We start from the raw sequence: 57,169 nt of genomic DNA on the forward strand, positions 1-57,169 counted from the left end.
CTGGATCTCCTCACGTCGTCGGATCGACTGTTCGATCTCGCGCCGCATCTTCAGCGACTGGCTCTCCAGGGCCTCCCATACCCGGTCGGCCTGCCGGGCCGCTTCGGTGAGGATCGCGTTCGCCTCCTCGCGAGCCGCCGCCACGATGGCTTCGGCCGACCTGGTGCCGGCGGAGGGTGCGGACGTCGTGACGCCGGATGCGCGGAGCAGTGGTTCGGCCCCCGTCCGTGTGGTCTTCGCCTCGCGCCGGGCCTCCGCCGGCACCGCGGCGGCGTCCTCGCGCAGCCGCTCCGCCGCCGCGGAGATCTCTTCCGCGTCCTGCGAGGCGGTGCGTGCGCCGTCCGGCAGCGGGCCGCCACCTGCTCGGTTCTGACGCGCTCGGGCCGCCGCCCTGGCGGCGATCTGCGCTTCACGGGCGGTACGCCACAGCTTCCGGAACTCCTCCAGCTTGGCGTGGTCGCCGGGAGCGAGCAGCCGCACGAGTTCCAGCGTGAACTGCTGCGAGGGCAGCCGTTTGCCGTTCAGTGCCTCGGAGACGGCGGCCGGGGACAGCGGGACCTCCCGTCTGGCACCTCGGGAGATCTGCCGCAAAGGCGGTGTGCCGGAGTCCAGGTGCACCGCGCGCAATCGGTGGGCGAACCCCCTCAACGCCTTGTCGTAGGCATCGGCCAGGGCGTCGGCCGAGGGCTCGGCACCGTCCACCGCGTCTTCTTCGTCGACAGCACCCACCGTCGGGCTCCTTGTGTTCGTTCCAGCACGTTCCGTCACGCTAGTCGGCTGTGCGCGGGACTTTCGGGCGTTCCAGCGAAAACCACCGAACGAATGGCGTTTCGGCCGAACACCTCGCCGGTTCGGATTCGTCTTCGTCTGTTCGCCCGGCTGGTCTCCGGCTCGACCATGTCCTCCCATGGAGTCGTCGCAGTGAGAGGGCGCCGGTGATCCGCGGAGACGGACCCGGCGCGAGCAACCGGAGGAGTCACCATGACGGGGAATCGCCGTACGGACCGCGGGGGTTGGCATCTGAGCCTGGACGGCAGGGGGCTGGAGGTCGGCGCGGGCGCGCACCTGCGTCTGTCGGTCTCGCTGGCCGCACTGCGCTGGATCATGTGTCTGGGCGGAGCGACCGCGGCAGGCTGCACGTACTGGACCCGGCTCGGCCACTGAGACGTGGACCGGGTGCTGAGACGCGTACCGGGTGCGGGCAGGACGGCGGAGCCCGGCCGGGCCGAAAGTCACTTGATCGAACCGGAGGTTCTGCATAGCGTCCGCCACATGGAAACGAAGCCTCTCATCCGTCGCTACAAGTCCTCCGACGAGGCCGAGGTGATGGCTCTGTGGTCGAGTGCCTCGAAGCTGGCCCACCCGTTCGTCGAGGGTGAGGGCGAGGGCGAACGGGCCCGGAAGGTACGGGAGGTCTATCTGCGCGAGGCCGTGAACTGGGTCGCGGACGAGGACGGTGTCGCCGTTGGCCTGCTGGGCCTGATCGGCAGCGAGATCGGTGGCCTGTTCGTCGCGCCCCGGGCTCAGGGGCGGGGAGTCGGGCGGGCGCTGGTGGAACATGCCGCAACGCTGCGCGGCGATCTGTTGCTGGAGGTGTTCGAGGCGAATCCCGGGGCCCGTGGCTTCTACGAACTCATGGGCTTCGAGGAGCGCGAACGCCGCGTGGACGAGGAGACCGGGCACACTCTGTTCGTCATGTTCCGTCCGGGACACTGACCGCGTCGCTCGCGTCCCGCACCAGCGGTACGGCCCGGCTCACCCCCTCCGTGGGCCGGGCACGCTCCGTTACCGCCGCGATGGCCTCGGCGGGGTCAGTGGCTCACGCCGTTCTCCGCCGCCTGGCTCAACAGCGGCTCCACCAGCGGCGGCTGGAAGCCCAGAGCCAGGAAGGCCACGGGCCGGGAACCGCGCCGTATGATCTCGAACCGGTAGAAGGCCAGGAAGAGGGACTGGGAGACCATCATCTGCATCCCCATCACATCGGCCCACGCGACCGCCCTCCGCGGCTGTCCGAACAGACCGGTGATGACCAGGCCGTCCCTGAAGAGGTAGCACCGCCTGAGCCCGAATCTGGTGGATGCGCGGCCCCATGCCCACCTGAGCCCGATCGCGACCAGCGCCGCCGAGATCGTGATGGCGCCCTTGGTGAACGCCGCCGTGGGCCTGATGTACACCAGGGCGACGAGCAACACCAGGCACAGGCCTATGAGGAGCCGCCGACCGAGCTGGGCAAGCGCTCCACCCAGCGCCGCTACGGCATAGTCGCCACGCGCCTCACCGAAACCGGCCCCGTTCACGCCTGGTCGCATGCTGAATCGTCTCCCCGGTAGGTCATGTGAGGTGAGGTCTCCTTGTCGGTGCGCGTGAGCCACCACGTCATTGCCTTGTCCGCGCGATGAGTTCGGCGAGCAGACGGGTCCGGGGAACCAGCCGCGCGACATCGACGTACTCGGAGTCCGCGTGCGCGCCGCCTCCCACGGCACCCAGACCGTCCAGCGTCGGACAGCCGGCCGCCGCGGTGTAGTTGGCGTCGGAGGCGCCGCCGACGGCGCGTCCGCGCAAGGGTTCCTGACCCAGTTCGGCGGCGATCCCACAAGCGAGGGCGAACAGGGCGGCGGAGGACTCCGGTCCCATGGGCGGCCGTTGCCTGCCGCCCAGCACCTCCACCGTGGCTCCGGGCGTCCGCGCGCCGAGACCTCGTACCAGCGCGTCGATCCGGTCCTGTTCCGCGGTGGTGGGCGCTCGTACGTCGACCGCCAGCCGCGCCAGCGCGGGCACGGTGTTGCGCGCGCTTCCGGACGACATCAGGGTGGGAGTGACGGTCGCGGCGCCCAGGGGTCCGCCGTCCGCGCCGGAGGCGGCCGACGAGGCTCCGAAACCGGCCACGGCCAGCACCTGGTGAGCGATCTCGACCGTGGCGTTGACCCCCTTCTCCGGTTCCTGGCCCGAGTGCGCGGCCCGGCCGTGCACCACGACCTCGTATCGCGACGTGCCTTTGCGGGCGGTCTTGAGCGCGCCCTTCTCGTCGGCTGCCGCCTCCAGCACGAACGTCGCCGCGCACCCTCGCGCGGAACGCTCGATCAGCTGCCGGGAGGTGGTGGATCCGACCTCCTCGTCCCCGTTGACCAGCACGCACACGCCCTCCGGGGAAGGCAGGGAAGCCAGTGCGTGGAACATCTGCACCAGACCGGCCTTCATGTCCAGGACTCCAGGACCGCGAGCCCTCCCACCGGCCACCGACCAGGGGTGGGTATCGAGCGAGCCGATGGGCCACACCGTGTCGTGGTGCCCCACCAACAGGACCCGCGGCGTGCCGAAGGTCCAGCGCAGATGAGTCACTCCCCCGATCACGATCGTCTCCGGCGCGGCCCCCAGCAGCCTCGCCCCGAGGGCGCCGACCACCTCGGCGCTGCGCGCCACCGCCCCCAGGTCGGCCGAGAAGGACTCACAGAGCACGAGTTCCTTGAGGTCGGCCAGCATCCCCGGCAGGGCGAGGTCGTGCTTCCCGGTCACCGGTTCCGCCCCGTCGTCCATTTCCGTCGTAACACCGCGCGTCCTCCTCGGATCTCATGGGCCTCTGATGGAGCGGCGGAGCTCGTTCCCGTTCCGGAGCACCGCCGCGTGAGACGACGCTAGGACGGGGCCCGGCATTCCACCAGCGACTGGTTTGCATGGAAGCCATGCGCTTGAGGAATGTGTTGATGGAGGATGGTGCGGCTGGCGAAGGTAACCGGAGGGCGGTACAAGGGTGTTCGAGAACGACGCGCTGCGGCTGTTCGTGACCGTGGCGGAGAGCGGTTCGTTCACGGAAGCGGCGGCCCGGCTCAACTACACGCAGTCCGCGGTGTCCCGGCGGATCGCCGCGCTGGAACAGCGGTCGGGCGGGGCCCTGTTCGACCGGCTGCCTCGCGGCGTACGGCTCAATCCCGCCGGCCGCACGCTGCACCGGCACGCCCTGGAGGTGCTGGACCGGCTGGCGCGGGCGGAGCGGGAGCTGGCCGTGCTGCACGCCGGCCTCGGCGGACTTCTGCACGTCGGCGCATTCGCCACGGCGAACATCTCCTTGGTGCCCGGTGCTCTGCGGGCACTCCGGGACGCCAGACCGGAGGTCGAGGTGGTCGCGGCCGAAGGCACGACCGACACCCTGATGCGGCGGCTCTCGGACGGGGCGCTGGACCTCGCCGTCGTCAGCGACTACCCGTCCGGCCTGCCGCGGGCCGACGGTGTCACGACGACCGTGCTGTGCGAGGACGAGCTGTGCGTCGCCCTTCCGCGAGGGCACCGGCTGGCCGGTACCGGTCGGATCGACCTGCGCGAACTGCGCGACGAAGCCTGGCTCCAGAGCGCATACGGTGACCGCCCGACGATGCTCGCCGACGCCTGTGTCCGGGCGGGATTCAGCCCAAGGAAGATCATCAGGATCGCGGAGTGGACGGGCAAGTTCGGCTACGTGGCCGCGGGACTGGGGGTAGCACTCGTACCCTCGCTGGCCGCTCGGGCGGTCCCCGGGACGCTGGCCGTGTGCCGCCTCACCGATCCGGCTCTGCGCCGGACTCTGCACGTGGCTCTGCCCTCAGCGCCGCTGCCGGCCGCCCTGGAACTGCGGGACCTGCTGCGTGCTGCCGTCGACCGTGAGGAGTGAGATACGTAGGTCCTCGTCCACGCCTGCCTCGGAGCCGGGTACGGATCGACGGTCGCCCGTGCGTGGCCGTCCGTGCCCGTGGGCGCCTGGTGCGGTGGTCCGGCGCTTCGTTCGCGCTCCGGATTCCGCGGGCGCGGTCATGTTCGCCACCGCCACCGCCACCGGCCGCGGCGATGTGTGCGCCATCGACGCGCTCGCGTGATCGGAGTGAGCGATCGGCACGTCCTGTGTGCGCCGGGCCGAGGACGCCTCCAGGTGCGATCCGGCGATCAGTGGGTACAAGAGCCCATGACCCGAGTTGGTGCGGGCACGCTCCCCCGCCCGCACGAATCACCGAGGCCCCATGGTTCGCCCATGGGGCCTCGGCTGTGTCAGGTGCTCCACGGGCTGCCGCACCGGGACCGTCCGCGCCGGGACCGTCCGCGCCGATGCCGGAGCACCCGGGCGTGCTCTGCGGCCCCGCGGGATGTCCCGTTCAGCTCGGCGTTCTCCAGCGGCGGCCGCCCTTCGCCGCCGCGACCAGTGCGGGCACCGTGCCGAGCTTGATCCGCGGGCGGCCGTGTTCGCGGCCGCGTGCCCGCTCCGCCCGGTCGATGGCGGCCAGCCCCCGGGCGTCCACGACGTCGCGGCCACGGCTCCGGGCGAGGCGGTGGAACGCCTTGGGCGGGTGAACCGGGGAGGCCAGGGCGCCCGCGATCGCGTCGGCCAGCAAGGTGCCGACGGTCTCGGCCGCGCAGGTGCGGTTGGCTCCGATGCCGCCCGAGGGGCCGCGCTTGATCCAGCCGACGACGTACGTCCCGGGCATGCCCACCACCCGGCCGCCCTCGTGCGGTACGGTCCCGCCCGACTCGTCGAAGGGGAGCCCCGGCACCGGCATGCCGCGGTAGCCGACCGCCCGCAGCAGCAGGCCCGCCGGGATGTCCCGTTCACCCGGACCGTCCGTCACGCGCACGGCTGCGACGCTGTCGTCACCGAGCACCGCCACGGGAGCGGAGTGGAAGCGGAGGACGATGCGACGGCCCGGAGCCGGCGGACGCGACCAGTCCGGCCTCCGGCGGGGCACGTCCCGCAGCAGGGCCGCCTTCTCGCCCGGTGCCGCGCTGTCGATCGCCGCCCGGGTCCGGGGATCGTGGTCGTCCACGACGAGTTCCACACCGGGCAGATGCCCGAGGGCGCGCAGCTCGGAGGCGGTGCAGGCCGCGTGCTCGGGGCCCCGCCGGCCGAGCAGGACCACCTCACGCACCGTCGAGTCCCGCAGCGCCGCGAGGGCGTGATCGGCGATATCGGTGCCGGCCAGCGTGGCCGGATCCGTGACGAGGATGCGCGCGACATCGAGGGCGACGTTGCCGTTGCCCACGACGACGACCCGTTCCGCGGAGAGGCCCACGGACTCGGGCGCGACTTCCGGGTGGGCGTTGTACCAGGACACGAACGAGGCCGCCGAGCCGCTGCCGGGCAGATCCTCGCCGGGGATGCCGAGCCGCCGGTCGGCCGAGGCACCGACCGCGTAGATCACCGCGTCGTGGTGCGCGGCGAGTTCCTGGGCCGTGATGTCCTTGCCGACCTCGATGCCGAGATGCATCCGTACACGGGGATGGGAGTGGAAACGCGCGAAGGTCTCGCCGACCTTCTTCGTCGCGGGGTGATCGGGCGCCACGCCGTAGCGGACGAGACCGCCCGCCACCGGCAGCCGGTCGACCAGCGTCACCTGGGCGTTGGTGTGCAGGAGCAGATCCTCGGCGGCGTACATGCCGGCCGGTCCGGTACCTATGACCGCCACCCGGATGGGCGCGAAGTCGGACGGCAGGCTGCGCGCGAAGGAGGGCTCGCCCCAGGCGTGGAAGTTCGGTCCGGCGGGGGCCTGCCCGGGTTCCTTGTCCGTGAAATAGGCGGCGTTGATCGCGGCGTACTGTTTCTGCGCACCGAAGAGGCTGTCCACGGGGAAGATGGCGTCGACCGGGCAGGCATCGGCGCAGGCACCGCAGTCGATGCACGTCGCCGGGTCGACGTAGAGCATCTCCGTGCTGCCGAACGCCCGTTCCTCGGGGGTCGGATGAATGCAGTTGACGGGGCATACGGCGACGCAGGTGGCGTCGTTGCAGCAGGTCTGGGTGATGGCGTAGGTCATCTCGTCAGCTCAGGTCGTCGGCTCGGATCAGGTCAGATCAGCGCGGCGCGCTTGTAGAAGAACATGGCCGGTCCGGTCAACAGCCGGGCCGAGGCGAGGAACTCCATCAGGCCCGAACAGCTGGACCGCATCAGGGACTTGTGGTGCTCATTGGCCCTCGCCTCGGCGCGGGCCCGCTTGCTGTCGAGGCCCGCGTTCGCGTAGACGTCCCGGTTCACCATGCTGGTGACGATGTAGTACGAGGCGATCGCCACCACGAACGCGTTGATCCGGCGGCGCACCGCGCCCGCGTCGCGCAGCCGCTTGCGGGTCTCGTCACGGGCGAACTTCATGTGCCGCGACTCCTCCACCACATGGATGTTGTTGATGGTGCGCACGAAGGGCGCGACCCGCTCATCCCTCATCCAGTCACGCTGCATCACGTCCAGCACTTCCTCGGCGACGAGTATCGCCGCGTACGCGGCCTCGCCGAAGGCCAGGGTCTTGAATGCCCGCCCCAGCTCCACCACCGCCCGGTGCGGCCGGTAGGCGGGGGCACCCAGCTTCGCAGCACCCCTGGCGAACATGATCGAGTGCCGGCACTCGTCGGCGACCTCGGTGAGCGCCCACTGGAACCGGGGGTCGGTCGGGTCCTTGGCGTACATGTCGCGCAGCACCATCTGCTGGAGGATCATCTCGAACCAGATGCCCGTACTGGCGACGGACGCCGCTTCCTGGCGGGTGAGCGCCTTGCGCTGCGCGTCGGTCAACTCCGCCCAGTACGCGGTGCCGTAGAGCGTGCTCCACTCGGGGCTCGCCCCGTGGTCGTCCTTGTTCAGCGGGGTCTCCCAGTCCACCTCCGTGGCCGGGTCGTACGACAGCTTGGCAGCCGATTCGAGCAGCCGTCGGGCGACGTCCTGCTCGACGGGGCGGCCCTGGTCCTCCGGCCGAACGGTGCTGCTTGCCATGGTGCGGCTCCTTGAATCGAGAGATCGACCCGACGCTGCCCGACCGGTGTCCCATCGCGTGCCCGTCCGATGAGACCGATGGCCGCCGAGCGCCGCCACGCTTGTTAGACACCGTGTCTAGCAAGCTTATTAGACGCAAGGTATAGCAAGAGTGCCGCGCGGGCCTACCCCTGCGCCGAGAATCTGTACGAGCTCTCCACGGCTCGGGCGAACGCGCCTGCCTGTCATCGGAGTTGCCGAGATGGGCAGCCGGTTGCGGCTGGGAACGATGAGGGCACGACGGCTCGGACCACGTTCAGGACAGAGGCCGCGTAGAGGTTCAGGCGGGGTCGTAGGCCGCCGTGGGCAGCTGAGGTACGCGCTCGCGGCCGGTGTCATCGAGTCGGCAGGGAACATCGAAAGCGGTGTTCCAGCCGTCGGCCTGCGGCGAAACGCTCTTCCGCTTCCGCTGGAGCGACTCCCAGGCATGGGGCGATCTCCGCCCGGAGACCGCCCCATGCCTGGTGGCTCAGTCTCATGAGATATCTTCCCGCAAACTTCGACAGGGCGACGCCTGGGGCCTCATGAACGAGCCGCACAGACGGAACGCCACCCGCCGCGTGCTCGAAGGTGCGGCGTCCGCCGCACCTTCGATTCACCACAACAGGCTTCACCAATAGTGACGCCTGCCGCCCACAGCGTGACCGATTCCACCGAGAATCCAGAGAATGGCGCCGATGACGGCCAGGATGACTCCGATGGTCCAGATAATGCCGACTCCTGTCACCAGCCCGATCACGAGAAGGATGACACCAAGGACAATCATGGTGTTCTCCAATCGCAGCGCGAAACCGTCGAGACACCTTCAATTATGCGCCTCACCGTACGCTTTCCGCCGCCCGCATCGTTCAGGCCGATGCCGGCCGGAACGGCGCGTAGTCGCTGCCCGAGGAAGGCGCCATCGCGAAAGTTCCCTCGGGCAGTTCATTCCACACGCCCGGCGGATCCCCCAACGGCTCGGAAACGATCAATCGGGTGTCGTCCGACAGATCGCGCAGAAGTGCGAGATTCGGGTGCAGCATGCGCACGGTCTCCGGTCGGCTGCTGTAGAAGAGCGACCGTGACTGGCCCCGGCTCGAATACCGGAACGCCCATACGCGCCGGCCGTCGGACACGGCCACCGTCATCTGGAGTGGGTACTCGACACCGTGCTCCCTGCCCAGCCGCTCGACGAAGCCGGCCATCCGCGCGACGGCTCCCGGCACGTCCTGGTCGAGGCCGAACGTCACGGCCAGGTAGAACATGACCTCGGAGTCCGTGGAGCCCTCGATGGACGAGAAGAGCGCGGGGTCGACCGCCAGGCACAATTCCCTCCGCAGTCGAGGAAAATCCGTGATGGCGCCGTTGTGCATCCACATCCATCGTCCGCTTCGGAACGGATGGCAGTTGGACTGCTGCGTGGCCGTTCCCGTCGACGCCCGGACATGCGCGAAAAACAGGGGTGAGCGGACATGACGGGCGATCTCACGGAGGTTCCTGTCGCTCCACGCCGGTCCGGTCTCCCGTACCACGGCCGGTTCACCGTCCCCCTCGTCCGATGCGCAGGCATACCAGCCGACCCCGAATCCGTCACCATTGGTCGTCTCCACCCCGAGCTTGGAGTGCAGGCTCTGGTCGATGAGGGAATGAGCCGGCTTGTACAGGACATCGTCCATCAGGACGGGTGATCCGGCGTAGGCGAGCCATCGGCACATGGCGGCCGCCCCTTTCTCTGCTTCTCTGCCTTTCCCCTTCGGATATGGCTCCGGTTGTCGAGCGTGATGCCTCCCCCTCCAGCGAACCAGCCGGTGAACGGTGCCGCAAACGAGGAGCACTGCGGCTTGCGACGAGCCCTGGCCGGTGATCCACATGAGGCGCGAGCGCGGGCCCTCTACGATGTGATGAGGCGCGAAATCCACGAGGCCGGGCACCGACCGGAATACGCACCGACCGGAATTCGTACTGTGCGGAATGCAACCCACGTGGAGGCGTTCATGGCGATTCGGCATCGTCTCATCCACAGCCCGCCCCACCGGCTCTGGGAAGTTCTGCGGGACGCATCACGCTACGGCGACTGGGTGGTCGGCACCGATTCCTCCCGTGCGGCGGGCGGAATCTGGCCGGAGGTCGGATCCTCGATCGAGTACACGGTGCGTCTGGGCCGGAAGGAGTTCCACGGGCGGACCGTGGTCCGTCTGCTGGATCCCCCGGGGGCCCTGGAACTGGAGGCGCACAGCGGGCCGTTGGGCACGGCTCGGATCGCCTTCGATATCCGGCCGTGGGGCGATGACACCCTCGTACTGGTGGATGAACACCCCCTGCGAGGAATCGGCGGCCAACTGCACAACGCGGCCGTGGACGCGCTGCTCCAGATGCGTCACCGTACGATGCTGCGCCGACTCGCCGAGGTCGTCGAGGCTCGTGCCGACGATGACGCCGACGCCGCGTGACGCCCCAGCACCGGGACGAACGCCGAACCGCGGCCCATGGCTCCGTCGGCACGGGTACGGGACGGCCCTCAGCCCCGCGCCCACGGCCGCAGCTTCTCCGGATTGCGGACCGCCCAGATCCGGGTGACGCGGCCGTCGGCGACCTCGAACGAGGCCACGGTCATGACGGTGCCGGCACGCTGGGCCACCAGGCCCGGCACTCCGTTGACCGACCGCTCCAGGAGTTCGAGCCCCGGAGCCTTGTCGGCGATGGCGGCCATGTACTGGGCGATGCGCGCGCCGCCTTCGATCGGGCGTAGGACGGTACCGACCAGGCCTCCGCCGTCGGCAGTCATCACGGCGGCCGGGTCGAGGAGGTCGACGAGGGCCGCGATGTCCTTGGTCTCCCATGCCTCTTTGACTTGCCGCACCGTGTCGGCCTGCCCGGCCGCCGTCTCCGGAGCCCGGGCGACGCGCACCCGCCGGCGGGCGGAGGCCGCGAGCTGCTTGCAGGCCGCGGGGGTCCGGCCGAGGACGTCGGCGATCTCGGCGAAGGGGTACCGGAAGACGTCGTGCAGGACGAACGCCACCCGCTCGGCGGGTGTCATCGACTCCAGGACGACGAGGAAGGCCATGGTCACCGATTCGTCCAGGACCATCTGGTCGGCGGGGTCGGTGCCATGGCCGTGGTCCCACTCGGCGCGGTCGGGCAGCGGATCGGGCAGCCACGCGCCGACATAGCGTTCACGCCGGGCCCGTGCCGAGCCGAGCACGTCCAGGCAGACGCGGCCGGTCACCGTGGTCAGCCAGGCTCCGGGGGACACGATCTCGTCCTGCCGGCTTCGCGGCAGCGCGTACCAGCGCGCGTAGGCCTCCTGCACGGCGTCCTCGGACTCCGCCAGTGAACCGAGCAACCGGTAGGCGACATTGATCAGTTGGCGCCGCTCACCGGCTATCCCCTCGGTGCTCGTCCCAGCCGTCCCCATGCTCCCGATCGCCTCCTCGCCTTACCTTTCGCAGGCCCGCGTCGTCGGGCTGATGAGACCTTATCGATCTACTGCCCCCGGGCGGAAAAGGGGACCGCGACATGGCAACCCAGGCGACGGCACAGCGCCGCTTCTCGTTTCTGCAGATCGCGATCACCCTGCAGACCCTGACCATCTTCCTTCAAGCGGTCTCCGCCGGACTGCTGCTGACCTCGTCCTACGGAGAGACGCTGCACAGCGCCGGAGCCCGCGTGATGTACGGGGCGTCGATGCTGTACGTCATCGCGGCGGTGCTGGCGTGGAAGCCCGGCGGCGGCTCGCCCCGGCCCGTCTGGCACGCGTCCGGCTTCCTTGTCCTCGCCTCGGTCCAGGTCGTGCTCGGCATCGCGCACATACCGTCGGTCCATCTCCCCCTGGGTGTCCTGATGTTCGGACTGAGCGTGCTGGCGCTGGCACGGCGCTGAAGTCGGATACGCGCGCGAGTCGATCGCACCCACCAAACGACTCACCACCACGCCTGTGAGCGACGCACCGAGCGTGCCCGACTCGCGCGAGCGTGACATCTTCGGGCCGTCCGGCGCTGGAATGAGTGCGGTCCCCGGCAGTCGGCGGCCGGGGACCGCACCCCCGGCATCTTCCGGTTCCCCCGGCAGACTCCTGGACATCACGGCATTCCACTGGCCCTCCGGGTCAGCCTTGCGCCGTGGTGAGTTCGCAGAGGCCGGCACGGACAGCGGCGGCGCCTGCGTCAAGTTCGTCCCGCTCCCTCACTCGCCAGTTCGCGTTGATCCGGTACCCGTCCCCCGCGAAGCGGGGAAAGACGTGCAGGTGCACGTGGAAGACTTCCTGAAAGGCGGCCTCGCCATCAGCGAGGAACAGATTGACGCCGTCGCACCGCAGGTCTGATCGCCGGAGTGCGCGGGCGAGTCGGTGAGCCACCGCCCAGACGCGACAGCCCATGGCTTCCTCAAGCTCTTCCAACCCCTCGGCATGGACCTTGGGGACGACAAGCAGGTGGCCCGGAGTAACAGGCTGGAGATCCATGAAAGCCACGACCGAGTCGTCCTCGTAGACGATGCTGGCCTGGGTCTGACCTCGCACGATCGTGCAGAAGACGCACTCGCTGTGTCCCACTGGTTTCTCCTCGGACGGTGGAAGGCGGCCCCACCCCATCAGATCCCGAGCCCGTGGGCCAGTCGTCTGATGACCTGGCTCAGTGCTCGGACGCGGATTCGAGGACCCACTCGCGACGGTATGAGAATGCCGCTCGCAGGATGTTCCGCTCCGGGACCGGCACGTCCTGTCGGGAGTGGTGGTCCTCGGAATCGCGAGGACCGACAGACAAGGTCGCGGGACTGCGACCCGGGTGTTGCCTCATCACGCAGGCCGTCAACACCTGCCACGCGCGTCCCCGTTCGGGTGATCTGCGGCGCGTCGGGAGGATCTCGGGGCGGTGTGGGCAGTCTCCAGGCGTCCGGATCCTGGGAGGGGAATTCGTGGGAGTGTCACGCGAGTACGGAGGCGCCATCAGCGAGGGGCCGACGCCGGCCGATGCGGCGGGGGCGCTCGCGCTGCCCTACCCCAGCGGTTGGTCCGCGCTGGCCTTCTCCGACGAGTTGTGTCCCGGTGCTGTGCTCACGCGGCCCTTGGCGGGCCAGGACGTGGTGCTGTACCGGCTCGGTACGGGGGCGGTCCGCGCCGTCCGTCCGTACTGCCCGCATCTCGGCGCGCATCTGGGTCTGGCGAAGGTCGACGGGGACGATCTCGTATGCCCCTTCCACTTCTTCGCCTTCGGTCCCGACGGCACGTGCGTGCGGACGGGATACGACACGAAGCCGCCGCGATCGCCGTTGACGCAGCTGCCCGTGCACGAGGTCAACGGTGCTGTCTTCGTATGGCGGCACCATGACGGCCGGGCACCGGACTGGTTCATTCCCGAGTGGCACGAGATCGGCCACCGACCTGCCCGGAACGCTGCCTGGGAGCTGGCCGGCAATGTCCAGGAAGTCATCGAGAACTCGGTGGACCTCGGGCATTTCGCCACCCTGCACGGCTGGGCCAAGGCCGAGATCGGCGGTCCTGTCAGCTACGACGACGCCTCGTTCCACGTGTCCATGCGGGCCCACGAGTCGGCGCCGCTCGTCGGAGACTTCGTCGTCGATGTGGAAGTGGACGGTTACGGACTCGGCTGCCTGCACGCCGATGTGCACACACCTCGGCTCGGACTGCGGATGTGCACGATGGTCATGCCGACGGCGATCGCCCCCAACCGGATGCAGTTCCGTCAGAAGAACCGCATCGCCTTCACCGAGGCGGCCCGGCTGCCGGCCCCTCTCGCCCGTGTGGTGAGCCGAACCGCCGCCAGGCTGCTGGACCGTGCTGTCTTCCGCTCAAGTTGCGAATTCACCGCGGCCGACTTTCCGATCTGGAACCACAAGCAGTACCAGCAGCCTCCTCGGCTCGCTCCGGGCGACGGGCCGATCGGCCCCTTCCGGCGCTGGGCCCGGCGGTTCTACCCGGTGCCGGAGGGAGAGGAAGAACTCGGTTCGGCGACAACGACGAGCGAGGCAACGGGGCTGACGGGACTGCCGCGCCCTGAGGTACCCGAAGTCACATCGCCGCGAACGGAGCCCGCCTGAGCTGACGACGTTCACGGCGCCGATACCGGCAGAGGGCACGACGGGATGAAGCGCGACGAGCAGGTCGCTCACAGCTCGTCCAGGACCGGTGGCCGTGAGCTCGGCCGGCGCCGGTCGGCGCGGGCCCACACGCGTGATTGCGGTGCTGGAGAATCGCGCCTATGGCGAGCAGCACATAGTGCGTGCCGAGAGACTGGTCGGCTGCGACGGTGCGGGCAATAAGGTCCGTGCCGGTGCGGGCATCCGGTGCACGGCATGAACACCGGGATCGGCGACGCGGACAACCTCGCCCAGAAGCTCGCCGCCGGCCGCGTCACCGCGGCGCTCCTGGACAGCTACCGGGCAGGACGCCGCCCGGTGGCCCGGTTGGTCATCGACCTGTCCAGCGACAACGCCCGTGCTCGCACCCGCCAAGGGCTGCCGGAGATCCGCGCTCGATCCCGATCACCCGCCTCAATCAGCAGCGGCGGACTCGGGCACGGCGGCAGGGACATCGCGGACCCCCAAGCGCGCCAACGCCATCGTCGTCCAGCCCTCCACCGGACCGCGGGTACGTCGACGTATCGACCAGCTCGATGACGTCAGCCTCGACGTGGACGACCCCGACGGAAAAGTGCAGGTGTTCTGCGAATGACACCCGCCGTGGCCGCCGGTCGCCCGCCCGGACCACCGGGTCGGCCGACCGGCGGCCACGGGCCTTCAATCCGTCACCCGACGCATCCGCGGCGTCCGGCCCGGCCACCGCGCCGCCTGGGCCCCGGCCCTGAGCCCTGCCCCTCCCCTGAGCCCTGGGGTGAATGAGCGTTGCGGCGCACCGGCCCCGACGGCGTGGTGATCCACGACGTGAAGTGCGAGCCGTGCGCCGACGCCTGACAGCCCCTCAATTTCGTGCGAACGCCGTTCATCATGACGCCCACGCATACGCTGCGCACTGCACGCCCTCACCTCTCGCGCAGCCTCAACTCACCTGATCCCCCGGCAACTTCGGACTTCGAAAGGGAAGCACCCATGCCCAGATCACGCTGTTCGCGCGGGCTGCCTCCCGCGGACCGAAGGCGGCGCCCGCTCCCCTACCAGGTGACCAGAAGCCGCATCGGGCTGCGGGAAGTGGAGCCCAGGCGCCATTCGACCGTGTCCGGCGGCTCCGCGATCCTCAGGCCCGGGAATCCGGCGGCCAGGCGGTGCAGGGCCAGTTGCAGCTCCAGCCGGGCCAGCCAGGCGCCCAGGCAGTAGTGGGGTCCGGCGCCGAACGACAGGGTCGGGGCCTCCATCGGAGCGAACAGGTCATCGAGCGGCCCCTTCGAGAAGACCTCCGGGTCCCGGTTGGCCATGCCGCAGTCCGCGACGACCACCGCGCCCGCCGGAATGGTCACGCCGCCCACGTCGACGGCCGCGGACGCGCGGCGTACGCTCCCCCGGTCGTCGCCCAGGGGGATCAGGTGGAGCAGCCGGTCGGCCGCCGCCCCGGCCGCCTCCTCGTCGGCGCCGAGTCTGGGCCAGCACTCGGGCCGTTCACCGAGCAGGTAAAGGAGCGAGTTGCCGAGCATGGTCATCGTGCTGTCGTGGCCTCCCACGACCAGTCCACAGACCAGGCTGACCAGCTGCGCCTCGGGGATCCCGCCCTCCTCGTCGGCGGCCGCGACCAGGCTGCTGACCAGATCGTCCCCGGGCTTCAGACGCCGCTCGGCCAGCAGTTCGGCGCCGAACGCGGTGAACTCGGCGAGTGCGGTGGCCACTTCGGGTGCGGAGTGGGAACCGTCCGAGAAGGCGTGCTCGCTCCAGTGGCGCAACCGGCCCCAGACCGACGCGTCAAGACCCATCAGCCGGCTGATCACCGCCACCGGCAGCGGGAGGGCGAATTCGGCGACGATGTCCACCGGCCGCTGCCCGCGGTCCAGGTCGTCCAGGAGCTGTTCCACGATCGCGGCGATCCAGGGGCGCCAGCGGGCGACGGCCCTCGGGGTGAACGCGCGGCGCAGGGTGCGGCGCAGCCGCAGGTGGTCGAGGCCGTCCTGGTTGAAGATCAGGTCGGGGTTGTTCACGAGACCCGGCGCGTCCGACAGGGCCGGACCGTCCGCCGCGTACAGTTCGGCGCGGCCGAACCGGGTGTCGGTGAGGACCTGCCGCACATCGGGATATCGGCTCACCAGCCAGCCCGGGGACCCGTCGGGCAGCGTCATGGTCCGGGGCGGGCCGGGTTCGTCGAAGTCCAGCCGGTGGAGCGGGGGCAGCGGCTCGTCGGGGCCGGCCTTCGTCGTGCTGTCCGCGGCGGGCACGGTGCCTCCTGGTGTCGTCGTCCGTTGCGGCAAGGGCTGTCCCAGCGGTCCCGGGGCGTCGGCGCCCGTCGCCGGACGAGGTGCGTCGCAGGGCGGAGGGACGTCCGCGTACTGAATGTATTCGGGTGCTCCGACAGCGCGGCGAGGCGCCGTGGTCGTCGTCGCGCGCCCGCCGGGAATCGTGGGACAGCCCTTACGGGTCACAGCTCGACCAGGACCTTTCCCAGGTTCGCCGCCCGGTCGTGATACAGACTCCCGTAGGCGGCCGGGATGTTGTCGAAGCCGCTGTGGAGGGTGTGGTCGAAGACGACCTCCCCCCGGCGGATCTGGCCGCCGAGTTCGGTGTGGAGTGTCCGCCAGTTCTCGTCGGTGAACCATTCCAGGGAGAAGATCCCGCGTACCGTCGTGCGCGGGAACATGATGTACGGCAGGAGCCGGGGGCCCACGGCGTCCCGGCCCACCTGGGTCGCCCACTGCCAGCAGACGGCGACCTGGCTGTTGATGTTCAGCATGGAGAACACCGCGTCGGTCACGGCGCCCCCCAGATTGTCGAAGTAGCGGTCGATACCGTCCGGGGCCGCCTGCGCGAGCGCGTCACGGATGCTGTCGGCGCTGTCCCCGTGCCGGTAGTCGACGACCTCGTCGAAGCCGAGGCCGGTGAGGTGCTCGGCCTTCCGCGGGCTCGATGTCGTACCGATCACGCGTGCTCCGGCCTGCCGGGCCAGTTGGCCGACCAGTGTGCCCACGGAGCCGGAGGCGCCGCTGATCACGAGGGTGTCACCGGGGCGGATCGTCATGAATTTGGTCAGCGTGCCCCAGGCCGTCATGCCGGGGCCGCCCATCGCGCTCAGCGCCGTCGTCAGTGGAAGGGCGTCGTCGTACCAGCCGGGGTCGAGGCGTCGGTAAGCGGGGAAGACCATCGGGAATGTGCCGGTCTGCCAGAGCGTGGCGGCGCCCGTGCCGATCACATGGGAGCGCCAGCCCCCGAACCCCTGCACCAGGTCGCCGGGCCGGTGCGCGGCCAGGGGTCCGGCGTCCAGCACCTCCATGATCGAGTCGGCCCCCATGTGTCCGCCGAGCGGGGTGTCCAGGGCGATGCCCTGGAGGTAGGGGTCCACCGAGACGTACAGCGTCCTGAGCAGCATCTCGTCGGGGGCGAGGTCCACGTCGATGTCCTCGACGACCTTCTCGTAGACCCGGTCGACGTCGGGAACACCCTTGACGTGCTCACGGACCACCCACTTCTTGATCTTCATTTCGCTTCCCTTTCCATGCCTGCGTGCTTTCCGACCGGAATGACGAGATGGGTCGGTGGCGGCCCTGTCCGGTCGATGGAGGCGGTGAACGTCCTGCCGTCGTCACGGCAGATGAACTGCACGACGTGCCGGCCGGCCGCAGCGGCCCGGATCAGCCCGCCGGTCGTGGCCCAGACACCGGACTGGTAGAAGTTGCTCAGCCCCGGCAGTCCGGGGCCGTGTTTCTTGACCAGTTCCTCCAGCGTCTCCCCGCTCTCCACGAACGGCTGCCAGCCGAGGACGGTCCCGTCGTGGTTGCCCGTGTAGCGGACCTGGGTGAGCGGGCTCGACACGTCGCGTACGGCGATGGCGTCCTCGATGCCGGGGTAGCGCTCCTCCAGGAATTTCACGAGCGCCACGCGTGCCCGGCGTTTCGCGGCGTAGTAGCCGCGTCCGTGGCGCACGGGCAGCGTGTGGAGTTCCTGGCCACCGCGGGCGCGGCTGATCTGTTCCGGCCCTTCGTCCAGTTCGCGCCAGGGGGCGATGTCGCTGAAGTACGTGGCGTAGATGACGGTCGTCTCCTCGGGGGAGAGTTCCGGGTAGTGGCTGCTGCGGAACTGGACGTTGATGCTCGGATGACGGATGCCGGTCAGCTCGGCCGCCTGGGCGTCGTCCAGCAGATAGGTCGTGCACGGGTCGGCTTCGGGGAAGGTGCGCTTGAGGCCGAGGAAGAGGGTGAAGTAGCCGGGGAACACCATGCCCGGTTCGTGAATGGTCTCGGTGTAGAGGCGGCGGTAGGCGTCGTTGAGATAGCGGCCGCCCAGGAACTTCATCATGGTGGTGTGCCCGTCGCAGGCGGACACCACGATGTCGGCCCGGATCTCGCGCCCGTCGCTGAGGCGGACACCGACCGCGCTGTCCCGCTCGACGAGCACCTCCTCGACCTTGGCGTTGTACGTCACCTCGCCGCCGAGGCGCCGGTAGCGCCGCTCGATCGACTCCGAAAGTCCGAGCGAGCCGCCCTCGGGCACACCCGCGGACAGATTGGCGTGCGAGGCGAGCTGGAAATGGGTGGGCAGGACGGGAAACGCCGGGTGTTTCTCGTACAGGACGAAGTTGAAAGCCTGGCGCAGCAGCGGGTCCTTGAATGTCGCCGAGTAGTCGGACATCAGCACGCTGATCGCCTTGCGGATGGAGTTGAAGTACGGGATGAACGAGGCCAGCATGCGCCAGCGTTCGGTCCGTCCCATGAGTCCGACCGGCTTGAGGAAGGGGTAGACGGCCAGACACTTGCGAAACGCCCGGAGCTGTTTGCAGAACTCCTTGATCTGTTTCGCGTCGGCGGGCGACAGCTCGGTCAGATGGGCCTGCAGCCGGTCCGGGTCCGAGTAGAAGTACACCGCCCGGCCGTCCTGTCCGCGCACGATGTTGAACACGTCGAAGTGGCGTATCTCCTTGCCCTGCAACGCGCCGAGTTCCAGCCAGATCTGGTGCATCTCGTTGCCGGGGCCGCTGCCGAGCAGCCAGCTGACGCAGGCGTCCAGCGTGAAGTCCCCCCGCTCCCAGGCGGTGCAGCAGCCGCCGGGGATCTCGTGCATCTCCAGGATCTGGGTCCGGTAGCCGTTCAGCTGCGCGTAGCACCCGGTGGAGAGCCCACCCAGCCCCGCGCCGATGATGATCATCGTCTTTCTGCCGCGCGCCGAACGCGCCATGGGCTCGCTCTCCTCAGTGTTCACGGGGCGACGTCCTCCTGGGGGGAGCGCCGGTCGAGCTGGGGCAGTTGTCCGAGCTTGCCGGGGTGCCAGGGCTCCTTGCCCTCGCTCTCCCAGGCCGCGAACTCGACGCCCAGCTCTTCGCACAGGTATTGGGTGGCGAAGCGGCCGGTGGACGCGGCGCGGATCAGGCCGCCCATGCCGACCCACTGCCCGGCCATGGAGAAGCCGCTCAGTCCGGGCAGCCGCATGCGGTCCTTGCCGACCAGGTCGGCGGCCACGTCGTCGGCGTCGGAGAACGCCTTCCAGGCCAGGATCGAGCCGTTGTGATTGCCCGTGTACCGCTTGGTCGTCGCCGGTGATGCCACGTCGACCAGTTCGATGCGCTCGGCCGTGCCCGGTCGCAGGCGCTCCAGGAAGCGCCGCACGAAGTCGGCGACCTTGCGTTTCTGCGCCCAGTACGCCTTGCGGTCACTGGCTCGCAGCGCCTTCCAGTAGGCGAAGTCGCTGAAGTAGGTGCAGTGGACCACCGACTTCCCCTCGGGCGCGAAGCCCTCCGAGTAGCGGGAGCGCAACTGGACGACCAGGCTGTTCTGGAGTGCGCCGGGCAGTTCGGCGGCGTCGGCGTCGGAGAGCAGGTACGTGGTGCTGTGGGCGTCGTCGTCGGGGGCGTAGTCGCCCCGGATGCCGACGAAGGCGGAGACCACCGCGGGGAACAGGGTCCCCGGGCGGTTCAGCAGGTCGTTGTAGAGCTTGTCGATCCGGGGTCCGGTGTACTGCCCGCCCAGCAGCCCGTAGATCGTGGTGTGGCCGTCGCAGGCCGACACGACATGGTCGGCGTAGTACTTTCTGCCGTTGCGGAGTTGGATGCCGATGGCCCGGCCGTCCTCGACCAGTACCCGTTCGGTCCGGGCCCGGTAGGTGATCGTGCCGCCGAGCCCGGTGTAGCGTTCCTCGATCGACCGCGCGAGCCCGAGGGAACCGCCCTGCGGGAAGCCCGCGTTGTGGTGGTACGCGCTGGCCATGTTGAACAGGTACGGCAGCAGCGGGAAGCCCTCCGGATCCTGGAAGAAGATGTTCCGGAACGCTCTGCGCAGCAGCGGGTCCTCGAAGCGGTCGGCGAACGTGTGCATCGGGGTGGCGGCGGTGCGCCAGAAGAGCCGGAACGCCGGCAGCACGGTGCGCAGCGTCGCGGCCTTCTCCCGTACGGTCCGCAGGGCCGGTGCGGTCAGGAACGGGTACAGCTCGATGTCGGTGAATCGCCGCAGATCACGGCAGAAGGAGCGGATCAGCCGTGCGTCGGCGGGTGAGACCCCGGTCAGATGGCGTTCCAGCCGGGCCGGGTCGTTGTAGAACGTCACCGAGCGTCCGCTCTCGTCGACGACCTTGTTGAACAGCTCGAAGTTGGTGATCGTCTTGCCGTCGAGCGCGCCCAGTTCACGCCATACCCGGTTCGCGTCGTTGCCGTCGGCCGTACCGATCAGCCATTCGATGCAGTAGTCGAAGATGTAGCCGTCGCGCGCCCAGGCCGTGCAGCAGCCACCGGGCAGTACGTGTTTCTCGAAGATACGGGTCCGCACTCCGCTCATCTGCGCGTAGCAGCCGGTGGACAGTCCGGCGACACCCGCGCCGATGACGATGACGCGGGGCTTGCTCCCGGCGGCCCGCTGTCGGGTGCCCCAGTCGGGCTCGTGGTCATCCGGCATGGTCCGCGCCCCCCGTCAGGATGGCGCGTACCAGGTCGGCGTTGCGGGTGAGGTGTTTGGCGTCGAGCATGTCGGCGTGGGTTCCGGAGCCGCGGAGCACGGTCGTGCCGGTGGTGGAGCTGCCGTGCCAGGTGCCCCGGGCGCCTTCCGCGTAGAGCTCGGTCTTGTCCTCGTCCGTCACGATGCTGACCGATGCCGCGACCGTCCCGGTGTTGGGGTTGCGGCCGCAGAAGGCGAGGTACTCGGCGGCGTGTTCGAGCGTGACTCGGGCGACGATCTCCGATCCGGTGTGCTTGTGCAGATGCCTGCCCAGCTCCGCCTCGAAGGTCTTGATCCCCTCGTCGCCCGGGACATAACTCTGCAGAATGCGGCGCGAGTCCAGCACGACGACATGGTCGACCTGGCGTCCTCGGCGTTCCATCTCCTTGGCGACCTCGAACGCGAGGTTGCCGCCGAGGGAGTAGCCGAGCAGGAGGCAGGGGCCTTCGGGCTGGGCGGACTCGATGAGATCCGCGTAGCGTGCCACCTTGTCGTCGCCCGGTACGTAGTTGAAGGCGATGATCCGGTACTGCGGGAGCTCTGCCGAGAGGCCCCGGTAGACGAGGCCGTGGCCGCCGGCCGGAGGGAAGCAGAAGACGGTCGGTCCGGCCTGGGTGTTGAAGGTCAGGCAGGGAAGTTCCTCGGCCGTCGTGCTGTGGATGAGTTCCTCCACGGTCGCGGCCATCCCGTGCAGTGTCGTGGCCTGGTAGAGCCGGCTCACGGGGATGCTGATGCCGAACTCCGTCCGCAGGTGGTGGAGCAGTTCGATCAGCTTGATCGAGCTGCCGCCCGATTCGAAGAAGTCGTCCTCCAGGCCGGCCTGTTCGAGGCCGAGCAGCGATTCCCACTGCCGGGCCATGCTCGTCTCGTAGAGGGTGACCGGCGCTTCGTGGGGCCGCTCCCGCTCCCCGGCCCGTGGCACGGGCAGCGCGGCTATGTCGACCTTGCCGTGGGGGGTGAGCGGGAGGTCGGTCAGTTCGGTGAAGCTGGACGGGATCATGTACGTCGGCAGGGCCGTGGCGAGATGGCGGCGCAGGGTACGCCGCTCAAGCACCACGCCGGGCTCCGCGACGCAGTAGGCGCACAGCGTGTCGTCCCCCCGGCTGTCGGGGCGGACGGCGACGACCGCTCGGGCGAGGCCGGGCATGCTTGCCAGATGCGCCTCGATCTCTCCGATCTCGATGCGGTGGCCGCGCAGTTTGACCTGATTGTCCATCCTTCCGAGCAGATGCACGCGACCGTGCACGTCCCAGCGCGCGATGTCGCCGGTCCGGTAGAGGCGTACGGGAGTGGCGTCCGGCTCGTGGCTGAGGGTGCGGGTCACGAAGCGGCGGGCGGTCTGCTCCGGATCACCGGCGTACCCGATGGCGATGCCTTCGCCGCCGATCCACAGTTCGCCGGGGACTCCGGGCGGGACCGGTTCGCCGTGTTCGTCCAGGACATGGAGCGTGCTGTTGGCCAGGGGCCGGCCGATCGGGACCATCAGGCCGGGTTCCAGATCGTCGACGGGTCCTTCGAAGCAGGCGCTGTCGATGGTCGCCTCGGTGAGGCCGTAGGAGTTGATCAGTCGGGTGCCGGGCCCGCACAGATCGCCCAGTCGCCGGTACTCGGCGACTTTCCACGCGTCCGAGCCGACCACCAGGAGCCGCATGAAGTCCAGCCGCTTCCCTTCGCGGGAGCAGTGATCCATCAGTCCGCGCACGATGGCCGGGACGAACTCGGCGCAGTCGACGCGCTCGGACCGCATCGTGCGGTAGAGGCGCGGTGTGTCGAGGATGAGGTCGCGGTCGGCCAGCACCAGGCTGCCGCCGGAGCACAGGGCTCGCACCAGGTCGCCGGTGAACACGTCGAAGGACGGCCCGGCCATCTGGAGGTGGACGCGCACGTCCTGCTCCAGCCGGTACTCCTCGCGCCATGCGTCGTACGCCGAGGCGAGGCTGCGATGGCTGACCTGTACGGCCTTGGGGCGGCCGGTGGAGCCCGAGGTGTTGATGATGTAGGCGGGGGCGTCCAGGTCGTTCGTCCCCGGCAGGGCGGGCCCGTCCGTCTCGGTCGCGCGCAGCTCCTCCAGGGTCACCGTCGTGGCCGGCAGACCTGCCGCCCATTCCCGGCGGCCGTCGTCGGCGATGACGACGAGTCCGGCGTCGGCGGTACGCAGGATGTGGGCGACGCGCTCGGCGGGCTGGTCGGGCTGGATCGGCAGATAGGCGCCGCCGGCCTTGAGGACGGCGAGCAGGGTGACGATCAGTTCCGGCGACTTGTCCAGGCAGAGGGCGACCACCGAGCCCGCCGTGACTCCCAGTTCGCGCAGCCGGCGGGCCCTGGCCGTGGCGCGGCGGTCGAGTTGTGCGTACGTCAGCCGGGTCGCGGCGCCCCGTGGGGAGGGCACCGAGACGGCCGTCGCGCCGGGATGCGCGGCGGCGACGTCGCTGATCATCATGTGCACCGGTCGGACGGGTCCGGGTTCCTGGTCCGTACGGCCCTGGGGCAGGGCGAGCCGGGCGGCTCCGCTCCACTCGCCGACCAGCTGTTCACGTTCCTTGGCGCCGAGCATCGTCAGCTGCGGCGTGGGCCGGACGGACGGCGCCCGGGTCATGCTGTCGAGCAGATTGATGTAGTGCGCGGCCATCCGTCGCATGGTCTGCGGCAGGAACAGGTCGGTGTTGTACTTGAAGACGCAGTGGAACCGCCCCTCCGCCTCGTCCTCGTAGGCCGACAGCGTGATATCGAACTGGCCTTCCTCCTCGGGCAGTTCGATGTACTCCAGGCGATACCCGTACTTCTCGGTGGCCACCTTGTGGGTGAGCAGGATGAACATCGCCTGGAACACCGCGGAGCGGCTGGGGTCGTGCTGGAGGCCCAGCTCCTCGACCAGCAGGACGAAGGGGTACTCCTGGTTGTCCAGCCCGTTCAGCACGGCGGTGCGGACCTGGTCCAGCAGATCTCCGACCGTGGGGGCGCCGGAGAGATCCGCGTGCAGCGGGAGAGGGTTGACGAAGTACCCGTACACGGGGGCGAAGTCCTGCTCGGTGCGGCCGGTCACCGGGCTGCCGACGATGATGTTGTCCTGCCCCGAGTAGCGGTGGAGCAGGATGTAGTAGGCGCTCAGCAGGACCATGAACGGGGTCACGTTGTGCTCGCGGGCCAGCGCGTGGACGCGGACGCTGAGTTCGGAGTCGAGCGTGAAGAACTCGGAGGCGCCGTTGTGCGTCTGCACGGCCGGGCGCGGCTTGTCGACCGGCAGGTCCAGGAGCGGGACCTCGGCGGGCAGGTGGGAGCGCCAGTAGTCGAGCATTCCCCCGGCCTCCCGGCCGGCCAGGAATTCGTTCTGCTTGTTGAGGAAGTCGAGGTAGCGGGTCCGCACCGGCGGCAGCGCGTGCTCCTGCCCCTTCTTCAACGCCTCGTACACGGCGAACAGTTCCTCGATGAACGTGAACGTCGAGATCGCGTCGGAGACGATGTGGTGGACGGCCTTCATGATGATCCAGCGGTTCGTTTCCCGCCTGAAGAGGCGGAAGCGGACCAGCGGATCACGTTCGAGGTCGTACGGTTTGCGGTATTCGGCCACGATCGTCCGGTGGATGGTCTCCCAGTCCTGGCCCTGGACGTCGAAGAGGGCGACGTCCGGGTCGACGTCGGTGGACACCTGTTGTACGGGGCGGCCGTCCTCCAGGAGGAAGTTGGTGCGCAGCGCGGGATGCCGTGCGATGAGCCTGCGTACGGCCTCGAACATCAGGTCCGGGTCGAGTTCGACGCGGACTTCGACCGCGCCGCCGATGTTGTAGGCGTAGCCGTCGGGGTTGAGCTGCTTGAGGAACCAGAGCGCCTTCTGGTTCTGGGTGAGGGGATAGCGCCGTTCGTCGGTGAACACCTCGACGCTCGTCACGCCGGTGGGGGCGGCGTCGGTCGCCACCCGTTCGATCAGGCCGTCGTACAGCTGCCCGGCCAGTTCGCCGACGGGGGTGCCGCTCAGCAGGGCGACCACCGGCAGGGCGATCCCCAGTTCGGCGTGGACCTTCGCGCGCAGCTCCATCGCCAGCAGGGAGTCGAGGCCCAGCATGCCGAGTCCGGTCGCCACGTCGATCTCTTCGGTCGCCGTGCGCAGCACGGTGGCGCACAGGCCGGTGAACCGTGCGGTGACCAGCGCGCGGCGTTCGTCCTCTCCGGCGTCACGGAAGGCGTCGAGGAATCCGTCGCCCCCGCCGGTGGCCGGTTCCCGCGCGGCCGCCGCCAGTTCGCCGACGAGCGGGGGCGGGGCGGCGTACCAGGCGAGGAAGGTCTGCCAGTCGACGACCGTGGCGACGAGCAGCTGGGCACGGTCCTGGCCTATGACGCGTTCGAGCACGCTCATGCCGACATCCGGTGCGAGCGAGCTCATCCCCCGGCTGTTGAGGTAGTGGTCGACCAGGCCGAGTTCCTCGATCATGCCGGTGGCCCAGGGGCCCCAGTCGAGACTGAGGGCGGGCAGGCCGTGGGCCCGGCGGTGGTGGGCCAGTGCGTCCAGGAAGGCGTTGCCCGCCGCGTAGTTGGTCTGGCCCGCGGTCGTCAGCAGCGAGGCGATCGAGGAGAACAGGACGAAGTGTTCGAGAGGTTCGTCGCGCAGGTGGTGGTGCAGCAGGTACGAGCCGACGACCTTGGGGTCGTGGACGGCGTCGAACGTCGGCCGGTCCATGTCGGCGATCAGCGTGTCCCGGACCTGTCCGGCGAGATGGAACACCCCTCGGATCGGCGGTGGGTCACCGCGCCGGTGTGCGTCGAGCCAGCCGGTCAGGGCCTGCTCGTCGGTGATGTCGACCGGCGCCAGTACCGTCTGCGCGCCGAGTGCCTCCAGTTCCCTCAGGAGCGCCACCGCCCGGCCCTGCGGGCCCGCGGGGTCGGTCGCCTGCCACTCCTCGCGCGCTGGAACCCTGGTGCGGCCCATCAGGATGAGCCTGCGGGCGCCCCGCTTGACGAGCGTGCGGCACAGCAGTCTGCCGAGAGCGCCGAAGGCGCCGGTGACCAGGTAGCTTCCGTCGGCGCGCAGGCGCAGCGGCAACGGGCGGGTCAGCCCCTCGGCCGTGCGGATGCGGCTGGTCGCGCGGCGGTCGCCGCGCAGTCCGATCTCCTCCTCGTCGTCGGTCAGGAGCTCGCGCAGCAGCGCGTCGGCATCGGCCCGGCGCCCTGCGTCGTCCTGCGTCCGTGCGGGGTCGAGGTCGATCAGTTTGCCCCGGTGGGAGGTCAGTTCCTGGTGGCGGAGCACGCGGCCGACGCCCCAGGCGGGCGCTCCCAGCGGTTCGACCGGCTCACCGGGTGAGACGGGCTGCGCGCCGCGGGTGACGATGTGCAGCCTGCCGCCCTGTCCCCTGGCGAGGAGGGTTTTGGCGAGGGCGATGAGCGAGTACGTTCCGGTGCCGCTGTGCCGGGCCAGGCCGTCGCGCCCGCATTCCGCGATGGTGGGCAGATCGAGATTCCACAGATGGACGACGGTGCCGCGGAAGGGGGCGCCGTCCTGTTCCAGGTCGGCGAAGAGCTGTTCCAGGTGGGTGGCGGATCCGGGTTCGACGGTGAATTCCCGCCCGTTCCCGGCTCGCCCGTACGCGGGTCCCGGACGTACGGTGCGGCATCGTTCGCCGCGTGCGGTCACCAGCGCGGCGAACGCGTCGCCGACGCCGCCCGTGTCGGCGAGGACCAGCCAGTCGTGCCCGTCACCGGTGGCGCGGTCCCCCTGCCGCTCTCCCCCGTCCTGCGGGGCCACCGTGTCCCACGGCCGGTCGATCCAGATGGTCTCGGCCAGCCAGGAGTCGATGGTGCTCCGGGCGACGGCCGTCGACGCCTTCTCCACGTCGGCCGCGCGGAAGCCGCGGATGCGGCCGAGTGCGGTGCCGTCCTGTGCGTACAGCGTGATGTCGCCGACGAGTTCGTTCCCGTCGTCGCCGGACACGGTGGCGTGCGCCCACAGCGGCTGGTCGCCGACCGGGTCGAGGCTCAGCTCGTCGAGTGACAGCGGGAGCCGGATGCCGGTGCTCTGCGGCTGCTCGCGGTCCGTGAGGATCTGCGGCGTCAGCAGGGACTGGAAGCAGGCGTCGAGCAGTACGGGGTGGATGTGGTGGTGGGCCGCGTCGTCACCGATCGCCTCCGGGGGACGGATGCGCGCGAGGACTTCGCCGGAGCCGATCCACACCTCTTCGATGGCCTGGAACGCCGGGCCGTAGTGATAGCCGAGGGCGGCGAGTGCGGCGTAGCACTCCGGGCCGTCGAGCCGGCGTCGGCTGCGGGCCCTGATCGCCTCGGCGTCGAGTGCCGGGCCGGGTGCGCGCCGCTGCCCGACACGGACCACGCCGCTCGCGTGTACGGTCCGCTCCGCGTCCGGGTCGGGTACGGACGCGATGGTGAAGGCCGCGTTCTCCAGGGACAGGGACAGGTGCACCGTCCGGTCCTCGCCGTCGGGCAGGAAGAGCGCCTTGCGGAGATCGATGTCGGCCAGGACGGCCGCGTCGCCGCCGGTCAGCGCCCGCACGGCCTGCGTCGCCATCTCCAGGTAGCCCGCCGCGGGGAAGACCACGGTGTCCTGGATCCGGTGGTCGGCCAGGTACGGCAGTGCCTCCGTGTTGAGCCGGACCTGCCAGGCGGGTTCGGCGTGGTCCGTGCGGCGGCCCAGCAGCGGGTGGTCGACAAGCCCGAGACGGACCTGTGCGACCGGTTTGGGCTCCGTCCAGTGGCGGTCGCGCTTCCAGGGGTAGCGGGGCAGCGCGACCGGCTCCCCGGTGGGCTGGAGCACGTCCCACGCGATGCCGACGCCCACGTTGTGCAGCGTCGCCAGCGAGGCGGCGAAGCGCTCGGGTTCATTCTCCTTGCGGCGCAGCGACGGCACCGCCGTGCCGGGCCGGTTCTCGCTGTCCAGGCATTCGCGGATCGCGTGGGCGAGCACCGGGTGCGGGCCGATCTCCAGGAACAGGCTGTGGCCGTCGTCGGCGAGCCGGTCGACCGCCGCGCGGAACCGCACCCGGTCACGGACGTTCTTCCACCAGTACCCCGCGTCCAGCTCGCCGCCTTCGGCGACGCCTTCCTGGCCCGTGAGATACACCGGCACCCGCGCCGGACGTGGCGCGAGGTCCCGCAGCGAGGCCAGCAGTTCGTCCTTGATGCGGTCCATGCCGGGGCTGTGGTACGGGACGCGTACCGACAGGAACCTGGTGAAGACCTGTTCGGCCCGCAGCTCGTCCGCCAGCCGGGTCAGCGCCGCCTCGTCGCCCGCCAGGGTCACCGCGGTGGGGCTGTTGACGGCGGCCACGGACACCTGGTCGCGGTAGGGGTGGACGCGGCGCTCCGCCTCGTCCTCGGGCAGGCTCACGGCGAGCATCGTGCCCGTTCCGTCGAGCGTGTGCTGCAGGCGGCTGCGGTGCACGGCGATGCGGACCGCGTCCTCCAGGGAGTAGACGCCCGCCTCGTAGAAGGCGGCGATCTCCCCGGTGCTGTGCCCGACGACGGCGTCCGGCCGCACGCCGTGGGCGCGCCACAGGGCGGCGAGAGCGATCTGCACGGCGAAGTTGGCCGGCTGCGCCAGCCAGGTCTCCCCCATGCGCGAGTGGTCCTCGTCGGTCATCATCTCGTCGATCAGCGACCAGCCGGCGATCCTGCGGATCTCCCGGTCGCAGGCGGTGACCACGTCGCGGAACACCGGTTCGCTCGCGAACAGCCCCCGGCCCATGCCCCACCACTGGGGGCCCATGCCGGTGAAGACCCAGACCAGGCGTCGTTCCGAGGCGTCCAGCCGACGCCCCTGGAGCACGCGGGGGTGCGGCTCGTCGCGCAGGTACGCGGCCAGCGCCTCGTCCAGGGAGTCGCGCGAGGAGTAGACGACGGACAGCCGTGACTCAAGATGACTGCGACGGTGCGCGAGCGTGTGGCCGAGGTCGGCCGGCGCGACGGCCGGGCCGTTGCTCCCGTCGAGCTCCCGCCGGATGCCCGCCGCCACGTCCGCCAGCGCCTCGGGGTGACGTGCGGTCAGCGGGAGGATGCTCCAGGCCCGTTCCGCCCGGTGGGCGGGCGGGGCGGCCGGTGCCGGTCGCGGAGGTGCTTCCTCCAGGACGACATGGGCGTTGGTCCCGCCGAAGCCGAACGAGTTCACACCGGCCCGTGCGGGCCCCTCGTGATCGGGCCATTCGGTCAGCCGGGTGGGGATGTCGTACGGCGCGGCGGCGATGTCGATGGCGGGGTTGATCCGCTCCAGGTTGATGTGGGGCGGGATCGTCCGGTGTTTCAGGGACAGGGTGGTCTTGAGCAGTCCGGCGATACCGGCGGCCGACTCGGTGTGACCGATGTTGGTCTTGACCGAGCCGACGTAGCACGCGGCTCCGGGGGCGCGTCCGATGGCCAGGGCGCGGGCCAGGGCGTTGGCCTCGATCGGGTCGCCGACCGGCGTCGAGGTGCCGTGCGCCTCCATGTACTGCAGCCCGCCGGGGGTGATGCCCGCCTCGGCGCAGACGCGCTCGATGAGAGAGATCTGGGACTGTGCGTTCGGCACGGTGATGCCGTTGGTGTGGCCGTCCTGGTTGACCCCGCTGCCGAGGATCACGGCGTGGATCGGATCCCCGTCGTCCAGCGCGTCCCCGAGCCGCTTGAGCGCCACCAGGCCGACTCCCTCGGCCCGTACATAGCCGTTGGCCGACGCGTCGAACGTACGGGAGCGGCCGTCCGGCGAGAGGAAGCCGCCCTTCGTCTCCGCGATCGTGTACTGCGGTGCCATGTGCAGCAGTACGCCGCCCGCGAGCGCGAGATCGGTCTCGCCCTTGTTCAGGCTCTGGCACGCGAGGTGCACGGCCACCAGGGACGAGCTGCACGCGGTGTCGATGGAGAGGCTGGGCCCGCGGAAGTCGAAGCAGTACGAGATGCGGTTCGACACCATCGTCATCATGGTGCCGGTCGCGGTGTGCGCGGCCAGCGTCTCGAAGCTCAGATCGGCGAACTGCAGGATCTTGTAGTCCAGCGTGAACGCCCCGACGAAGACGGCCGTGTTGCTACCGGCGAGTCCGGCGGGCCGCTGGCCGCCGTCCTCCAGTGTCTCCCAGGCCACCTCCAGCAGTTTGCGCTGCTGCGGGTCCATGTGGTCGGCCTCGCGCGGGCTGATGCCGAAGAAGGCCGGATCGAATTCGTCGAAGCCGTCGATGTATCCGCCCCGGCCACCTGTCAGGCGTCCGGGTTTGTCCTTGTGTCCGCTGCCGAGTGTGGTCACGTCGTACCGGTCGGCCGGTGTGGGCGTGATGCAGTCCTTGCCCTCCACCAGGTTCTTCCAGAACGCCCGATGGTCCGACGCTCCGCCGGGCATACGGCAGCCCATGCCGATGATCGCGACTTTGCCCCGTAAAGCGTCGTTGATCGCGTCAGCCAAGTTCGCACACTCCTCAAGTCGTGACACTGCCTCGCGGCGGTGGTGCAGTTGACGGTGTGGGGCCCGAAGGGCCCGGTCAGGCGGGTCCGCTCCCGGGTTTCTTCGCACGGCGCCAGGGGTGGAGAAGACTGGCGAGAATCTCACCGGTGCCGGGGAACGAGGCGGGATCGCCGAGTCCGACCGCGGCCGGCTCGCGTCCGGGCCGCCAGGTGAAGCTCCCGAAGAGGTGGTCCCAGCACGACAGGTCGGAGCCGTAGTGGCCGGCCTCGGACAGATCGGTGCTGTGATGCAGGCGGTGCTGCTCAGGGCTCGCGAGGACGTGGTTGAGCCGGCCGATGCCCACATCGATGTTGGCGTGGACGAAGTAGCCCTGTGCGGCCACGAACAGCCCCACGACGAACACCGACTCGCGGGAGAAGCCGATCAGCGCCAGCGTGAGCTGGATGATTCCCTGCGCGAGGAGGATGTCGAGGACGTGGTTGACGCCGTTGTTGGCGACATTGACCTTCTGCGGGACGTGGTGCACACCGTGCAGCCGCCACAGCAGGGCGTTGGTGTGCCCCAGCCGGTGCACGAAGTAGCTGGCCAGCGAACCGGTCACCAGCGCCAGCGGGATCTCGGCCCACAGGCCGAGCGCCGGATGGGCCGGGGAGAGCATCCCGACGGCGGTCGTCACCAGCAGTTGGGCCAGGGCGCTGCCGGCCATGGTGAGGAGGAAGTAGACCGCGTACCAGCGCCATTCGGCCCGACTGGGGTGCCAGTCGCGTTGGTACGGAATCAGCTTCTCCAGGACGCCCAGATAGAGAAGGATGCCGATGAGGAAGAGCGGACTGATCCGGGTCAGATCCCACCGCAGGAGCAGGGACGCCGCACCTACCACAACGGTGGCCCCGAGGAGCAACGGATAGGAAATCCTGCGGAGGACAGCACCCCAGGTTAATTCGGAGAGAATTCCCCGCCATCCGGAATTTGTGGCCGGATACGCCCCACCGTCGATCTGCTGTTCATATTCGTCCATCCGCAACACCTCCGTAGCGATGCGGTCGCGGGGCAATGACCTGCACCTTTGCAGGTCAAACTCCGCGTGGCGACACGTGGACGCCGCCCCCGTGGGCTTGGTTCATTCTTTTCCCTTTTCGGCGGCTTCAATCCTCACGCGCCCCCGAGAAATGAGAATTCCGTAGACTGCGAACCCTCACGTGAACCATTGAACCGGACGTCCTACCCGGGTGGAATATGAACAGAGCCCGCTGTCGCTAATGTGAGTTACTTAGTATTATTAGCGGCCCGGTGGAATGGTCACGCGGAGGTTCCCCCGGATTGTCCGCCGAGGCGGGCGAAGGCGTCGAGCACCAGCTCACACACGGCGTCCGGGTCGGCGCCTGCCAGCGGTTCGCGCGCGACGACCGTACGCATCAGGCCGATACCGAGAAGCCAGGCGATGGCCAGATCGGCGCGCAGCTCGCCGTCCGCCGTCCCGGAGAGCGAGGCCAGTACCTTCTGGTATTCCGCACCCAGTTCCCGCAGCGCCCCGGCCGCCTCGTCACCCCGGCCGATGGACCGGAGATAGACCTCCAGCGTGCGGTCGCCGGAGCCGGGGGCGCTGCGGGTGAGCATGGAGCGCAGCGCCTTCTCGAACAGTTCCTCGGGCGGGGTCGCGCGCAGCTCCTCCAGCCCGCCCTCGGCGACAACCTCGGTCAGCAGCGCCTGTTTCGATCCGAAGTACCGGAACAGCAGGGCCTGGTTGACCCCGGCCCGCTCGGCGATGGCACGGACGGTGGCCCGGTCGTAGCCCCGCTCGGCGAACAGGTCACGAGCGGCGTCGAGCAGCCGTTCGCGGGTGGCCGCAGCGTCCCGGCGCCCCCGGCCGGACGACGGGGCGGGCGCTTCTGCCATGACTGCGTCCTTTCGAATGGCCCGTCAGAGTAACGGCTGTAAAGCGCTGTTGACCGCTCGAAGGGCCGGTCCTACCGTTGTAAGCAGCTGCTTACAACTGGGAGATCGTATGACGACGCACGTCGAGCCCCACGCGTACCCCTTCAACACCGCCGAAGGACTCCAGCTCGCGGACGAGTACGAGCGCGTCCGCGAAAGTTCCGGACTGCTCCGGGTCCAGATGCCGTACGGCGAGCCCGCGTGGCTGGTCACCCGCTACGCGGACGCCCGGCTGGTACTGGGCGACCAGCGCTTCAGCCGGGCCGCGGGCGCCGCGCACGACGAGCCGCGGCAGTCGGAGGGCCGCCGGGACAGCGGGATCCTGAGCATGGACCCGCCCGGCCACACGCGACTGCGTTCCCTGGTGGCCAAGGCGTTCACCGTCCGCCAGATCGAGAAGTTGCGGCCTCAGGTCAAAGAACTGACCGCGAGCCTGCTCGACGAGATGGAGGAGGCCGGGCCCCCCGCCGACCTGGTCGACGGCTTCGCGCTGCCGCTGCCCGTCGCGGTGATCTGCCGGATGCTCGGGGTTCCGGAAGCCGACCGCCCACGATTTCGGGTATGGAGCGACAACGCGCTGTCCACCAGCTCGCTGACGGCCGCCGAGTTCGACGCCAGCCGCGATGAACTGCGCGCCTACATGGGCGAGTTGATCAACCTGCACCGTGAGGATCCGCAGGACGACCTGATGACCGCGCTGATCGAGGCGAGGGACGGCGGCGAACGCCTCACCGAGCTGGAGCTGATCGATCTGTGCGTGGCCATCCTGGTGGCCGGACACGAGACCACCGCTTCGCAGATTCCCAACTTCGTGCTCACCCTGCTGGATCATCCCGGTCAGATGGATCAGCTCAGGGCGCACCCCGAACTGATCCCGGGCGCGGTGGAGGAGCTGCTGCGGTTCGTGCCGCTGGGCAGCGGAGCGGGTCAGCCCCGGTACGCGACCGAGGATGTCGAGGTCGGCGGCACCCTGGTCCGCACCGGCTCCCCCGTCCTGGTCGCCATCGGCGCGGCCAACCGGGACGCGCTGCGCTTCACCGCGCCCGGTGTCCTCGATGTCTCCCGGGAGGGCAACCAGCACCTGGGGTTCGGGCACGGGGTCCACCATTGCCTGGGCGCCCCGCTGGCCCGGCTGGAGCTTCAGGAGGCACTGGGCGCGCTCCTCACCCGTTTCCCGGGACTGAAGTCTGCCGGGGACGTGACCTGGAAGACCGAGTTGCTCGTGCGCGGCCCCCGCGTCATGCCGATCGGGTGGTGAGCGCCATGACGTGGCACGTACGCGTGGATCCGCAGCTGTGTCTGGCGTCGGGCATGTGCGCCGGGGTGGCCCCCGAGGTGTTCGCACTGGACGGCGAGCACGCGCGGACCGTCGTCGACGCGATCGAACCCGACGAACGGGTCCTGGACGCGGCCGACATCTGTCCGGCCCAGGCGATCACGGTGCACGAGGGGAACAAGGTGATCGCACCGGCGCGGGACTGAGAGCCGTCCCGAGGCCGGGCCGCCCGCGGCCGGCCCGGGATGTGACTCACCGGCCCGGCCGGCGAACGGGATCGGCTACGACTGGCGGCGAGGCTTGCCCGACTTGCCGGGCCCGCCTCGTTTGCCGGCCTTGGCGCCGCCCGAACCCCGCTGCGGGCCCTTGCCCGTCGACTTCCCGGCCGCGGGCTTGCGCCCCGCGCCACGCGCGTCGGCGCGCTTGCCCTTCGGCTGCGCCGGGGTCGGCGGGCGGCCCCGGGTGCTGTTGACGGTCCGCCCCCGGACGATCCCGATGAACTCCTCGACCAGGTGGGTCGTTTCGTCCTCCGGCCACGACAGTGCGATGCGCGACTCCGGGGCGCCGGAGACCGGCCGGTACGTGAGGTCCTTGCGGTGGTGCAGCCGGGCGAGCGACTGCGGGACGACGAGCAGGCCCACCCCCGCCGCCACCAGCTCGATGGCGTCCGCCGTGGTGGCCGGGCGCTCGATCGCGGGCCGCCCCGGCCGGTGCTCCCAGTCGAGGGGGTCATCGAGGGGGTGCAGCACGATGTCGTCGGCCAGGTCCTCGGTGGACACCTCGTCGACCGCGGCCATGAGGTGATCCTTCGGGATCACGACCACGGTCGTCTCGGTGTAGAGCGGGATCGCGCTGAGGTCCGTACGGTCGATGGGCAGCCGTACGAATCCCGCGTCGGCCCCGCCCGCCCGCAACAGGTCGGACGCTTCGGCCGCGGGCACCGCGACGAGGGTCAGCGGGACCTCGGGCAGCCGCTCGTTCCAGATCCGCACCCACTTGGTGGGCGTCACCCCCGGGACATAGGCGAGCCGGAACGCGGGGGGTACTTCCGAGACAGTCACTCGCCCAGATTACCGGTCGTGGTCGGCGGTAGCTCACACGCTCGATACTCTTGACACCATGACGTCGCACCAGACCACCCAGACAATGAAGCCCGCGACCGCGGCGAAGAAACTGGGTGTGTACCTCGAGGCCACCCCCACCGAGTTCCAGGAGGGTGTCGTCTCGCGCTCCGAGCTGAACGCCCTGCAGACCGATCCGCCCGAGTGGCTGCAGGAGCTGCGACGCACCGGCCCGCACCCCCGGCCCGTGGTCGCGGCGAAGCTCGGCGTCTCCATCGCCGGTCTCGCGCGCGGCGGAGTCACGGAGCCGCTCACCACGGAGCAGATCGAGGCCCTGAAGAACGAGCTTCCCGAGTGGCTGCAGAAGGAGCGCGCCACCCAGGCCGAGGTCCGCAAGGAAACGGTGCGCATCAAGGAGAAGAAGGCGGAACAGGGCGAGCAGTCGCCCCGGCCGCGTTCCTGACCTCCGGCGCCGCTGCCGGGTTCACCGGCGGCCACGACCGACGCCCCTGACACATCAGGCCCCCGGACGACACGTCCGGGGGCCTGATGTGCTGTTCGGACCGGGTCAGGCCGCGGTGATGTTCTCCGCCTGCGGGCCCTTCTGGCCCTGCGTGATGTCGAAGGTCACGGCCTGGCCTTCCTGGAGCTCACGGAAGCCGGTGGAGTTGATGTTGGAGTAGTGCGCGAAGACGTCCGGGCCACCACCGTCCTGCGCGATGAAGCCGAAGCCCTTTTCCGAGTTGAACCACTTGACGGTTCCGCTTGCCATGCCGGTGCCTCTCAGTCGATATCGGATCCGCACCGCGCGAATCCGGAGGTGATCGCCCTGGTCCTCAGGCACTGCACAGCAAAACGCCCGCGCCAGGCGCGGGCAGGTGCTGCGAACCACGACATCTGCCGATGACGCTACACGGCGAGAGGGGCGCTCACCAGAGAGCAACGCTAATTCGCCATCTCCTGACGTCCACCTGGCGCGCACGGTTACCGATCGGTGCCGGGTGCGTCCGCCGGGGATCGCGGATCAGTCACGCGGTGCGCCGGGAGCCGGTGGGCGGCTCCCCGGGGCGTCCTGGGGCGTCGTCGGCGGTGCGGCGCCGCCCCTGAGGCGTTCCAGGTCTCCGGGGCGCACCTGGATGACCACGAGTGCGACCAGCGCGGCCACCACGGCGAGGATGGCGGCGACGATGAACGCGCTGGAGACGCCCGAGGCCAGCACCTCGCTGCCCCAGGGCGCCGGGAGCTGCCCGGTCCTGCGGAACTCCAGCAGCTGGGCGGGGGTCCCTTCCTTCAGGAACCGGGGGACCTGCTCGGCCGCCGAGTCGCGGCTGGCCGTGCCGAAGACCGTGACCAGAATGGACAGACCGAGCGACCCGCCCACCTGCTGGGTGGTGTTGAGGACCCCAGAAGCCGCGCCCGCCTCCTGGGGCGCCACGCCCGACACCGCCATCAGCGTCAGCGACACGAACTGCAGGCCCATTCCGAGGCCGAAGACCAGCACGGGGCCGAGGATGCTCCCCAGGTACGAGCTGTGCACATCGACCATGGTCAGCCAGCCCAGCCCCACCGCGGCCAGGACCGCGCCCGTCACCATGAAGGGTTTGGGGCCCCATCTGGGCAGCAGCTGCGAGGTGATTCCCGCGCCCACCGCGACGATCACGCTCACCGGCAGGAAGGCGAGACCGGCCCGCAGGGGGCTGAAGTCCAGGATGTTCTGCACGAACAGGGTCAGGAAGAAGAACATCCCGAACATCGCGGCGGACAGGCACAGCATCATCCCGTAGGCACCGGCGCGATTGCGGTCGCGGAACATCCACAGCGGCGTGATGGGCTGCTTCGAGCGTTGCTCGATGGCGATGAACACGGCGAGGAGCACGAGCGCCGCACCGAAGGACAGCAGGGTCACCCGGTCGCTCCAGCCGTCCTCGGAGGCACGGATGAATCCGTACACGAGCATGACCATGCCCAGCGTGGAGGTGAGCGCGCCGACGATGTCGAAATGGCCCGGATGGCGTTCGGACTCGCGGATGTAGCGGCGGGTGGCGAGCGCGATCAGCAGGCCGATGGGCACGTTGACGAAGAGCACCCAGCGCCAGTCGAGCCACTCCACCAGCACCCCGCCGGCGAGCAGTCCGATCGCGCTGCCGCCCGCCGAGACGGCGGCGAACACCCCGAACGCCCTGTTCCGTTCGGGGCCCTCCCGGAACGTCGTGGTGATCAGCGACAGGGCTGTCGGGGAAGCGATGGCGCCGCCGACACCTTGCAGCGAGCGGGCTGCGAGCAGTTGCCAGGATTCCTGCGAGAGACCGCCGAGCAGCGAGGCGAAGACGAAGAGCAGGACGCCGAACATGAAGACCCGGCGGCGGCCCAGGATGTCGCCCAGCCGCCCGCCGAGCAGGAGGAGCCCGCCGAAGGTCAGCGTGTACGCGTTGATCACCCAGGACAGGGATTCGGTCGAGAATCCCAGTGACGTCTGGATGTGCGGAAGGGCGATGTTCACGATGGTGATGTCGAGGACCACCATCAACTGACACGAGGCGATGACGAGAAGCGCCATCCCACTGCCTCGGCCCCGCTCCGGGGCCTGTGCAGTGTGCGCGGGTGTCTCTGGAGAGCCCGTCATGGGATTGCTCGCGTGGGTGAGTCCGTCGCGGTTCGGTCGCGAGCCGATCGCGGCTCACGCGTGAACGGTCGCGTTCACACATCGACCCTAGGACGGGGCGTCGCGCCCCGCGAATCGATCATTGGGCGACCAGGTCGCCGAGCGGGGGCGTATCGATATCGGCACGGGGGCGCGACAGATGCAGTGCGGTGTGGAAGTGGCCCGCCGTCTCCTTGCCGTCCGGATTGTCCCCTGCCGCGGTCACCGCGTCGATGGCGTACCGCTGCTCGGCCGCGCTGGTGAAGCGGCGCTGGATGAAGGTGCCCCCGGCGTACTTCTCCGTGGTCAGGCCATGGCGGGCCAGGTGCTCGGCGATCGGCGCGTAGGAGCCGGTACGCAGCACGAAGGCGGCGACCCACGGTGGTGGGCCGGCGTTGTCCAGGATCGGCTGGAAGGTGGCCCGGGACAGGAAGCTGGCGCCGCCGGTGATGGTGATGAGGCGGACGCTCCGGGCCGCGTCCAGCAGTGCCGGGGAAGGCGGGGAAGTCTCCAGATTCTCGGCGAACCCGTCGTCGAGCAGGCCGGCCGCTCGCGCGTAGGCGATGGCGCGGGGGGCGATGTCGAGGCCGATCACCGGGACGGCGTCCCGTCGGCGGCGGGCCCGGAAGAACGCCCGGTCGTGCTCGATCAGCTCTTGGGTGGTCATGGCCACCGTCCGCGCAGCCGTGTAGTGGGCCCGCAGCTCCTCCAGCGTGACGTCGTGGTTGAGCAGAGCGGCGTTGATCCCGTACGAACAGCACAGGTCCAGCACCGCGTCGCCCGTGCCGCGCAGCCGGAGTGCGGCCAGGCGCCGGAAGACGGGCTGGGCGTGATGCGGTGTCCGGTAGCCGAACGCCCCCAGTTCGCGGAAGAAGGCACGGGGATCGGCCTGGTCGTAGATGTCGTCGAACGGGGTCATCGTCCGCTGGACGGGCGCCTCGGCGCCCTCTCCTCGTACCTCGGCCATCGCACGCGCTCCCCTCGGCACCCGGGCCCGCGCCCGTGGTCGCCACAGCCTCCGGCAACGGGCGCGCGGGCGAAACAGGGCGTCGGCCGGATCCGGCCATGCCCCGCGGCGCATGGCCTGGGCGGCAGGGACCGCGTCTTCGGTGCGGCGCACCGTCGGCGGGGCGGTTTTTCGTCCGCCGCCACCAATCGGGACCGGTCCGTCGCTGCCTAATGTTCCCCTCACTCGGCGGCTGCCTGCCGCTCCTTCGGAGGTGACCATGCCCAGTTCCGCAGGCAAGGGGACGCGACGTACACCGAAGCGCGGGGTGCGGCCCGTGACCGCTGTGGCGGCGGCGTTCGGTCTCGTCGCCACAGCGGCCGCGTGCGGGGGCGGCTCGGCCGGGGGCAGTGGTGGGTCGAGGGTGGTGGTCGCCATCGCCGCCGATCCGGGCAGTCTCAGCCCCACGACGGCGCTGGCCAGCACCGCGCTGGCGATGAACTCCTTCGCCTACGACACGCTCGTGCACATCGCGGCCGACGGTTCGCTGATTCCCGGAGTGGCCGAGAAGTGGACGGTCACCTCCACTTCGGCCCGGTTCACCATCCGCTCCGGGGTGAGCTGCGAGGACGGCTCGGCGCTCACGGCAACAGATGTGGCCGCCGAGTACAACCACATCGCCGACCCGGCGAACCAGTCGCCGATGCTCGGGTTCTCCGTACCCGTCGGCGCCGTCGCGAAGGCCGACGAGGCGACCCGCACGGTCACCGTCACCACGAAACGACCCGCACCGTTCATCGCGCACATGGCCCGGCTGCTGCCGCTGCTCTGCGAGGAGAGCCTGGCGGCCCCGGCCGCGCTGGCCAAGGCCACCGGGGCGAGCGGCCCGTACCGGCTGACCGAAGCGGTTCCGGGCGACCACTACACGTACGCCCGGCGGGACGGATACTCCTGGGGGCCCGGCGGCGCCACCGGGGCGGACCTTCCCCGCACGGTGGTGTTCAAGGTCGTCGCCAACGAGTCGACCGCGGCCAACCTCCTGATGGCCGGGCAGATCGACGTCGCCCAGATCAACGGCGGCGACCGGCAACGGCTGGACGCGGCCAAGGTGAAGAACCGGAGCGTCGAGGGGCTGTTCGGACAGCTCTTGTTCAACCAGGCCGCCGGGCGTCCGCCCGCCGACCTCGCGGTGCGCCGGGCCCTGATCTCCGTACTGGATCTGAAGGACCTCAGGAACGTCTCCACGGGCGGTGACGGCACACCGCCCACCAGCATCGGTGAGGTCGCGCCCACCCCCTGCACCGGCGACCCGGTGGCCGGGAATCTCCCCGCCCACGACCCCGAGCGGGCCGCCGCCACCCTCACCGCGGCGGGCTGGACCAAGAGCGGCGGCACCTGGACGAAGGACGGCAAGCCGCTCACCATCGGGTTCAGTTACGCGACCAACCTGGGCTCGCAGGTCGCGTCGGCGGTAGAACTGGCCGTCCAGAAGTGGACCTCCTTCGGCGTGAAGGCATCGGCCGCCCCCGTGGGCGGGGCAAGCATCGCGGGCACCCTGGCGGGCGGCGACTGGGACGTGGCCTGGGCTCCCATCGGGGTGACCCTCCCGGACCAGCTGACCCAGTTCTACGACGGACCGCCACCGCCGAAGGGCAACAACTTCGGGGCCGTCGCCAACCCCGACTACCACCGGCTCGCCGCACGTGCCTCGGCCATGCCCGGCACTTCGGGCTGCGCCCTGTGGGAGGAGGCGGGTGCCGCCCTGGTCAAGCGGCTCGACATCGTGCCGATCGTCAGCAGGCCGATGCGGCACTACGCGAAGGGCGTCACCTTCCAGGTGGACGGCGGCGGCATCATCCCCAGCACTCTGCGCCGGAGCGCGGGCTGATGGCCACGCTCCCGGTGCGCTCCCTGCGCCGACTGCGCACCCTCGGCTCGCCGCGATCCCTGCGCGCGCGGCCCCGCGGCCCCTGGTTCGGATTCGCGCTGCGCCGCACCTGGCGGCTGGTCGTGTCTCTTGCCGCGCTGGTCACGGCCGCGTTCGCGATGATCCATCTGATTCCCGGGGACCCGGTGCGGGCGGCGCTCGGCCCCACCGCCGATCCGGCCCTGGTCGAGGCCCGCAGGCAGTCGCTCGGCCTGGACCAGCCGCTGCCGCAGCAGTACGGCGACTTCGTCGGCAGGCTGTTCCAGGGCAGCCTCGGGGACTCGATCGGTGCCCAGCTGCCCGTGTCCGAGATCATCTCCAGCCGGCTTCCGGCGACCCTGCAGATCGCCGTCCCCGCGTTCGTGCTGATCCTGCTGCTCGCGATCCCGGTCGGGATGACGGCCGCGGTCCTGACCAGGGACGGCCGCAGGCGGCGCGGCGAACTCGCCTTCACCGGGGTCACCGGGTTTCTGGGCGCCGTGCCCGAATTCCTGCTGGCGGTCGGCCTGGTGGCCGCGTTCGCCGTGGCCTGGCCGGTCCTCCCGGTGGCCTCGCAGGCCGGCCCGGCCTCCTACGTACTGCCGGTACTGGCCCTCACGCTCGTCCCGGCGGCGACGCTGTCGCGCATCGTCCGGGTGGAGACGCTGCGAGTGCTCGGAGAGGACTACATGCGTACCGCCCAGGCGAAACGGCTGCCCGCCCGGCTGCGCTATCTGCGGCACGCGCTGCCCAATCTGCTGACCTCCTCGCTCACCCTGGGCGGCCTGCTGTTCAGTTCACTGCTCGCGGGCACCGTACTGATCGAGAACGTCTTCGCCTGGCCCGGTCTCGGCACCACGATCGTGCAGGCCATCACCGAGAAGGACTACCCCCTGGTCCAGGGCGTCGTGCTGGTCTACGGGGCGGCCGCGCTGCTGATCACCTTCGCCGTCGACGTGGCCGTGGCCGTCGCCGACCCCCGGTCCACCGTTCTCGGGAGCTGACGATGCCTCATAAGGATCACGACACCGCGCTGCGGCACCGGCTGGGGCGCACGCTCAGGACGCCGATCGGCATCACCGCCCTCACCGCCTGCCTGGTGGTGGCGCTGGTGGCCGTGTTCGGACCCGCCCTGCTCGGCACCCAGGCGGCGCGGGTGGACACGGACGCGATCAACGAGGGCAGCAGTGCCGCGCACCTGCTCGGCACCGACCAGCTGGGCCGCGACATCGCCGCCCGGGTGGTGGTGGCGACCCGGCTGACCCTTCGCCTCACCCTGCTGGCCACCGCGATCGGAGTCGGTGGCGGGCTGCTGCTCGGTGTCGCACCCGCGGTGCTCGGGCGGCGCGCCGGGCGGCTGATCACCGCCGTGGTGGGCGTGCTGGTGGCCTTCCCCGGACTGCTGTTCCTGCTCTTCCTGGCCACGATCTTCGGCGTCGGCAGCACCGGGGCGGTGTTCGCGGTGGGGCTCGCCATGGTCCCGCCGACGGCACGGCTGGTGCAGAACCTCACGGCGTCGGTCGCGGGGTCGGACTATGTCGCGGCGGCACGGATCCTCGGCGTGGGCCGGTTCCGGCTGGTGGTCCGTCATCTGCTGCCCAACATCGCCGAGCCGTCGGTGCTGTTCGCCACCCAGGCGGCGGGGGGCATCCTGGTCGCCTTCTCGGGGCTCTCCTTCCTCGGGCTCGGTGTGCAGGCCCCGGACTACGACTGGGGGCGGCTGCTCAACGAGCAGTTGAACCGGGTCTATGTGAACCCGGTGGCGGCCCTGGCGCCCGGTGTGGCCGTGGTGCTGACGGGGCTGATGTTCGCGCTGGTCGGTGAGGTACTCGCCCAGGCGGGCGGCCGGCGCGCACCACAGGCGCGGGGGACCTCGGCGCGGCGACAGCCGGAAAAGATTGTGCGGGACACGGCGGCCGGCGCCGACGACGGGCCGGTGGTCCGGGCGCACGATCTACGCGTGACCTTTCCCGGCGGACGGCAGGCCGTACGCGGCATCTCGCTGGACATCGGCGCGGGCGAGGCCGTCGGGCTGGTCGGCGAATCCGGTTCCGGCAAGAGCCTCACCGCGCTGGCGCTGGCGGACCTGGTTCCGCACCCGGGGCGGGTATCCGCCCGTACCCTCCGCTTCGACGGGCACGATCTGCGGACCGACCCCCGGCTGGGCACCGCCCTGGCCATGGTCTTCCAGGACCCGATGGCCTCGCTCAACCCCGCCCTGCGCGTGGGCCGCCAGCTCTCCGAGGTGGCGGAGGTGCACCTCGGCCACACCCGGGCGCAGGCCGCGGCGCGCGCCGTCGACCGGCTCGGCGCCGTCCGTATCCCGTCGCCGGAACGCCGGGCCCGGCAGCGGCCGCACGAGTACTCCGGCGGGATGCGGCAACGGGCCGTCATCGCGATGGGACTGATGGGGAATCCGAGGCTGATCATCGCCGACGAGCCGACCACGGCGCTGGATGTGGCGGTCCAGAAGCAGGTGCTCGACCTGCTGGCCGAGGTGCGTGAGGACTCCGGCGCGGCGTTGCTGCTGATCTCCCACGACCTCGCCGTCGTGGCCCAGGTCTGCGAACGGGTGCTGGTGATGTACGGCGGCCTGATCGTCGAGAGCCTCCCGGTCACGGAGCTGCTGCACGGCGCCGCGCACCCCTACACGCGGGCGCTGATCGGAGCGGTCCCGACGATGACCACGCCCCCCGGTACGGAGCTGGTGACCATCCCGGGCCGTCCGCCGGAGCCGGGCGAGGACAGCGGCGGATGCTCCTTCGCCCCGCGCTGCGAACGGGCCCGGGAACGCTGTCACACGGCCGCGCCCGAGCTGGCCGGCTTCGGGGCGGGCCGGGAGGTCGCCTGCTGGTACCCGGTGGTCGGAGCGGCGGGCGGCGACCCCGTCGGGACCGCGTCACAGGCAACGGAGGCCACGTCATGAGCTCCCTGGAACTGTCCGGGATCACGGTGCGATACGGCCGCTTCACCGCGGTGGAGAACGTGGATCTGCTGGTGCCGGACGGGACGGTGACGGGCCTGGTCGGCGGTTCGGGGTCGGGCAAGTCGACCCTCGGCAAGGCCGTGGTCGGGCTGGCGCCGCTGGCCGCGGGCCGCGTCCGGGTGGCGGGGCGCGAGGTCGGCGTACGGCGCGGTCGCAGCCCGGTGCAGCTGGTGTTCCAGAATCCGTACGCCTCACTCGACCCGCGCATGAGCATCGGTGCCTCGGTCGCCGAGGCGCTGCCCCGCCGGGCCGGCGCCGACGGGGAGCCGTCCCGCCGGACGACGGCCCGCGAGCGGCGCGCCGCCCGGGACGCGGAGGTGGCGCGCTGCCTCGAACTCGTCGGCATCGACCCCGGGCGGGCGGCGCTGACGCCGGACGCGCTCTCCGGCGGACAGCGCCAACGCGTCGCCCTGGCCCGCGCCCTGGCCGCCCGGCCCGCCGTGCTGATCGCGGACGAGATCACCTCGGCGCTGGACGTCTCCGTCCAGGGCGCGGTGCTCAATCTGCTGCGGCGGCTCCAGCGGGAGCTGGGGTTCTCCATGCTGTTCATCTCCCACGACCTCGCGGTCGTGCGCCATCTGTCCGACCAGGTCGCCGTGCTGGACGGCGGACGCCTGGTCGAGTGCGGTCCCACCGCCGAGGTACTGGAGCGGCCCGCCCACCCGACGACGTGCACCCTCATCTCCTGCGTACCCACCCTTGCGACCGCCGAGGAGGCGTCATGACCAGAGCGCTGAGGATCGACGATGTGTACCGGTTCGAGATCCCGTGCGATCCCTCGCTGTCCCCCGACGGCGAACGCGTCGCGTACACACTGACCACCCAGGACGCCGAGCGGGACTGTGCGGTGACCTCGATCTGGGAGGTCCGCGGTGCGGACGGTCCGGCCCGCCGGCTCACCCGGGGTCCCTCGGACGCCGCGCCGCGCTGGTCCCCGGACGGCACGCGGCTGGCGTTCCTGCGCGCGGGGCAGCTGTATCTGCTGCCCGCGGACGGGGGCGAGGCGGCGCCGCTGACCACGCCCGCCCGGTGTCCGGCGGGGGCGGGGGTGCCGGTGTGGAGTCCGGACGGCTCGCGGATCGCGTTCGCGGGGCCGGGGTCGCTCCGCGAGGACACCGCTCCGGTGGTCATCGACGGCCTCGGCTGGAAGGTGGACGGGGCCGGGCTGCTCGGCGCGGTCCGCACCCAGCTGTTCGTGGTGGAGGTGGAGTCCGGCGAGGTCCGGCAGCTCACGGACGGCGACCGGCACGCGGGCCCGCCCGCCTGGTCGCCCGACGGCACACGGCTCGCCTATCCGGCGCAGACCGGGGCGGACGCGGATGTCACCGGGACCTCGGCGGCTCATGTCGTCGAGGTCGGGGCCGCCGTGCCGGCACCCGTGCGGGTCGGCCCGTCGACCGGGATGGCCGGGCCGGTGAGCTGGTACCCCGACGGGAGCGCGCTGCTCGTCGTCGGGCGGACCGCCATGGGGGTCGGCCATCTGGAGCTGCTGCGCCAGCCCCTCGACGGATCCGCTCCGGTGTCGCTCAGCGCCCCTCTGGACCGTAACGTCCTGCCCGGAGGGCCCGGATACCCGGGGGCGCTGCCGCAGTTCCACGGCGACGGCATCGTGTTCTGCGCCCGCGACCGGGGGGCCACCCGGCTCTACCGCGTCGACGCTTCCGGGATCGGCGAGTTCGCGCTGCCCGCCGGTCAGGGGGTCAGCGGCTGTTCGGTCGCCGCCAAGGCGGGCCGGGCCGCGCTGGTCGTCTCCGACACGGCGAGCTTCGCCGAGATCGCGCTGCTCGACCTGGCTGACGCGGGGTCCGGGCGGCCTGGCGACCCGAGCACCGGGCGACAGCCCGCGCGGCTGACCGCGCACATGGCGCGGTCGCTGCCCGACGTCGCCCTCCACCCTTTCACCGAACGGGAGTTCACCATCTCGGACGGCACCGCGGTGCACGGGATGATCACCCGCGCTCCGGACACTCCCCCGGGCGGCCCCCTGCTGGTGGACGTGCACGGCGGACCGCACAACGCCTGGGCGCCGCACGCCGACCCGGCCCACCTCTACCACCAGGAGCTGGTCTCGCGGGGCTGGACCGTCCTGACGCTGAACGTGCGCGGCAGCGACGGCTACGGCGAGTCCTTCTACAGGGCCGCCGTGGGCGCCTGGGGCGAGGCGGACGAGCAGGACATCCTCGAACCGATCGCCGCCCTCGTCGACGAGGGGCTCGTCGACCCGGCCCGGATCGCGCTCACCGGCTACAGCTACGGCGGCTATCTGACCTGCTGGCTCTCCGCCCGCAGCGATCTCTTCGCCGCCGTCGTACCGGGCGGCGTGGTCGCCGACCTGACGAGCCTGGCCGGGACGTCCGAGGAGGGACATCTGATCGCCGGTCACGAGATCGGCGACCGGGACCGGCTGACGGCACTCTCCCCGCTCAGCCATGTGGACGCGGTCCGCGCGCCCACGCTGATCCTGCACGGCGGCGCGGACGACACCTGCCCGGTCGGCCAGGCCGAGCAGTGGTTCCACGCGCTGCGCACCCGGGGCGTGCCGGTCCAGCTGGTGCTGTACCCGGGCTGCTCGCACCTGTTCATCCTCAACGGCCGCCCCTCGCACCGGGAGGACTACTCCCGGCGCCTCGTCGACTGGGTCACCACGCACACCGACCGCTGAACGCCAATGAAGTCGAAGCCGAACACGACCACGAAACCGGAGCCGAACATGACCGACACCACCGGCCTGCCCACCGCCCCGTCCGCCGAGCTGCCCCCCGGTCTGTCCGCCGAGCTGACCGCCCACTGGGCCGCCCGCCTCACCGAGCTGGCCGCCCGCTACCGGGTGCCCGGCGCGAGCCTCGCCGTCCTGCACCGGGGCGAGGTGACGATCGAGGCGTCCGCCGGCCTGGCCAACATGGAGGCCGGGATCGAGGCGACGACCGACACCCTGTTCCAGATCGGTTCGATCTCCAAGGTATGGACCACCACGGTGGCCATGGCCCTGGTCGACGAGGGGCTGCTCGAACTGGACGCCCCCATCGTCTCCGTACTCCCCGAACTGCAGCTCTTCAATGATGAGTTGACCCAGGGAGTGACGCTCCGCCATCTCCTGACCCACACCAGCGGCATCGACGGCGACTTCTTCGCCGACACCGGCCGGGGCGACGACTGCCTGGAGAAGTTCACCGCGCTGCTGGCCGATGTCGCCGCCAACCACCCGCTGGGCGCCACCATGTCGTACTGCAACGCGGGCTTCACCCTGCTCGGCCGGGTGCTGGAGCATGTCACCGGCGTCCAGTGGGACGAGCTGATGCGTGAGCGCCTTTACCGGCCGCTCGGTCTGACCCGTACGGTCACCCTGCCGGAGGAGGCGCTGCTCCACCGCGCCGCCGTCGGACACCCGGGCGAGCCCCCGGCGCTCGCCCCGCAGTGGGGCCTGATGCGGTCGGCCGGACCGGCCGGGCTGATCTGCTCGACGCCGCGCGAGGTCCTCGCCTTCGCCCGGATGCACCTCGACGGCGGTGTCACCGGCAACGGCAACAGGATCGTCTCGGCCGAGAGCGCCACCGCCATGCAGAGCCCGCAGGTGAAGGTCCCCGACGCGAACATGCTGGGGCATGCCTGGGGGCTGGGCTGGATTCTCGACACCTGGAACGGACAGCCGGTGTACGGCCACGACGGCGGGACCATCGGCCAGAGCGCGTTCCTGCGGGTGCTGCCGGGGGCCGACCTCGCGATCTGCCTGCTCACCAACGGCGGCGACACCATGGGCCTGTATCTGGAGGTGTTCTCGGAGATCGCCCGCGAGCTGGCCGGGGTGACGATGCGCGCGACGCTCCAGCCCGCGAAGGAGCCGGTCGCGTTCGACCCGGCCGAGTACGTCGGGGTGTACGAGCGGATCTCCAGCCGGATGGAGATCGTGGAGCGGGACGGCGCTCTGGTGATGCTCGACAAGGTGACGGGGCCGCTGGCCGGGCTGACCGCGGAGCCCGACAAGGAGTACGAGATGCACCCGGTCGCGCCGGGGCTCTTCGTGCTGCGCCGGCCCGGGTTCAGCACCTGGATCCCGGTCGTGTTCTACACGCTCGCCGACGGCACTCCCTATCTGCACCACGGTGCCCGCGCCACCCCGAAGGCCCTCTGACGTGCCCGCGTTCGCCACCGCGCTGGAGGCGGGTCTGCCGGACCTGCTGGCGGGCATCGAGGAGCTGGTGCTGGCCGAGTCTCCCAGCCAGGACCGGGCCGCCGTCGCGACCTGCGCCCGGGTCGTCGCCGCACTCGGCACCCGGCTGACGGGCGCCGAGCCGGAGTGGCTCGACACGCCGGGGAGTCCCGCTCTGCGCTGGCGCTTCGGCTCCGGTGACCGGGTTCTGCTGCTGGGCCACTTCGACACGGTCTGGCCGGTGGGCTCCCTGGCCGGGCACCCCTTCACGGTGACCGGGGGCCGGCTGACGGGGCCCGGCTGTTTCGACATGAAGGCCGGAGTGGTGCAGCTGTTCCACGCGCTGTCCGTGCTCGACGACCGGGACGGCGTATCGGTGCTGCTCACCGGCGACGAGGAGATCGGCGCCCCGGACTCGCGCGCCCTCATCGAGGCCGAGGCCCGCCGTACGCGCGCGGTGCTGGTCCTGGAGGCGAGCGAGGGCGGGGCGCTGAAGACGGCGCGCAAGGGGGTGTCCGGCTACGAACTGCGGATCGCCGGGCGTGCGGCGCACGCCGGTCTCGAACCCGAGCGGGGCGTCAATACGACCACCGAGCTGGCGCACCAGGTGCTCGCGGTGTCGGCGCTCGCCGATCCGGCGACCGGCACCACGGTGACCCCGACCGTGGCCTCCTCCGGCACCACGGGCAACACGGTGCCCGACGCGGCGCGACTGCTGGTCGACGTACGGGTGGGGAGCGTCGGTGAACAGGCGCGGGTGGACCGTGCGATGGGCGGGCTGGCACCGGTCCTCACGGGCGCCTCGCTCCAGCTCTCGGGCGGTCCGAACCGGCCGCCGCTGCCCGCGAGCGCGTCGGCGGAGCTGTTCGCCCGTGCCCGGAGTCTCTACGCGGACCTGGGCTTCGGGGCGCTGCGCGGCGTGGCGGTCGGCGGCGGCTCCGACGGCAATCTGACGGCCGGAGTGGGTACGCCCACGCTGGACGGACTGGGGGCGGTGGGCGGTGGGGCGCACGCCGACGACGAGCATGTGACCGTCGCCGAACTGCCCCGTCGCGCGGCCCTGGTGGCGTCGCTGGTGACCTCGCTCGTACGTGAGCCGGTGGCCGGGACGGACCGGGTGGGAGCGTGAACAGTACGCACGTCGTGGCCGCGGCGGCCGCGGCGGAACGAGCGGCGCACGATGCGGGGGTGAGCGTCGCGGAGCTGCACGATCCGGACGAGATCCTGGCGGCCTGCCGGCTGCTGGACCGGATCTGGCGGCCCCAGCCCGGCAACCCCCTGATCACCCCGGAACTGCTGCGCGTCTTCGCCCACTCCGGCAGCTATGTGGTGGGAGTCCACCGGGACGGCGAGATGACCGGGGTCTGCCTGGGGTTCCTGGCCACCGCCGGGCTGCACTCGCACATCGCCGGGGTGGACGGCGGCGCCCGGGGCCGCAATGTCGGGTTCGCCATCAAGCTGCACCAGCGGGCCTGGGCACTGGCCCGTGACATCACGACGGTGACCTGGACGTTCGACCCGCTGGTCAGCCGTAACGCCTACTTCAACCTGGCGAAGCTGGGGGCGGTGCCGAGCGAGTATCTGGCCGACTTCTACGGCACGATGCATGACGCGGTGAACGCCGGTACCGAGACGGACCGGCTGCTGGTCCGCTGGGAACTGACCGGCCGATCCGCCGTCGGGGCCGCCGCGGGCACCCCCCTCGTCGTCACGTACGACACCCCGGGTGCCCGCACGGTGGTCGGCCTGGACGCCAAGCCCGACGGCCGTCCCGCCGTCGGGCGCCGGGACGGCGACACCGTACTGGTGCGGATCCCGGCGGAGATCGAGACGCTGCGCCGCACCGACCCGCCCCTGGCCCGCGAGTGGCGGTACGCGCTGCGCGAGGTCCTCGGCGGGCTGATGGAGCGGGGACACACCGTCACCGGATTCACCCGGGACGGCTGGTATGTGATCGACAAGCGTCAGGAGAGAACGGCATGAAGCTCGTCGGTGTGGAACTGCGCCGGATCGCGATGCCCCTGGTGGCACCGTTCCGGACCTCGTTCGCCACCCTGACCTCCCGGGAGATCCTGCTGGTCAGGGTCGAGACCGAGCACCACGAGGGGTACGGGGAGTGCGTCACCATGGCCGATCCGCTGTACTCCTCGGAGTACACGGCGGCAGCGGTGGACGTCCTGCGCGGCCATCTGGTGCCCGCGCTCAGCGCACTGCCCGCCCTCGATCCATGGGCGGTCGCCCCGGCCCTGGCCGCTTTCAAGGGTCACCGGATGGCCAAGGCGGCGCTGGAGACGGCCGTGCTCGACGCCTGGCTGCGCGCCCATGGGCTGTCGATGGGCCAGTGGCTGGGGGCGACGGCCGAGCGGGTGCCGGCCGGGGTGTCGGTCGGCATCATGGACTCCGTCCCCGCCCTGCTCGACGCGGTCGACGGCTATCTGGCCGAGGGATACCGGCGGATCAAGCTGAAGATCCAGCCCGGCTGGGACGTGGCACCCGTGCGGGCCGTCCGCGAGCGCTTCGGCGACGACGTGGCGCTCCAGGTGGACGCCAACACCGCCTACACCCTCGCGGACGCGGGGCAGCTGGCCCGGCTGGACCCGTACGGTCTGCTGCTGATCGAACAGCCGCTGGACGAGGAGGACATCCGGGGCCACGCCGCACTGGCGCGGCTGGTGCGGACCCCGATCTGTCTGGACGAGTCCATCGTCTCCGCCCGGTCGGCGGCGGACGCGATCGCGATGGGTGCCTGTTCGGTCGTCAACATCAAACCGGGCCGGGTGGGCGGCTATCTGGAGGCGCGGCGGATCCACGACGTGTGCGCCGCGCACGGCGTCCCGGTCTGGTGCGGCGGCATGCTGGAGACCGGGCTCGGCCGGGCCGCCAACGTCGCCCTCGCCGCGCTGCCGGGGTTCACCCTGCCCGGCGACACCTCGGCGTCCGACCGCTACTACCGCACCGACATCACCGAGCCGTTCGTCCTCAAGGACGGCCATCTCGATGTGCCCCGGGGGCCGGGGCTCGGGCTCTCCCCCCTCCCCGGCCGACTGGCCGAGGTCACCGAATCGACGGAATGGATCAGCCGATGACCACGAGCCGGACGGGCACGACAGGAATACCGACCGCCATCGCCGAGGAGAGGATCCGGGCGGCGTTCGACGAAGCCGGGGTCGAGGGGTTCTTCCTCGCCCGCGAGATCGACGGGGACCGCACGATCGGCGTGGCGGCGGACGAACCAGTCGTTCTCGCCTCGGTGTTCAAGATTCCGGTCGCCCTCGCCTACGCCCGCGAGGCCGCCGCCGGACGGCTGGAGCGGACCGAGCGTCTTTCGGTTGACGCACGGTACCGCGACGGCGGGATCGGCACGTCCGGCTGTGCCGACCCGATCGAGATGAGCCTGCGCGACCTCGTCCACATGATGCTGACGATGAGCGACAACGCCGCCACCGACGTGGTGCTGGCCCGGGTCGGTCTCGACACGGTCAATGGCCTGCTCCGTGAACTCGGCCTGGAACGTACCCATCTGATCGGCGGATGCCGCGAACTGCTCGGCTCGCTCTTCGCCGATCTCGGTGCGACCACCGAGGTCGAGGCACACGCGAAGCTGGCCGCGCTGGGGCCGGAGCGGGTCATGGAGCTCTCGGTGTGCGTGCCCGAGCTCACCACCCGTTCCACGGCCCGGGAGACCGCCGAACTGCTCGCCCGTATCTGGCGTGACGAGGCCGGTTCCGCGGTCGCCTGTGCCGAGGTGCGGGCCGTGCTGGCCCAGCAGATCTGGCCGCACCGGCTCGGCTCCGGGTTCGACGACGGCTACCGCCTGGCCGGGAAGACGGGGACGCTGCCGGGCTGGCGCAATGAGGCCGGGGTGGTCGAACACCCGGGCGGCGGGCGCTGGGCGGTGGCCGTCTTCACCCGGTCCGACACCCCCGACCTGCGCAATCCGCGGGCGGACCGGGTGATCGGGCAGGTGGCGCGACTGGCGGTGGACGAACTGCGATCCATTAGTTTGTGACGATGACGGAGCAGCCGCGGGCCGTGCTCGGCCGCATACTCACGGATCTGGGTTCGACGCTGATCGAGGTGGTGGTCGGGGAGGCGGATCCGGCCCGCGCCGTGACCGGGGTGCTGATCCAGGACCCGTTGGACGAGCCGGCCCGGCTGCCCGGCGCGGTGGTGCTCGGCGTCGGGGTGTACGGCGCCGAGCAGGTCGCCGCCCTCGTCGACCGTGCCGCCGGTCTCGGCGCGGCGGCCGTGGTGGTGCGGTCGCCGGTCCCGGTGGAGGGGCCGGTGTCCGAGGCTGCCGCGCGCACCGGCCTCACCGTGCTGGGCCTGACCCCGGGGGCATCCTGGGCGCAGGTGGCGGCGCTGCTGCGGTCGCTGCTCGCCGTGGACGAGCTGGGCACGGTGGGCGGCCCGGACGACGCCGACGGCGGTGAGCCGCTGGCCGGTGATCTGTTCGCCCTGGCCAACGCGACGGCCGGGCTCCTGGACGGCCCGGTCACCGTGGAGGACCGCAACGGGCGGGTGCTGGCCTTCTCCAGTCGGCAGGACGAGGGCGACGAGGCCAGGATCGCGACCGTGCTCGACCGCCAGGTGCCCGCGGAGAAGCTGCGCGCGCTGGAGGAGCACGGCGCCTTCCACGCCCTGTACCGCAACGAGGGTCCGGTCTTCGTGGAGGGCATCTCCGCCAAGCCCCGGGTCGCCATCGCCGTCCGGGCGGGCGGTGAGATCCTCGGCTCGATCTGGGTCGTCGTCGACGGCCGGCTGAGCGAGGACCGTACGCAGGCTCTGCACGAGGCCGCGAAGGTGGCGGCGCTGCACCTGTTGCGGCAGCGGACGGGCGAGGACGTCGAGCGCCGGTTGCGCGCGGATCTGCTCGCCACGGTCCTGGAGGGCGGCCCGCACGCGCCCCAGGCCGCCATCCGGCTGGGCCTTTCGGTGCAGCCCGCCTGCGTCCTGGCCCTGGCGGTCACGGGTGAGGCGTCCGCGCCCGACCGGGTGGCGGCGGGCGAGCGCGTCTCGGAGGCCCTTGCCCTGCATCTGTCGGCGATCCACCCGCGTACGGCGGCGGCCTCGCTCGGTGGTGTCAGTTACGCGGTTCTGCCGACGAGTTCGGACGAGCAGGCGCTGCGGGTGGCCGAGGCGTTCCTGGGCCGCATCGGCGGTCGGGTCCCGGCCGTCATAGGCGTCGGCAGGCTCGCCGCGCGCCCGGCCGATCTGCGGCGTTCCCGCGCCGACGCGGACCGGGCGCTGCGGGTGCTCTGCTCCGGGCGCTCGGCGCGCCGGGCGGCCCGGCTGTCGGACGTCTACGCCGCCTCGCTGCTGGAGGAACTGACGGACCGGATGGCCGCCGAGGACGATCTTCCCGACGGCCCGGTGGTCCGGCTGCGCGCCTACGACGCGCGGCACCACACCGCCCTGACCGAGACGCTGGACGCCTGGCTGGGCACGTTCGGCGATGTGATCGCCGCCGCGGCCGCCGTCCATATCCACCCCAATACCTTCCGGTACCGGCTCAAGCGGCTGGCCGTGGTGGCGGGCATCGATCTCGGCGACCCGGAGGCCCGGTTCGAGGCCATGCTCCAGTTGCGGCTGCGGCCACCCGGTCAGTGATCCCCGGTACGCCCACCGGGCCCGGTCCGGCCGCCGCTGTGCCGGGCTCATTGCAGGGCGTGCACCGCCGCCCCGAACAGCGCCGGTGCGCGCTGGGCGGCGGTGACGATCAGACGGCCTCCGGAGGGGTGGCGGGCCGCCCGCAGCAGGGCGTCGGTGAGCAGCCGGTGACGTCTCGTCAGCCCGGCCCACTGCCGGGGGTAGTCCTGGGGGCGGCCGGCGGCCAGGCAGCCGATCGCCGCGGTGGCCGTCGCCATGGCCAGGGCGATGCCCTCCCCCGTCAGCGCGTCGATGTAGCCCGCCGCGTCGCCGACCAGCAGGACGCGTCCGTCCCGTCGGCTCCGGGCTCCTTGCCGCAGGGGTCCGGCTCCGCGTACGGGGGTGGCATCCGCGCCCGCGAGTACGGCGGCGAGCGCGGGAAAGGCGGTCAGGTGCTGCGCGTAGGGGCGGCGGTCGCGGCTGAGCACGGCCACGCCCACGAGGTGGTCCCCGACGGGTGTCACATAGGCCTCGCCCTGCCGGGACCAGTGGACTTCGACGAAGTCCGTCCAGGGGGCGATCCGGTAGTGGCGGCGCAGCCCGTAGCGTCGCGGCGCTACGACAGGGCGGTCGAGGCCCAGCTCACGGCGGAGCGGGGAGTGCAGACCGTCGGCGGCGATGAGCCAGCGGGCGGTGAGGCCCATCGCGCCGACGCTGTCGTGGTGCCGGCGGATCCCGGTCACCTTGCCCGGCACGACCCGGACGCCGAGTTCCACGGCCCGCCGGTGCAGCGCGGCGTGCAGTTCGGTCCGCCGTACGCCGAGCCCCCGGCCGTCGCGGAACGTCGCCTGGGCGCTGCGGCCGCCTTCGAGGTAGCGGATTCCCTGCAGTTCGCGGCCCGAAGGCCGCACTCCCAGCGCCCGCAGTGCCGCGACCCCGCTCGGCATGATCCCCTCGCCGCAGGCCTTGTCGACGGGGAGGGTGCGGGGTTCGACCACGACGGTGTCCATCCCCGCGCGGGCCGCCGCGATCGCCGCGGCCAGGCCGGCCGGGCCGCCGCCCGCCACCAGGATGTCGATCACACCCGCACGTCCGCTCCCGGCATGCGCGCCAGTGCCCCGTCCTCGCACCGGACGCGCACGGCCATCAGCGCGGCGTTGAGCAGGGTGAACAGGGTGGCGGTCACCCAGGCGCCATGGACCAGGGGCAGTGCCAGCCCTTCGGCGGCGACCGCGACGTAGTTGGGGTGGCGCAGCCACCGGTAGGGCCCGCCGGTCACCAGGGGCAGGCCCGGAACGACGATGACGCGGGTGTTCCACTGGTGTCCGAGCGTGCGGATGCACCACCAGCGCAGCGTCTGCGCGGCGACGACCACGGCCACCATGGTCCAGCCGAGCGGCGGCAGGAACGGGCGTCCGGTCAGCGCGACTTCGGCCAGGCAACCCGCCAGCAGGCCCGTGTGCAGGGCGACCATCGCCGGGTAGTGCCCCCGGCCGGCCTCCCTGCCGCCGCGGGCCAGGCTCCAGCGGGTGTGGCGCAGGGCCACGGCGAGTTCGGCGAGGCGTTCGGCCGCGACGGCCAGCACCAGCGCGGTGTACCAGATCATGCGTCCTCCGTCCTACCAGCGCAGCAGCACCAGTTCGCAGCAGAATCCGGGGCCCATGGCCATCAGCAGACCGGGCGTTCCCGGTTCGGGCCGCCGCTCCGCCAGCGTGTCCCGAAGGACGTGCAGGACCGAGGACGAGGACAGATTGCCCACGTCGGCCAGTGAGCGCCAGGTGACATCGAGGGCGTTCTCGGGCAGTGCGAGGGCGTCGGAGACGGCTTCGAGCACTTTGGGGCCGCCCGGATGACACACCCAGTGGGCGATGTCCTTCGGTTTGAGGCCGTGTTCCGCCAGGAACGCGGTCACGTCGTCGGCGAGATACCGGCGGACCACGTCGGGGACGACCGGGTCGAGCACCACCTTGAAGCCGGAGCTCCGGATGTCCCAGCCCATGATGCTCTCGGTGTCCGGGTACATCCGGCTCCGGGTGGCGACCACCTCGGGGCCGACTGCGCGGGACCGGCGTTCGCCGGTGACGACCACGGCGGCCGCCCCGTCGCCGAACAGCCCGGTCGCCACCAGGTTGGCGGGGGTCACGTCATCGCGCTGGAAGGTGAGGGAGCAGAGCTCGACCGAGAGCAGCACGGCGACGTGGTCGGGCGAGCCGAGCAGATAGTCGTGCAGCCGGGCCACCCCGGCCGCTCCGGCGACACATCCCAGGCCGAAGACCGGCAGCCGCTTGACGTCCGGCCGCAGGCCGAGGCGGCCCACGAGCCGGGCATCGACGGACGGCGCGGCCACTCCGGTGACGGAGGTGAACATGAGCAGGTCCACATCGGTGGCCCGCAGTCCGGCGGTGCGCAGCGCACCGCGTACCGCCTCGGCTCCGAGGTCGACCGCCGCGCCGATGAACACGTCGTTGGCCCCGCCGAAGCCGTCGAGTTCGTCATAGCGTTCCAGCGGCAGGACCGTGTGGCGGTTGCGGACCCGCGCGTTCTCGTGGAGCCGGTCCAGTACGCGGCGGTCGGCGCCCGGCGGCAGGCAGGTGCGCGCCACCATGTCGGTGACCTCCCGCTGGGCGTGGCGGTGCGGTGGCAGGGCCCCGTGGACAGCTGCGATCCGGCTCATCCCGACTCCTGCTTAGGCGGCGTCATGACCCCATCCTGCCCCCAGAAGGGGATGAATCGCCGCAAACAACCCGTGCGGCTGTCGTGTTGGCCCGACCCCGGGTACGTACGATCAGCCGATGGACAACCCGGACGAACCGGCGGTGACCGTGGCGGTCACCCCGCCGTTCCACCGCGCCGCGGGACTGGCCATGGCCTGTCATCCCGGGCCGGTGGTCGCGGTGACGTCGCTGGCCGCCGCGCTGGCCGTCGCCGCCGGATCGAGCGTGGCCCGTTGCCTCCTGATCGGCGCGGCCGTGCTGAGCGGTCAGCTCTCGGTCGGCTGGTGCAACGACGCCTACGACGCGCGGCGCGACGCCGAGGCCGGCCGCCGGGGAAAGCCGGTGACCCTCGGGGCGGTGAGCCCCGGCGAGGTGTGGGCGGCGGCGTTCGCGGCCCTCGCCCTGTGCGTACCGCTGTCGCTGGCCTGCGGCCTACTGGCAGGTGCGGTGCACCTGGCCGCGGTCGCCGCGGCGTGGCTGTACAACCTGCGGCTCAAGGCGACCGCCCTGTCGTGGCTCCCGTACGTGACCGGATTCGGCGCACTGCCCGCCGTGGTGGCCCTGAGCCTGCCGGGCCACCCCTGGCCGGCGTGGTGGGCGGTGAGTGCCGGTGCGCTGCTCGGGTTCGCGGCCCATCTGGGCGACACGCTCCCGGACATCGCCGACGACGAGCGGGCCGGTATCCGAGGTCTGCCGCACCGGCTCGGCGCCGCGGGCACCCGGCTGCTGCTGCCGCTCCCCCCGGCTGCGGCGACGGCGGTGCTGGTACTGGGCCCCGCGGGCCCACCGGACCGCTGGGGCGCGGCCACACTCGCGCTGGTCCTCCCGACGGCGTTCGCCGGGCTCGTCCTGGGCCGGTTCTGGCGCAAGGCGGCTCTGGCGGGGACGGTGGCCGTGGCGGCGGTGGATCTGTCCCTGCTCCTGGTGCGGGGCAGCAGCTTCATCTGACCCCGTACCCGATCCGGCCCGTCTCCCGCCGCCGGGAGGTCCCGGCCGCGGTCCCGTATTTTCCGGTCGCGGCACTATGAACTGATAGGTCCTCCCGCTACCCTCCGCGCATGATTTCCACGGTTGTCTGGGGAACTGGCAACGTCGGCCGCGCGGCGATCCGCGCCGTCGAAGCACATCCGGCCCTCGCACTCACCGCCGTCATCGTCCACGACCCCGGCAAAGTGGGCCGGGACGCCGGTGACCTCGCCGGGGCCGGCCGTCGTCTGGGGGTCGCCGCGACCGACGACGCCGCCGGTGTGCTGGCCGCCGGTCCGCGGGCGGTGGTGTACGCGGCGTCGGGCGACATCCGCCCCGACGAGGCCCTCGACGACATCTGCCGGGCGATCCGGGCCGGTGCCGTGGTCGTCACCCCCGCGCTGTACGCGCTCTACGACCAGCTCAACGCCCCCGCGGAGCTGCGGGAACCGGTACTGGCCGCCATCGCGGACGGCGGCGGCTCACTGTTCGTCTCCGGCGTCGACCCCGGCTGGGGCAACGATGTGCTGCCCCTGCTGATCAGCGGCCTCGGCACCACCGTGGACGTGATCCGCTGCCAGGAGATCTTCGACTACTCCACGTACGACCAGGAGGACTCGGTCCGCGACCTGATCGGCATGGGCCGGCCGATGGACTTCGAACCGCTGATGCTCGCCCCGACGGTCCCCACGATGGTGTGGGGCGGGCAGATACGCCTGATGGCCAGGGCGCTCGGTGTCGAACTGGACGGGATTCGCGAGACGTTGGAGCGGTGCCCGCTGGAGACCGCGGTGAGCACCAGGACGATGGGCGCGTTCGAGGCCGGTACGCAGGGCGCGGTGCGGTTCGAGGTACAGGGCATCGTCGAGGGGAAGCCC

General features: G+C 71.0%; 45 protein-coding genes and 1 pseudogene (2 of these 46 running past the window's edge). 23 read left to right on the top strand and 23 right to left on the bottom strand.

The window, feature by feature from the left end; all coding sequences use genetic code 11:
* On the bottom strand, window positions 1-729 hold the 5' portion of the coding sequence (locus OG413_RS30120) for a hypothetical protein (protein ID WP_266811129.1). Its footprint begins 243 nt before the window's first position; 729 of the gene's 972 nt are visible here — the first part of the coding sequence; the start codon lies at window positions 727-729; its stop codon lies beyond the left edge, outside the window.
* A 252-nt stretch (window positions 730-981) separates the two neighbouring features.
* Here OG413_RS30120 and OG413_RS30125 point away from each other — a divergent pair, with 252 nt between their 5' ends.
* Window positions 982-1,164 carry a hypothetical protein gene (locus OG413_RS30125; protein ID WP_266811131.1) on the top strand — a complete coding sequence of 61 codons (183 nt, stop codon included), beginning with the start codon at window positions 982-984 and terminating at the stop codon, window positions 1,162-1,164.
* Between the two features lie 108 nt (window positions 1,165-1,272).
* On the top strand, window positions 1,273-1,716 hold the full coding sequence (locus OG413_RS30130) for a GNAT family N-acetyltransferase (RefSeq protein ID WP_266811133.1): 444 nt from the start codon (window positions 1,273-1,275) through the stop codon (window positions 1,714-1,716).
* 95 nt (window positions 1,717-1,811) lie between these two features.
* Here OG413_RS30130 and OG413_RS30135 read toward each other — a convergent pair whose 3' ends face one another.
* Entirely contained in the window at window positions 1,812-2,309 is a 498-nt protein-coding gene (locus OG413_RS30135) for a hypothetical protein (RefSeq protein WP_266811135.1), read from the bottom strand.
* A gap of 67 nt (window positions 2,310-2,376) precedes the next feature.
* Window positions 2,377-3,480, bottom strand: coding sequence for a M20 family metallopeptidase (locus OG413_RS30140; protein ID WP_266813155.1), 1,104 nt, complete (start codon window positions 3,478-3,480; stop codon window positions 2,377-2,379).
* Window positions 3,481-3,748: 268 nt separating this feature from the next.
* On the opposite strand from OG413_RS30140, the gene OG413_RS30145 reads away from it, so the two are divergent.
* Window positions 3,749-4,642 (top strand): LysR family transcriptional regulator, encoded by an 894-nt coding sequence (locus tag OG413_RS30145; protein ID WP_266811137.1) that lies wholly within the window; start codon window positions 3,749-3,751, stop codon window positions 4,640-4,642.
* 475 nt (window positions 4,643-5,117) lie between these two features.
* Here OG413_RS30145 and OG413_RS30150 read toward each other — a convergent pair whose 3' ends face one another.
* The 4 genes from OG413_RS30150 to OG413_RS30165 form a co-directional block, all read right to left on the bottom strand.
* The gene (locus OG413_RS30150; protein ID WP_266811139.1) at window positions 5,118-6,770 is read right to left on the bottom strand and encodes an FAD-dependent oxidoreductase; all 1,653 of its coding nucleotides are present in this window, start codon (window positions 6,768-6,770) and stop codon (window positions 5,118-5,120) included.
* A gap of 32 nt (window positions 6,771-6,802) precedes the next feature.
* On the bottom strand, window positions 6,803-7,717 hold the full coding sequence (locus OG413_RS30155) for a diiron oxygenase (protein WP_266811141.1): 915 nt from the start codon (window positions 7,715-7,717) through the stop codon (window positions 6,803-6,805).
* A gap of 649 nt (window positions 7,718-8,366) precedes the next feature.
* Window positions 8,367-8,522: a DUF6131 family protein gene (locus OG413_RS30160; protein WP_266811142.1), complete on the bottom strand. Its 156-nt coding sequence runs from the start codon at window positions 8,520-8,522 to the stop codon at window positions 8,367-8,369.
* Between the two features lie 82 nt (window positions 8,523-8,604).
* A complete protein-coding gene (locus OG413_RS30165; protein ID WP_266811143.1) occupies window positions 8,605-9,450 on the bottom strand; it encodes a class II glutamine amidotransferase in 846 nt (281 codons plus the stop codon).
* A 279-nt stretch (window positions 9,451-9,729) separates the two neighbouring features.
* Here OG413_RS30165 and OG413_RS30170 point away from each other — a divergent pair, with 279 nt between their 5' ends.
* Window positions 9,730-10,185, top strand: a complete 456-nt coding sequence (locus tag OG413_RS30170) for an SRPBCC family protein (protein ID WP_266811145.1) — start codon at window positions 9,730-9,732, stop codon at window positions 10,183-10,185.
* Between the two features lie 68 nt (window positions 10,186-10,253).
* Here the strand turns inward: OG413_RS30170 and sigJ are convergent, their stop codons facing one another.
* Entirely contained in the window at window positions 10,254-11,150 is an 897-nt protein-coding gene (sigJ, locus tag OG413_RS30175; RefSeq protein ID WP_266811147.1) for an RNA polymerase sigma factor SigJ, read from the bottom strand.
* 101 nt (window positions 11,151-11,251) lie between these two features.
* Between sigJ and OG413_RS30180 the strand changes: the two genes are divergently transcribed.
* Window positions 11,252-11,614, top strand: a complete 363-nt coding sequence (locus OG413_RS30180) for a hypothetical protein (protein WP_266811149.1) — start codon at window positions 11,252-11,254, stop codon at window positions 11,612-11,614.
* 226 nt (window positions 11,615-11,840) lie between these two features.
* Here OG413_RS30180 and OG413_RS30185 read toward each other — a convergent pair whose 3' ends face one another.
* Window positions 11,841-12,284, bottom strand: coding sequence for an HIT family protein (locus tag OG413_RS30185; RefSeq protein WP_266811150.1), 444 nt, complete (start codon window positions 12,282-12,284; stop codon window positions 11,841-11,843).
* A gap of 362 nt (window positions 12,285-12,646) precedes the next feature.
* On the opposite strand from OG413_RS30185, the gene OG413_RS30190 reads away from it, so the two are divergent.
* Complete coding sequence (locus OG413_RS30190; RefSeq protein ID WP_266811152.1) at window positions 12,647-13,789, top strand: Rieske 2Fe-2S domain-containing protein; 1,143 nt, start codon at window positions 12,647-12,649, stop codon at window positions 13,787-13,789.
* A 252-nt stretch (window positions 13,790-14,041) separates the two neighbouring features.
* Window positions 14,042-14,158, top strand: a pseudogene (locus OG413_RS30195) (FAD-dependent monooxygenase); the annotation flags it as partial.
* Between the two features lie 701 nt (window positions 14,159-14,859).
* On the opposite strand, the gene OG413_RS30200 reads toward OG413_RS30195, so the two are convergent.
* The 7 genes from OG413_RS30200 to OG413_RS30230 form a co-directional block, all read right to left on the bottom strand.
* Window positions 14,860-16,065 (bottom strand): cytochrome P450, encoded by a 1,206-nt coding sequence (locus OG413_RS30200; protein ID WP_266811154.1) that lies wholly within the window; start codon window positions 16,063-16,065, stop codon window positions 14,860-14,862.
* Between the two features lie 200 nt (window positions 16,066-16,265).
* Window positions 16,266-17,321: an NADP-dependent oxidoreductase gene (locus OG413_RS30205; protein WP_266811156.1), complete on the bottom strand. Its 1,056-nt coding sequence runs from the start codon at window positions 17,319-17,321 to the stop codon at window positions 16,266-16,268.
* Window positions 17,318-18,982 (bottom strand): NAD(P)/FAD-dependent oxidoreductase, encoded by a 1,665-nt coding sequence (locus OG413_RS30210; RefSeq protein ID WP_266813157.1) that lies wholly within the window; start codon window positions 18,980-18,982, stop codon window positions 17,318-17,320. The genes OG413_RS30205 and OG413_RS30210 overlap by 4 nt, the downstream gene beginning before the upstream one ends.
* Before the next feature lie 50 nt (window positions 18,983-19,032).
* On the bottom strand, window positions 19,033-20,718 hold the full coding sequence (locus OG413_RS30215; RefSeq protein WP_266811158.1) for an NAD(P)/FAD-dependent oxidoreductase: 1,686 nt from the start codon (window positions 20,716-20,718) through the stop codon (window positions 19,033-19,035).
* Window positions 20,708-30,124, bottom strand: coding sequence for a non-ribosomal peptide synthetase/type I polyketide synthase (locus tag OG413_RS30220; RefSeq protein WP_266811160.1), 9,417 nt, complete (start codon window positions 30,122-30,124; stop codon window positions 20,708-20,710). Before OG413_RS30220 ends, OG413_RS30215 begins: the two co-directional genes overlap by 11 nt.
* Before the next feature lie 76 nt (window positions 30,125-30,200).
* A complete protein-coding gene (locus tag OG413_RS30225; protein ID WP_266811162.1) occupies window positions 30,201-31,142 on the bottom strand; it encodes a sterol desaturase family protein in 942 nt (313 codons plus the stop codon).
* Between the two features lie 281 nt (window positions 31,143-31,423).
* Window positions 31,424-32,020: a TetR/AcrR family transcriptional regulator gene (locus tag OG413_RS30230; protein WP_266811164.1), complete on the bottom strand. Its 597-nt coding sequence runs from the start codon at window positions 32,018-32,020 to the stop codon at window positions 31,424-31,426.
* A 109-nt stretch (window positions 32,021-32,129) separates the two neighbouring features.
* Here OG413_RS30230 and OG413_RS30235 point away from each other — a divergent pair, with 109 nt between their 5' ends.
* Complete coding sequence (locus tag OG413_RS30235) at window positions 32,130-33,317, top strand: cytochrome P450 (protein ID WP_266811166.1); 1,188 nt, start codon at window positions 32,130-32,132, stop codon at window positions 33,315-33,317.
* 5 nt (window positions 33,318-33,322) lie between these two features.
* Window positions 33,323-33,541 (top strand): ferredoxin, encoded by a 219-nt coding sequence (locus OG413_RS30240; protein ID WP_266811168.1) that lies wholly within the window; start codon window positions 33,323-33,325, stop codon window positions 33,539-33,541.
* 75 nt (window positions 33,542-33,616) lie between these two features.
* On the opposite strand, the gene OG413_RS30245 is transcribed toward OG413_RS30240, so the two are convergent.
* Window positions 33,617-34,396 (bottom strand): LysR family substrate-binding domain-containing protein, encoded by a 780-nt coding sequence (locus tag OG413_RS30245; protein WP_266811170.1) that lies wholly within the window; start codon window positions 34,394-34,396, stop codon window positions 33,617-33,619.
* Between the two features lie 58 nt (window positions 34,397-34,454).
* Here OG413_RS30245 and OG413_RS30250 point away from each other — a divergent pair, with 58 nt between their 5' ends.
* Window positions 34,455-34,859 (top strand): DUF5997 family protein, encoded by a 405-nt coding sequence (locus OG413_RS30250; RefSeq protein WP_266811172.1) that lies wholly within the window; start codon window positions 34,455-34,457, stop codon window positions 34,857-34,859.
* A gap of 105 nt (window positions 34,860-34,964) precedes the next feature.
* Here OG413_RS30250 and OG413_RS30255 read toward each other — a convergent pair whose 3' ends face one another.
* The 3 genes from OG413_RS30255 to OG413_RS30265 all read right to left on the bottom strand — a co-directional run bounded on the left by OG413_RS30255 (window position 34,965) and on the right by OG413_RS30265 (window position 38,004).
* Entirely contained in the window at window positions 34,965-35,168 is a 204-nt protein-coding gene (locus tag OG413_RS30255) for a cold-shock protein (RefSeq protein ID WP_015613078.1), read from the bottom strand.
* A gap of 252 nt (window positions 35,169-35,420) precedes the next feature.
* The gene (locus OG413_RS30260) at window positions 35,421-37,019 is read right to left on the bottom strand and encodes an MFS transporter (protein WP_266811174.1); all 1,599 of its coding nucleotides are present in this window, start codon (window positions 37,017-37,019) and stop codon (window positions 35,421-35,423) included.
* Window positions 37,020-37,137: 118 nt separating this feature from the next.
* Window positions 37,138-38,004, bottom strand: coding sequence for a hypothetical protein (locus OG413_RS30265; protein ID WP_266811176.1), 867 nt, complete (start codon window positions 38,002-38,004; stop codon window positions 37,138-37,140).
* Window positions 38,005-38,263: 259 nt separating this feature from the next.
* On the opposite strand from OG413_RS30265, the gene OG413_RS30270 reads away from it, so the two are divergent.
* Genes OG413_RS30270 through OG413_RS30320 form a run of 11 tightly spaced genes read left to right on the top strand, consistent with a single transcriptional unit; the run spans window position 38,264 to window position 52,632 of the window.
* Window positions 38,264-39,871 (top strand): ABC transporter substrate-binding protein, encoded by a 1,608-nt coding sequence (locus tag OG413_RS30270; RefSeq protein ID WP_266811178.1) that lies wholly within the window; start codon window positions 38,264-38,266, stop codon window positions 39,869-39,871.
* Window positions 39,871-40,893 carry an ABC transporter permease gene (locus OG413_RS30275; protein ID WP_266811180.1) on the top strand — a complete coding sequence of 341 codons (1,023 nt, stop codon included), beginning with the start codon at window positions 39,871-39,873 and terminating at the stop codon, window positions 40,891-40,893. The genes OG413_RS30270 and OG413_RS30275 overlap by 1 nt, the downstream gene beginning before the upstream one ends.
* A 2-nt stretch (window positions 40,894-40,895) precedes the next feature.
* A complete protein-coding gene (locus tag OG413_RS30280; RefSeq protein ID WP_266811182.1) occupies window positions 40,896-42,815 on the top strand; it encodes a dipeptide/oligopeptide/nickel ABC transporter permease/ATP-binding protein in 1,920 nt (639 codons plus the stop codon).
* Window positions 42,812-43,600 (top strand): ABC transporter ATP-binding protein, encoded by a 789-nt coding sequence (locus OG413_RS30285; RefSeq protein ID WP_266811184.1) that lies wholly within the window; start codon window positions 42,812-42,814, stop codon window positions 43,598-43,600. The genes OG413_RS30280 and OG413_RS30285 overlap by 4 nt, the downstream gene beginning before the upstream one ends.
* A complete protein-coding gene (locus OG413_RS30290; protein ID WP_266811186.1) occupies window positions 43,597-45,537 on the top strand; it encodes a S9 family peptidase in 1,941 nt (646 codons plus the stop codon). Before OG413_RS30285 ends, OG413_RS30290 begins: the two co-directional genes overlap by 4 nt.
* Window positions 45,538-45,585: 48 nt before the next feature.
* Window positions 45,586-47,004 carry a serine hydrolase gene (locus OG413_RS30295; protein WP_266811187.1) on the top strand — a complete coding sequence of 473 codons (1,419 nt, stop codon included), beginning with the start codon at window positions 45,586-45,588 and terminating at the stop codon, window positions 47,002-47,004.
* 1 nt (window position 47,005) lies between these two features.
* A complete protein-coding gene (locus OG413_RS30300; protein WP_266811189.1) occupies window positions 47,006-48,151 on the top strand; it encodes a M20 family metallopeptidase in 1,146 nt (381 codons plus the stop codon).
* The gene (locus OG413_RS30305; protein WP_266811191.1) at window positions 48,148-49,005 is read left to right on the top strand and encodes a GNAT family N-acetyltransferase; all 858 of its coding nucleotides are present in this window, start codon (window positions 48,148-48,150) and stop codon (window positions 49,003-49,005) included. The genes OG413_RS30300 and OG413_RS30305 overlap by 4 nt, the downstream gene beginning before the upstream one ends.
* Window positions 49,002-50,108 carry an o-succinylbenzoate synthase gene (menC, locus tag OG413_RS30310; protein ID WP_266811192.1) on the top strand — a complete coding sequence of 369 codons (1,107 nt, stop codon included), beginning with the start codon at window positions 49,002-49,004 and terminating at the stop codon, window positions 50,106-50,108. Before OG413_RS30305 ends, menC begins: the two co-directional genes overlap by 4 nt.
* On the top strand, window positions 50,105-51,031 hold the full coding sequence (locus tag OG413_RS30315; RefSeq protein WP_266811193.1) for a serine hydrolase: 927 nt from the start codon (window positions 50,105-50,107) through the stop codon (window positions 51,029-51,031). The genes menC and OG413_RS30315 overlap by 4 nt, the downstream gene beginning before the upstream one ends.
* 2 nt (window positions 51,032-51,033) lie before the next feature.
* Window positions 51,034-52,632 (top strand): CdaR family transcriptional regulator, encoded by a 1,599-nt coding sequence (locus OG413_RS30320; RefSeq protein WP_266811195.1) that lies wholly within the window; start codon window positions 51,034-51,036, stop codon window positions 52,630-52,632.
* Window positions 52,633-52,679: 47 nt separating this feature from the next.
* Here the strand turns inward: OG413_RS30320 and OG413_RS30325 are convergent, their stop codons facing one another.
* From OG413_RS30325 to OG413_RS30335, 3 genes are read right to left on the bottom strand one after another with little or no spacing between them, the layout of a single operon-like run.
* Window positions 52,680-53,693 (bottom strand): NAD(P)/FAD-dependent oxidoreductase, encoded by a 1,014-nt coding sequence (locus OG413_RS30325; RefSeq protein ID WP_266811197.1) that lies wholly within the window; start codon window positions 53,691-53,693, stop codon window positions 52,680-52,682.
* Window positions 53,690-54,217: an isoprenylcysteine carboxyl methyltransferase family protein gene (locus OG413_RS30330; RefSeq protein ID WP_266811199.1), complete on the bottom strand. Its 528-nt coding sequence runs from the start codon at window positions 54,215-54,217 to the stop codon at window positions 53,690-53,692. The genes OG413_RS30325 and OG413_RS30330 overlap by 4 nt, the downstream gene beginning before the upstream one ends.
* Window positions 54,218-54,229: 12 nt before the next feature.
* Window positions 54,230-55,285, bottom strand: a complete 1,056-nt coding sequence (locus OG413_RS30335) for a type III polyketide synthase (RefSeq protein WP_266811201.1) — start codon at window positions 55,283-55,285, stop codon at window positions 54,230-54,232.
* Between the two features lie 118 nt (window positions 55,286-55,403).
* On the opposite strand from OG413_RS30335, the gene OG413_RS30340 reads away from it, so the two are divergent.
* Both OG413_RS30340 and OG413_RS30345 read left to right on the top strand, forming a co-directional pair.
* Entirely contained in the window at window positions 55,404-56,273 is an 870-nt protein-coding gene (locus OG413_RS30340) for a UbiA family prenyltransferase (protein ID WP_266811203.1), read from the top strand.
* Window positions 56,274-56,383: 110 nt separating this feature from the next.
* A protein-coding gene (locus tag OG413_RS30345) for a dihydrodipicolinate reductase (RefSeq protein WP_266811205.1) crosses the window boundary here: on the top strand, window positions 56,384-57,169 show its 5' portion. Its footprint extends 294 nt past the window's final position; 786 of the gene's 1,080 nt are visible here — the first part of the coding sequence; it begins with the start codon at window positions 56,384-56,386; the stop codon falls past the right edge of the window.

This window comes from Streptomyces sp. NBC_01433 (assembly GCF_026340105.1).
In the GTDB taxonomy this organism is placed as follows: domain Bacteria; phylum Actinomycetota; class Actinomycetes; order Streptomycetales; family Streptomycetaceae; genus Streptomyces.

What these genes read in the sequence shown, in the direction of transcription:
- OG413_RS30125 (WP_266811131.1), top strand. Translation starts at nt 982, where the DNA reads ATGACGGGGAATCGCCGTACGGACCGCGGGGGTTGGCATCTGAGCCTG.
- OG413_RS30130 (WP_266811133.1), top strand. Translation starts at nt 1,273, where the DNA reads ATGGAAACGAAGCCTCTCATCCGTCGCTACAAGTCCTCCGACGAGGCC.
- OG413_RS30135 (WP_266811135.1), bottom strand. Translation starts at nt 2,309, where the DNA reads ATGCGACCAGGCGTGAACGGGGCCGGTTTCGGTGAGGCGCGTGGCGAC.
- OG413_RS30140 (WP_266813155.1), bottom strand. Translation starts at nt 3,480, where the DNA reads ATGCTGGCCGACCTCAAGGAACTCGTGCTCTGTGAGTCCTTCTCGGCC.
- OG413_RS30150 (WP_266811139.1), bottom strand. Translation starts at nt 6,770, where the DNA reads ATGACCTACGCCATCACCCAGACCTGCTGCAACGACGCCACCTGCGTC.
- OG413_RS30155 (WP_266811141.1), bottom strand. Translation starts at nt 7,717, where the DNA reads ATGGCAAGCAGCACCGTTCGGCCGGAGGACCAGGGCCGCCCCGTCGAG.
- OG413_RS30160 (WP_266811142.1), bottom strand. Translation starts at nt 8,522, where the DNA reads ATGATTGTCCTTGGTGTCATCCTTCTCGTGATCGGGCTGGTGACAGGA.
- OG413_RS30165 (WP_266811143.1), bottom strand. Translation starts at nt 9,450, where the DNA reads ATGTGCCGATGGCTCGCCTACGCCGGATCACCCGTCCTGATGGACGAT.
- OG413_RS30170 (WP_266811145.1), top strand. Translation starts at nt 9,730, where the DNA reads ATGGCGATTCGGCATCGTCTCATCCACAGCCCGCCCCACCGGCTCTGG.
- sigJ (WP_266811147.1), bottom strand. Translation starts at nt 11,150, where the DNA reads ATGGGGACGGCTGGGACGAGCACCGAGGGGATAGCCGGTGAGCGGCGC.
- OG413_RS30180 (WP_266811149.1), top strand. Translation starts at nt 11,252, where the DNA reads ATGGCAACCCAGGCGACGGCACAGCGCCGCTTCTCGTTTCTGCAGATC.
- OG413_RS30205 (WP_266811156.1), bottom strand. Translation starts at nt 17,321, where the DNA reads ATGAAGATCAAGAAGTGGGTGGTCCGTGAGCACGTCAAGGGTGTTCCC.
- OG413_RS30210 (WP_266813157.1), bottom strand. Translation starts at nt 18,982, where the DNA reads ATGATCATCATCGGCGCGGGGCTGGGTGGGCTCTCCACCGGGTGCTAC.
- OG413_RS30215 (WP_266811158.1), bottom strand. Translation starts at nt 20,718, where the DNA reads ATGCCGGATGACCACGAGCCCGACTGGGGCACCCGACAGCGGGCCGCC.
- OG413_RS30225 (WP_266811162.1), bottom strand. Translation starts at nt 31,142, where the DNA reads ATGGACGAATATGAACAGCAGATCGACGGTGGGGCGTATCCGGCCACA.
- OG413_RS30230 (WP_266811164.1), bottom strand. Translation starts at nt 32,020, where the DNA reads ATGGCAGAAGCGCCCGCCCCGTCGTCCGGCCGGGGGCGCCGGGACGCT.
- OG413_RS30235 (WP_266811166.1), top strand. Translation starts at nt 32,130, where the DNA reads ATGACGACGCACGTCGAGCCCCACGCGTACCCCTTCAACACCGCCGAA.
- OG413_RS30240 (WP_266811168.1), top strand. Translation starts at nt 33,323, where the DNA reads ATGACGTGGCACGTACGCGTGGATCCGCAGCTGTGTCTGGCGTCGGGC.
- OG413_RS30250 (WP_266811172.1), top strand. Translation starts at nt 34,455, where the DNA reads ATGACGTCGCACCAGACCACCCAGACAATGAAGCCCGCGACCGCGGCG.
- OG413_RS30255 (WP_015613078.1), bottom strand. Translation starts at nt 35,168, where the DNA reads ATGGCAAGCGGAACCGTCAAGTGGTTCAACTCGGAAAAGGGCTTCGGC.
- OG413_RS30260 (WP_266811174.1), bottom strand. Translation starts at nt 37,019, where the DNA reads ATGACGGGCTCTCCAGAGACACCCGCGCACACTGCACAGGCCCCGGAG.
- OG413_RS30265 (WP_266811176.1), bottom strand. Translation starts at nt 38,004, where the DNA reads ATGGCCGAGGTACGAGGAGAGGGCGCCGAGGCGCCCGTCCAGCGGACG.
- OG413_RS30270 (WP_266811178.1), top strand. Translation starts at nt 38,264, where the DNA reads ATGCCCAGTTCCGCAGGCAAGGGGACGCGACGTACACCGAAGCGCGGG.
- OG413_RS30275 (WP_266811180.1), top strand. Translation starts at nt 39,871, where the DNA reads ATGGCCACGCTCCCGGTGCGCTCCCTGCGCCGACTGCGCACCCTCGGC.
- OG413_RS30280 (WP_266811182.1), top strand. Translation starts at nt 40,896, where the DNA reads ATGCCTCATAAGGATCACGACACCGCGCTGCGGCACCGGCTGGGGCGC.
- OG413_RS30285 (WP_266811184.1), top strand. Translation starts at nt 42,812, where the DNA reads ATGAGCTCCCTGGAACTGTCCGGGATCACGGTGCGATACGGCCGCTTC.
- OG413_RS30290 (WP_266811186.1), top strand. Translation starts at nt 43,597, where the DNA reads ATGACCAGAGCGCTGAGGATCGACGATGTGTACCGGTTCGAGATCCCG.
- OG413_RS30295 (WP_266811187.1), top strand. Translation starts at nt 45,586, where the DNA reads ATGACCGACACCACCGGCCTGCCCACCGCCCCGTCCGCCGAGCTGCCC.
- menC (WP_266811192.1), top strand. Translation starts at nt 49,002, where the DNA reads ATGAAGCTCGTCGGTGTGGAACTGCGCCGGATCGCGATGCCCCTGGTG.
- OG413_RS30315 (WP_266811193.1), top strand. Translation starts at nt 50,105, where the DNA reads ATGACCACGAGCCGGACGGGCACGACAGGAATACCGACCGCCATCGCC.
- OG413_RS30320 (WP_266811195.1), top strand. Translation starts at nt 51,034, where the DNA reads ATGACGGAGCAGCCGCGGGCCGTGCTCGGCCGCATACTCACGGATCTG.
- OG413_RS30330 (WP_266811199.1), bottom strand. Translation starts at nt 54,217, where the DNA reads ATGATCTGGTACACCGCGCTGGTGCTGGCCGTCGCGGCCGAACGCCTC.
- OG413_RS30335 (WP_266811201.1), bottom strand. Translation starts at nt 55,285, where the DNA reads ATGAGCCGGATCGCAGCTGTCCACGGGGCCCTGCCACCGCACCGCCAC.
- OG413_RS30340 (WP_266811203.1), top strand. Translation starts at nt 55,404, where the DNA reads ATGGACAACCCGGACGAACCGGCGGTGACCGTGGCGGTCACCCCGCCG.